Genomic DNA, 57671 nt, shown 5'->3' with positions numbered 1-57671 from the left:
ATGATTCCGGTTAACAGACAATTTACCCAGCCGGATAGCTGATTGCAGGGCACCTTCTTTTTCGAAATAATGTTCGTCTCCACCCCTCGCAGGAAAAGTGAACAAGTTCGTCTGTATCTCTGATCCTTTGTGCCAATGTTTACCGAAATTTTCATTAATCAGGCTAATAGTGTCATCTTCAACCTTTCCCGATGCTATGATGGTACAATTACCAGGTTTGTAGGCAAGGTTAAAATACTCTACCAGCTGATCCCTGTCAAGCCGGTCATAATCGGCAGCCTCTGCAGCATAGCCGTAAATACTGTTCCCGAATAAAGCCCGATTGAACAGCCGACGGCTCAGGAAGTCGTTTTTTTCCAGATTTACACTTAACTTTTGTTTCTGGTTCCGTTTAAAAGTTTCCAGCTCTTCCTCCGGAAAAACAGAACCGGTAACCACATCTTTAATAATTGGCAAGATGGCCTCCAAATGCTTGGTAAGGGTATATACGGTTACCAAAGCATAATCGTAATTATAATCAGTTTGCAAAAATGCACCATAGTAATCCACATGCTCGGCTATCTGGAGTGCTGTCAGTTTACTGGTTCCTTCAACCAGCATGGAGTTAACGGCAAATGCCTGAAGAGGCTTCGCCGGATTCCAGTTAATATTATTAAAGATCAGTTCGATCCTTACGAGATCCTGTGTACCGGCATTGATAACATATAGATCCACTCCATTGTCAAGTGCATATGCCTCCGCCTTTATTAAATCAATATTTTCAATCTGCCGAAAAGCAGGTGCCTGGGTTCTGTCTATCATTAGTTTGCCAGATATAAGAGTGTCGATGAATTTTCTTTTCTAAAAATCTTGTTAGCTCTCCGCTGAATGTCTGTAGGGGTCAGAACAAGGTACTTCTGCACTTCGCTGTTCAGGTCAGCCGCATTACCCATCAACTCAAAGAAAGCCAGGTTCATAGCTTTATCCAATAAGCTCATTTCGGCAAATACCATTGTAGATTCCACCTTGTTTTTTACTTTAGTGAACTCTTTTTCAGAAACAAGCCCGGACTTCAATTCTTCCAATTGCTCCCAGATTGCAGCTTCGGCAGTCGCGGTGTCCACTCCCGCCGTTAGCTTGCCTTCTATCACAAATAAGCCAGGATCAGAACTTCCGGTAAGGTAAGCATTGATATCAGAGAAGATCTTTTGCTCTTTAACCAGTGAAACATACAACCTGGACGCGTTTCCCCTCGAAAGGATATCAGAGATCAGATCAGCCTCATAGTAACCAGTATCTTTTCTCGCGGACATATGAAAAGCCATGTAAAGGGCATTTAAGGGAACATCTGCTTTAATCACTTCTCTCCTTTCCTGAAGTTGCTCCGGTTCTGCCGGAAGTTTACGCTCGGGTTTAGCACCCCCAGGAATTGAACCGAACCATTCTTCTGCAAGCAGCTTTATATCTTCGGTGTTTACGGCACCTCCCACTACCAGAATGGCATTAGAGGGATTGTAATGCTTGGCAAAAAAACTCTTAACATCATCAATCGTGGCCTGCTCAATATGCAGAAGATCCTTACCTATGGTGGCCCATTTATATGGATGTTCTTTATAAGCAAGCGGACGCAACTTCAACCATACATTCCCATAAGGCTGATTCAAATAGCGTTGTTTAAATTCTTCGCTCACCACATTACGCTGCACTTCCAGGCTCTTCTCGGAAAAGGCGAGGCCGAGCATCCGGTCGCTCTCCAGCCAAAAAGCGGTTTCTATATTTGCGGCAGGGAGAGTTATATAATAGTTGGTAATATCGTTACTCGTAAATGCATTGTTTTCTCCTCCAACTCTCTGCAAAGGTTCATCATACGAGGCAACATTTACTGAACCGCCAAACATCAGATGTTCGAAAAGATGAGCAAAACCCGTTTTTTCCGGATCTTCGTCGCGGGCGCCCACATCATATAATACGTTAACAACCGCCATTGGTGTAGTATAATCTTCATGTACTAGTACCTTCAGACCATTGTCTAAAACAAATCTATTGAAATTTACCATTCTTGGATTTTATATATCATTTGTGATACAAACAAATGTAAAATTTTTGAACAAAGGGTATGTTGTTGGATTGTAAATACCCATAGACCAGGGTAAATGTTTGAAACAATCCATTTCATTTCTCAACAAATTTAGCAGGAGCCGAAATTTTTCGTAATTTTGAATCCCGTACAAAAGCATTTGATTTTTTATCATAAAAGAGAAAGAATCAAGTAAAAATCCATCATTTCAAATGACCAAATATATTTTTGTTACGGGAGGAGTTACCTCATCGTTAGGAAAAGGTATTATTTCCGCATCTTTAGCTAAGCTTCTTCAGGCCCGTGGCTACCGGGTTACCATTCAAAAGTTCGACCCTTACATTAACATTGATCCGGGAACGTTAAACCCTTACGAGCATGGAGAGTGCTTTGTGACTGAAGATGGCGCTGAGACCGACCTTGACCTTGGTCATTATGAACGCTTTCTGAACGTACCCACTTCTCAGGCAAACAACGTAACAACTGGTCGTATCTATCAAAACGTGATCCGCAAAGAGCGGGAAGGCGCCTATCTTGGTAAAACAGTGCAGGTGGTTCCCCATATCACCGACGAGATTAAAAGCAACATTCGTATACTCGGCGAAAGCGGGGATTTCGACATCGTGATCACTGAGCTTGGTGGAACTGTTGGCGATATCGAATCTTTGCCATTTATAGAAGCTGTACGTCAGTTTAGGTGGGAGATCGGCTACAACAACTCGCTTGTGATCCACCTCACCCTTGTACCCTATCTTGCAGCAGCGGGCGAACTTAAAACCAAGCCGACCCAGCACTCTGTTAAAATGCTTTTAGAATATGGTATACAACCGGATATATTGGTTTGCCGGACTGAACATCACATCAACCAGGATATTAGACGGAAGATTGCCCAGTTCTGTAATGTTAATATCAATGCGGTAGTCGAGTCAATTGATGCATCAACCATTTATGATGTGCCTTTGTTGATGCTGAAAGAACAACTCGACAAAACTGTACTTACTAAACTTAAGCTACCGCACAAAAATGAGCCGGATCTTGAAAGCTGGAAAGATTTTCTGGGCAGATTAAAGAACCCTACTGCAGAAGTCAACATTGGCCTGATCGGAAAATACGTTGAGTTACAGGATGCTTACAAATCGATCACAGAATCGTTTATTCATGCCGGAGCACGTAATGAGTGTAAGGTAAGGGTTCATTCATTACACTCAGAAGGGATCACGGAAGAAAACGTAAATGAAAAACTTGCAGGTTTAGACGGAGTTTTAGTGGCTCCGGGATTTGGTAGCCGTGGAATCGAAGGCAAGATCGTTGCAATAAAACATGTCCGTGAAAAAAACATTCCGTTCTTTGGAATATGTCTGGGTATGCAGTGCGCTGTGATAGAATTTGGCCGAAACGTATTGAAACTTGATGGAGCCCATAGCACCGAGATGAATGAAGATACGCATCATGCTGTTATTTCTATGATGGAGGAGCAAAAGAAGATCAAAAATAAAGGTGGTACCATGCGCCTCGGCTCTTATACTTGTGAATTGAAAAAAGGTAGTAAGGCTGCTGCTATTTATGGTAAAACACGCATAACTGAACGTCACCGTCACCGGTATGAGTTTAATAACGATTACCTGAAGCAATATGAAGAAGCTGGTATGCTGGCTTCGGGAATTAACCCGGAGAATAACCTGGTTGAAATTGTGGAATTAAAAAATCACCCGTTTTTTGTGGCGGGACAGTTTCACCCGGAATTAAAATCAACTGTTGCTAATCCGCACCCTCTTTTTGTTAACTTTGTCGCCGCCTCTTTGGCTAATAAAAGGAAAAAATAAAAATATTTTTTAGTGGAGGTGTCGCCGCATCTTTGGCTAATAAAAGTAAAAATAAAAATATTTTTTAGTGGAGGTGTCGCCGCATCTTTGGCTAATAAAAGGAAAAACAAAATTTAATAATAGAATTGTCGCCGCATCTTTGGCCAATTAAAAAAACTTAACAAAAAAGAGGATTACCAAATTAATAATGGATAGAAATACATTCACAGGACTATTTTTGATATTAGTCATTCTCGTTGGTTCTACGTGGCTGCTGAAGCCATCTGAAGAAGAACTTAAACGCGAGAAAATAGTTCAGGATTCTTTAAAGAATACTGCAGCTTCAAAACCAGCAGTTGCAGCTTCAAAACAGGCTCAAAAAGCAGCGGCTTCCACAGCTATAGATTCAAATCTCTTAAAAGGGCCTTTTGGTTCAGCAAGAGTAGCCAGCAACCAGGTAATTGTACTTGAAAACCAAAACTTTAAGGTAAACATCAGCAGCAAGGGCGGTAAAATTCAATCAGTAGAGTTGAAGAATTACAAAACTTACGACAAGAAGCCTCTTGTGATGTTTAATGAAAATGATACTAAATTCGGACTAAGCTTTAACGCCGGGGGCTCAGCGATAAATACTGACGAACTTTATTTTACGCCTTCTGCTCCTGCATTAAATGTTTCTAAAGCCGACTCAGGTTCAGTAACGCTGAGAGCAACCTACGGCCCGGGACAATATCTTGACTATGTTTATTCTATAAAAGGCGATAGCTTTAAAGTAGGTTTTAACATTATTGCTACTGGCCTTGAGAGTGCTATCACACCTGGTCCCCTTACCTTGAACTGGGAAACCGTTTTAAGGCAAAAAGAAAAAGATCTTCAAAACGAGCACAAGTATTCGGGGGCTTATTTTAATCATGCTGATAACGAAGTTGATCATATAGGAACCACTGAAGATGAGAAAAAAGATCTTGGTGCTGATGGAAAGATTAAATGGATATCTTTTAAACAACACTTCTTTTCAAACGTGCTTATATCAAAAGACGGTTTTGATAAAGGATCTCTGGCGGTTACCACATCACCGGAAGCTGGCGTTGTTAAACGTTATGCAGCAAGCTTAGTCCTCCCTTTCAAAAAGCAGGCGGTAAACTCTTATCCAATGGAGTTTTACTTTGGGCCAAACCAGTTTAAAACGCTAAAAGACCAGGGTTATCACCTGGAGCGTCAGATAGATTTAGGCTGGGGCCCTCTAAAATGGGTTAACCGGGTAGCGGTGCTTCCTGTATTTGGATTCCTTGAGCAATTCAACTGGAGCTACGGATTGATCATCCTGGTATTAACGATCCTTCTTAAGGTAGTTTTATCTCCTCTTACGTATAAGTCTTATATATCCATGGCTAAAATGCGGGTGTTAAAGCCTGAAATGGATGAGATAAAGGCTAAGGTTGGAGAAGATAACCCGACGCTGCTACAGCAGGAATACCTTAAATTATATAAGAAGGCCGGAGTTAACCCTCTTGGAGGATGTATCCCTATGCTTTTACAGATGCCGATTATCATGGCGTTCTTTTTCTTCTTTCCGAATTTGTTTGAGCTAAGAGGAGAAAGCTTTTTATGGATGGAGGATCTTTCAACATACGATTCTATACTAAACTTCCCTACCATTCCTTTACTAGGCATTAACCACATCAGTTTAATGTGTTTGTTGATGACTATTTCAACCTTGATCTACACCTATTTCAACAACCAGGTTTCAGGTGCTACCGGGCAGATGAAGTATATAGGATACATCACGCCTATTATCTTCTTAGGGGTGTTAAATAGCTACCCTGCCGGGTTAAATTACTACTATTTCTTAGCCAACATGCTCACCTTTGCCCAGCAGTTTTTAATCAAACAAATGGTAAATGATGAAAAGATCCATGCAAGGATTCAGGAAAACAAGAAAAAACCTGAAGGCGAAAAGAAGAAGCAATCGAAATTTCAGCAACGGATGGAAGACTATATGAGACAGCAATCTCAATCAAAGAAGAAATAGAGATCTTTGTCAATAATAAAAAAAGCCGGTGCGTAATGCGTAAGCCGGCTTTTTTTATGCAGTATACTGTGGATCTCCACCAGCAAACAAAAGCGGCGATAATTGCTTTAAGTAGGTAAGAATTTATGCTATTTATCCCATTATATCCGATTTTATCTTATGCAATCGTTCGAAATCAAATTGTTTATAGCTAACCTGGAAGAGACATTCCAGGTGAAAGAAGAAAACCCGGTTGGCACCTATATCGTAAGCCAAAATCAAAAGTTCATCTCGAGATTATATAAAGATAGTGATGGAAGATGGAAAAGCCGGGAGGTGTCGGACATTTCTCCAAACATCCTTGAGGCAATAGGTGCGGAGATTGAACAGCATGTAAACAGCTAAAGCTAAAAGCTGGAGGACAAAAAAAATCCGGTCCTTTACAGAACCGGATTTTTTATTTTTAAACCATCTTAAGGTGTTTCAACCTTTTGACTGACAGTCCACACCTTTTTCTTATACTCCTGTATGCCTTGCTCTATACGCTGAGCTTCCTTCTTTTGCGAATCTGAATCTTTCGCATAATCGGCTATTCTCAAACCGGCAGGATTCGAATCCCTGATAATGACGCTGCTAAACTTTCTTTGCACAAAAAAGTCATCAAGAGTCATATCAGCTATTCCCCTGTCTGGATCTGAAATATCACGACTAACCAGTAAATGACGGCAATGAGGGAAATATAACCAGAATGCCGGCACTGTTTGATTTGAATCCAAACCAGCTACGTCCAGGCGCATTAACGGAGCAATTCCTATAATACGCGTTTCCACGCGAGATCTTTGCTTATCGTAAAACACATCCTCTTTCAATCTGAATTTCACAATCTTTTCAGGGTTGAAATCATTCAACATTTTAGTCCACTCAATAGCGTTACCCTGATCGTCATATTTAGTGGGAACAGTTACGCTATCACCTTTTAGTCTTTTTTCAGCTTCATCAGAAGTCAATCTTTTCTTGAAAGCATCATCAGAAGGATCGTATACACCTATTTTCCTTGCCTTAATCCCTTCTAAGAAAATATTGATCAATTCGCTTCCAGGCGTAGCAAGCACCTGGTTCTGAGGCAGGCTCAAATCCACGTCGCGCCATATCCTTTTGTAAAACTTAATACTTGTAGGGTCAACTTTTGGGTAATCAAAAGGACTAGCTTTTTCCAGTATATTAAAAGTTTGGTAACCATCAACAATCGGGGGTAGCGAATCCACGGGATCCTGGGCCCTTAGGGTGGTCAGGCTGAATGTTGCCAGCAATAGGGACAGTAATTTTCTTTTCATATTAATCCTTCAATTTATACAGCCTCTTATATAGCTTTATTTGATTCCTTATTTGATTTTTTCTTACTAATCTTAGGCTCTGACTTCTTGCCTTTTTTACCTTTACCTTCTGCAAGTTCAGAAGCTTTCCGGGTTCTCACCTGGTCTGTTATCATCTCTACAGCCGGCATCACGCAACGGAAACCAATGTAAGAGTGTGGCTTATCCTGCAACTCGTAGTTACGGGTTTCAATATCTAATGACTGCCCGCTATCTTTCCAGGAACCGCCTCTCACTACTTTTCTCTTCATAGCCGCAGGAGCATTCTCATCTGCATCATATTGCAGAACCGGGTTAAGGTCATGGACAAATTCAATAGCCGATGCACTAAAGGCGTCTAATGTCCACTCAGATACGTTACCGTTCATGTTATATAATCCAAAGCTATTTGGAGCATACGTTTTAACAGGCAAAGTGAAAGTAGATCCATCCTGGGTATAGTCGCCTTCTCCTTGTTTAAAGTTCACCAGCAGCTTTTCCTTTTTAGATTTTTTGTCTTTAAAAGTTAACAGTGAATTTTTGCTAACCGCAGCTGTATCATTCGGATCAGCAGAGCCGGCCGCCGCATACTGCCATTGAGCTTCTGACGGCAGATTGTAAGATAACTGATATGTTTTAAGCGAGTTGTTTCTGGCTATAAGGTGGCCGTGAGCCTTGCCTCTCCAGTGGGCAAAAGCCCTTGCCTGAAGCCAGGTAACTCCAACCACCGGATAGTGGTCGAATGAACGGGTTTGATAATAATTTTCCGACATGATATCCACCTGTGAATTCGGAAAATCGTTTGCCCAGACATCTGTTTCAGGTATCACACTGACAACCTCTTTTAAGTACTTATCGGCATTTGGCCCGGCAGAATGACGAAAAGAATAACCATATTTAACAATATCCTTATTTAGTACATTTTTTCCATCTTGTTCAATGATCAGCTTCGCATCCAGAAGCTTCGTCTGTATAGTGGGATCAGGATTTTGCCATAATGGTAATTTTCCGCGGTTGCGCACTTTCGACCAGTCGATCACTTTACCCGGCGCAGATGCAACATTTGCGGAGCCTCTTTTACTCTTCTTAGCTTTAGGTTTCAAAAAGTATTTTTCATCCTGAAGAATGTCGGTAACCGCAATAGAATCTGCTACCCAGTTTACAAACTCACGGTACTGATAATTGGTAACCTCTGTCGCATCCATAAAAAACGGACTTAAGCTTACTTTTCTTTCACCATCTGCAGCGCTTTTATAGACTACTGTTCCTGAAGGGACATACACCATTCCTGGAGGAGCGAACACTGACTTGCCCCTTTTATTATAAACAGTAGGTGGTTCGTAATAATCCACCGATTTACAAGAAGAGACAGCTGAAGCAATTAAAGCCACTGCGATTGCAGGAAATGCAGGAAAAGAATTCAGTTTAGGAAATCTGTTTTTCTTCAATTTTAGCAATAAATTGAAATCATTCATATTTAGTATACCAGTATATTTTGATCAAATCAAACTTTTTTCACAGGAAGCTTGAGCCGTAAAGTTATTTTTTTTATGACAAAGAAAAAAAATAACCGCAATTATTAACAATATGACAATAGTAAGATTTAATTTTAAAAATCAGAAAAAAAAACCGCCTGTTAAAACCTTTTTTTTTAAACTTCGTTAACTGCGGCGAATTACAGGCTACTCTCAGAATAACTTTTATAACATATATTTTTGTAATGTAAAACAAGATGTAAAAAGCAGAACTTTTCCTGGTAATATAACCTTAAAGCTTTTTTTTCGTAGAAGGGAAAAGCGCAACTTTAATACGACTATGTGTGCAGAATTAACTCTTTCAATGTCTTAGGGTATGAAACATGAGTACCTATGATGATCCCATTCCTGAGTTTCTTAACTCAAACGGAATCGCCTGCACCGTGATTCGCTCAATTAACTGGAAGAAGAATCCGGCTGGTAAAATTTCGTTCTGGCCTCCTGAGCTGCTAAACACCGTGTCAATCATTGTTAATTCAGCGATTCCAATGCTTTTGATATGGGGAGAAAAACACACCGTATTTTTTAATGACGCGGCTGCTCCCCTGCTCCCAGACGAACCTGCAAAAATCATGGGCGCCACTGCTGCAGACGTTTGGAAAGAGAACTGGAGAGTTATCAGCCCACATGTAACCGGGGTTTTTAAAACAGGCGCACCTGTAACGGTTCGAACGGGGCATAGCAATTTGTTCAATCTTTATCAGGCATCTGAAACAAGTGCTGATTTCATCAGTCATTTTAGCGCTGTCAGAAATTTAGAGGGTCGTGTTTCCGGAGTCTTGATCCTGATTAACAAACAACCATCCGTCACTTACGAGCCCAGCGAATCTGATGGAAATCTTAAGCACATCCATGACCGGAAAAAGGTTGAAGAAGAGCGGGATAAAATAATGCGTGATCTCATCGGACGGAACAACAACCTCAAGCAGTTTTCCTACATAGTGTCTCACAACCTCCGTTCGCCCATTAACAGAATTTTAGGGTTGGCCGCTATTTTTAAAAATGAAAAGGATGACGCTGGCCAGAAACAAATGCTCATACAATATATTGAGAACGAAGCGATCAATCTCAATAATGTTGTAAAAGATCTGACCACAATTGTTTCTTACCAGGATCTGGGATTGGCAGCCAGGGAGGATATCATATTTGAAGATGAACTGAAAATTATTTTACAAAGCCTGGAAAATGAGATCACTAGATCACAAGCCTTGATCACCTCAGATTTTCAAAGCGCACAAAAGTTCAAAAGTGTCAGAGGATATTTTTACAGTATCCTTTACAACCTTCTTTCAAATGCCATTAAATTTGGAAATCCTGCAAAACCGCTAAAGATCCACGTTAAAACCACGCATATTGAAAATTATCTATGCCTGTCTGTTAGTGATAACGGTTTGGGAATAGATCTCGACAAACATCGGGACGAGCTCTTTGGTCTTTATAGTCGTTTTCACGCGCTTGTGCCGGGAAAAGGAATGGGACTTAACCTGGTGAAAACACAGGTGGAAACCCTGGGAGGAAAAATCCAGGTAGATAGTTCTCCGAACATTGGATCTACCTTTTTCATATATCTTCCTGATTAAATGTACTGAGTTTCCCCAGACCTGAATTTAAAACTAAGAAAATTCATTATAATTGGTTTTTACTAAAACCATGAATCAATTAACCAATAAGGGCTTAGCCTTCCTTCTTCTTTTCATTTTTCTGTCAGCGTTTAACCCTTACCTAAACGCTCAGGAATCAACTCTTATAAAAGTCGACAAGGCTGGAAGGTTAGAATACACTCCGGATGAAAAAGGAAATACCATCCCTGACTTTAGTCATGTTGGCTATCATCAGGGTAACAAGGAAATACCCAGGGTGCCGGTTGTTAAAACCATATCGTCCCCCAACTCCGGAGATAGCCGGCAAATCATTCAGGATGCGATTGACGAGGTCGCCAATCTGAAAACGGATAAAAATGGATTCAAAGGAGCTATTCTTTTAAAAAAAGGAACTTATAATATAGGCGGAAGCATTTTCATCAGGTCAGGTGGCATCGTGCTACGCGGGGAAGGAACTGAAACCCGGTTGCTTGCAACAGGACAGGAACAAAGAACCCTGCTGCGAGTTCTCGGCGGAGGATCGCTCCAAGAAATGCAGGGCTCCAGGATAAAGCTTAAGAACAAGTTCGTTCCTGTGGGATCTTACACGTTAGATCTTGAAACCACCGAAGGACTGGCCGTTGGAGACAATATTATTTTATTCCGGCCGGGCACTCAAAAGTGGATTACTGATATCAAGATGGATCAGATCATTGCCAGGGAGGGAACCAAACAGTGGCGCCCGGAAGAATATGATCTTGAGTTTGAAAGAAAGATCATTCGAATTGAAGGCAATCAGATTACAATGGATAACCCTGTAATGATGGAATTAGATCCGCAATACGGCGGGGGCTCCGTATTTAAATATACGTTTGCAGGAAGAATCAGTGAAGTGGGCATCGAAGACATGTTGTTTGAATCTGAATATGAAGGCGACACCGACGAGAAACACGGCTGGATAGCTGTAGAACTTGGGAAAATTGAAAATGGCTGGGTTAGAAACATTACTTCAAAATATTTTGGCTTTGCCTGTGTAAGTTTAAACTCAAGTGCGAAACAAATCACGGTTCGCGACTCAAAATGTCTTGATGCTAAATCTGTAATAACAGGCGGCAGACGTTATTCCTTTAACAATGACGGCCAGTTAAACCTATTTTTCAATCTGGAAACCACTGAAGGAAGGCACGACTATGTTACCGGAGCCAAAGTGCTCGGTCCAAATGTGTTTTTCAACTGCAAAGCCACCAATACACATGCCGACATTGGTCCGCACCATCGCTGGTCTGTCGGCACACTGTATGACAACATCACTACGGATGGAGAGATTAACATTCAGGATCGCGGCAATTGGGGCACCGGGCATGGATGGGCCGGTGTTACCCAGATCTTGTGGAACTGTAAGGCTAAGCGGGCTGCTGTACAAAGCCCCTGGGTATCCGGAAAAAACTATAGCATAGGCCTACTCGCCGAAAAGTACGATGGCAGGCTTAGCGGACGTCCGGATGCTTTCTGGGAAGGGGAACAACAACACGTTCTGCCCGCTTCACTGTATTTAATCCAACTATCAGCCCGTAGCATTCAGACTACAAAGAAATGATTTTCTTTCACCGGAGGTGTATTCCGGTGAAAGAACAATTTAAACGGAAGAAATTCTGGACGAATTACTGTTGCCTGACGGCAGTTTCAGCAGACTCGGTTTTTACCACTTCCTTTTGGGTGGCCGGCACTTCTTTGCTCTCTTTCTTTATGGGAGTAACAGACGCGGGCACTGTTTTATTTCTATAGGTATCGATCTCTGCCTGGAGTTGTTCATTTTTACTGGTAGCCTCCTTATGGGTTTCTCTTAACTGATCCATTGATGAAGTTAAGCTTGTGAGTTCCACTTTCAGACTATTAATGATGCTGTCTTTCAAAGTCAGAGTTTTGGTAAGGCTGTCGGTTCTGTCTTCAATCCGCTTAAAGTTTTTGTCATTAGCCTCGGCTGCCCCCTCAAGCTTGGCCAGCTTAATTTCCAGTTTTTGCAGACTTTCATTTTTTGCCATCAGCAAGTTATTTAAACTATCAGTTTTAGCTGCGAACATTTCTACCAGTTCTTTTTTCGATTGAGCACTACTCTGAGCTGTATTGACTATAAGCAGACCAGAAACCAGAATGAACAAATTGAGCGTTTTCATATTCTTTTTTTAGTATTTGCGTATTTATATAAAAAAACAACCTCAGCGGAATCTTCATTTAACCTATAAGTTAGTTGATAACCACCGAATTACCTCAATTGTTTATCTTTAATATCAAATCTTTTCCACTTTTTTGGACTGGCATAATGGAGTTGAGGATCGTTTGAAAGAATCTCCTGATATCCTTCTAAATCCTTATTTTTGTAAAAAGGTAATATGCTTAAGGGTTTCGAAAAAATACTGGAAAAACACGATTTAAAGAAGACAAAGCCCCGCATTAGCGTTCTGGAAATTCTCGCCGAAAGGAAGTCTGCCACCTCTCAACCAGATCTTGAACAAGTGCTTGGTAAAGATGTAGACCGGGTTACATTGTACAGAGTACTCAAAACTTTCGAAGAAAAGGGAATTATTCATAAGATCATCGATTTGAACGGGACCGCTAACTATGCGGTCTGCAGCTCATCCTGTACAGAGCACCAGCATCATGATCAGCATGTTCATTTCAACTGCCGCGTTTGCTTACAGATATATTGCCTCGATTCCGTTCATGTTCCGCAACTGCAATTACCTTCAGGATTCACCCCGGATACGGTTAACCACATTGTTTATGGCACCTGCCCAGGTTGCAACGAAAAGCACTTGCAGGCATAAAACAGGAACAATTAAATATAAAAGCTGTTGATTAAAAAAATCAACGCGAATGATAGAATTTTCGGGAAACACAGATACCAGTCAGCCAAAAGTGGTGATAATTGGCGGCGGCTTTGGCGGCGTCGAACTTGCAAAGCGCCTGGCGGATGCTCCGGTACAAGTAATTCTTCTGGATAAACATAACTACCATACATTCCAGCCCCTGCTATATCAGATAGCGACTTCAGGGCTTGATTCAGCTTCTATTATCTCCCCATTCCGAAAGATCTTTGAAAATCAGAAAAACTTCTGGTTTCGGCTAACAGAGGTTCTTTCTATTGACACAGAACATAAACACGTAAAAACAAAGATCGGCAGCCTCAACTACGATTACCTGGTGATAGCCACAGGCGCTGAAACCAATTATTTTGGTGATCAACAAATGGCACAAAACGCTATCGCCATTAAAAGCATAGATGATGCTCTTACTCTAAGAAATACCATTCTCTGTAACCTTGAAAATGCCTTGCAGGCAAAAGACGAAGAGCAGCTTAATACCCTTATGGACTTTGTTATTGTCGGCGGCGGCCCTACCGGTGTTGAGTTGGCGGGCGCCTTGAGTGAACTACGAAAGCACGTTTTCCCAAAGGACTACAGGGAGCTGAACATAAAACAAATGGATATAAACCTCGTCCAAAGCGGAAATCAATTATTGAAAGGTATGTCTGAGGGCGCTTCGCGCAAAGCGCTGGAATATCTTCAGCGATACGGAGTAAAAGTATGGTTAAACAGCAGGGTAAAGTCGTATGACGGCAGAACTGCAATCCTGGCTTCCGGAGAAGAGATAAAGACGCATACCTTAATCTGGTCGGCAGGTGTAACGGGCGCTCCTATTCCCGGATTAAGGCCCGAAAGCATGCTTCCCGGAAACCGGATTAAGGTAGATGAATATAACCGGGTGGCTGGCTACGAAAATGTTTTTGCTATTGGCGACGTGGCTGCTATGACATCCGAGGCGTACCCTTATGGACATCCGCAGGTAGCTCAACCTGCCATTCAACAAGGAAACCTGCTGGCAAAAAACCTTCGGCGTTTAATTCATAATGAATCTCTAATGCCGTTCAACTACCACGATAAAGGGTCCATGGCCACTATAGGACGAAATCATGCCGTGGCTGATCTGAAAGTTTTCAAGAAAAATTACAGCACCCAGGGATTTTTTGCATGGTTGATCTGGATGTTTATCCACCTCATCTCAATAATCAGTTTTCGAAATCGTTTAATTGTACTTTTGAACTGGATAGTTAGCTATTTCAGCTACGACAAAGGTGTACGTTTAATTTTAGGAAAAAAGAAAGATCATGCAGGCTTCTCAAATGATTAGATATATGGCCGTCATTTTTTTACAAAACTAGCCTTGTAACCTTCAATCCACCTAGCTTTTCCTACATTTGAACTCCATGGGAAAAAACAATACGGTAAGTATTTTAGGTTGCGGCTGGTACGGTTTTGCATTGGCACAGTATCTGCAAAAGGCCGGATTTCAAGTGAAAGGTTCATGTACATCTTCATTAAAGTTTTTTGATCTGGAAACAGCGGGTATCAAACCCTATCGTGTTGTTTTTGACAGCGCGGAGCAATCGTATAGCCCGGATTTCTTTCAATGTGACGTACTGATTGTGGCTATACCGCCGAAACGAAGATCGGGAGAAGCGCATGAGTACTTTGATAAAATACTGGGTATCAAAAATACAATTATTGCACACGGCCCAAAGCAAGTCATATTTATTAGTTCTACCAGCGTTTACAGCGATAATAACACTTCAGTGGATGAAGATACTGTGCCTGTGCCAGATACAGAATCAGGGAAGGTAATTTTGGAGGCAGAACGTTTGCTGCAGGATCAAAGTGATTTCAAAGTCACTATCCTGCGTTTCGGGGGACTTATCGGACCAGGCAGGGATCCTGGTCGCTTTTTTGCAGGCAAGAAGGAAGTTCCAAACGGCCTGGCCCCAGTGAATCTCATACACCTGAATGATTGCCTGAAAATCACCTATGCTATCCTTCAAAAAGAAGCATTTGCTTATACATTCAACGCGGTTTCAAGTGCTCATCCATCTCGGGCAGACTTCTATACTCAGGCAGCAAAGCTCGGGGGATATGAGGTCCCGGAATTCATTAGGGAACTTAATAATTGGAAAATTGTGAAATCCAAGTATCTGAGATCAGTATTGGATTATGAACAGGACACTTGCTTTAATTTAGGAAATGTGCTCTAATGATTTCTATTATTGGTTGTAATTTACTTACTTTGCCTCATCCGGACTTGGTAGCTCAGTTGGTAGAGCAACTGACTCTTAATCAGTGGGTCGAGAGTTCGAGCCTCTCCCAGGTCACCACTTCAAAAGTCGTTTTTTCGTGTCGAAAAGCGACTTTTTTTTGCGTTTCTAAGGTTTAAAGATCAAGGATCCTTCTGTCGCGGACAAGGTGGAACAGCAGTTAAGGGATTACAGGAAAATCATCAGTGAATTGGACGACCGGCTTATCCACTTCACGGCTGAATCACTTCGGGATATAGCATTTGTTTAGTGGTGCGCAAGTTGAGCTTTTGTACGTACAGCCCTCGTAACTCGGCCGTACCCACAAAAAGCCTAACTAGCCCCGGAACAGCCCGTCTCCGTTGTCGCGGGTCTGTACCGGGGGAGGAAAAATGTCGCAACTCCATCTTCCTCCGGGCAGATGGTAAACGTCAAAATAGGAGACCCGTACTGTATCAGGAATACGTCATACATGGTTTGTAAAAGCAAGTCGCTTTGCGTAAATTTGTTGTACAAAAGGTTTTGGCTATGAACACAGCAACAATAAGGCAACATTTGCACAACTATTTAGATATTGCCAATGATAAAAAATTAAAGGCCATCTACGTTATGGTTGAAGATGAGCTTAAGGAGTCGATAACGGAGTATACGGACGAATTAAAGGCAGAACTTGACCAACGGGTAGCTTATTATCTCGATGGAGGTGCAATGGTTTCTTCGGCGGAAATGGGGCAGCGGATACAAGCCATTAGAAAAAAGCGCAAATAAATGGCCTATTCCTATATTTTCGAACCACGCGCGGCTGATGAATATGAACAGGCCTTTCTTTGGTACGAAGAACGAAGTTTTGTAGCTGCCGACAACTTTATTGTGGCCGTACAGGAAGCTATAGAAAATATTTGCAACTACCCATACCGGTATCGAAATACCTATCAAGAATTTCGGGAGCTGACCGTAAAAAAATATCCGTATAACATTATATATCAGGTCGACGACTCCAAATCGCTGATTATTATCTTTTCTGTATTTCATCACAAACGAAATCCCGGAAAAAAGCACTGAATACACTTCTGAAGATTTTAAATTCCCCGGAATTGAAGCACATGCGCACATCTTATAAAAAGGATGAATTTTTAGAAATTTTAGAGAAAACCGTTTCAAATACGTAACGGAAGAAATTTCTCGTTTTCAAAAATATTGGCTAATATCGCCTCTGTAAGTCAGAAACGATGTTTTGACTCCGTAGCTCAGCTGGTAGAGCAACAGACTCTTAATCAGTGGGTCGAGAGTTAGAGCCTTTCCCAGGTCACTGAAAATCAGCAGTTACAAATTAAATTTGGCCGCTTGAAAAATTTGCAGAAAATTTGCAGAAAGTTTGATTGCAAATGGTAAAACTTAAAAAATGCCTGATAAATCCTATCAGGCATTTTCTTTTAGCTCCTCCTTGACTGGGAACAACCAGGCGATATGAAAGAGACCTTCAATACTGCCGACCTTTTAGGGAAAAGCAGTAACCGGGTAATCTTTGATAATGGCGGGAATAATTTCAGGATGATTTGCAAGTATGTCTTCGGAGCAAAGCAAGCACACTTATTTGTTTGCTGGATGGGAGCCCATGCCGAGTACGACAAGATTTGCAAACAAGGTGAACAGTATACAATTAATATCTATTGACCATGGTAACGACAGCGATTAAGTATACCATAATAAAGAACAAAGACCAGTATAACGAATACTGCGATCAACTGGAAAGGTTATTGAGCGTGAACCATACTGAACAAGTGCAGGATGAGATTGACTTGCTAACGCTTTTAATTGAGAAGTATGACGAGGATAATAATAACTTCCAGGAGACTGATCCTATCACCATGCTTCGTTCCTTTATGGAAGACCACCACATGAAACCTCAGGACTTAACCACTATCCTTGGTATAAGCAAAGGCTATGTTTCTGATATCTTGAACTATAAAAAAGGCCTGTCTAAAGAAATAATCAGGAAGCTTGCTGAATACTTCAAAGTGAGACAGGAGGCTTTTAATCGCCCTTATAAACTGGTGTAAAAAGGACTAAAGCAGTCCCTCAACAGCAAATGAGAAATACTCCCCTGCTGTGATTATCAAATGATCCAGCACTGATATTGTACTAGCCCCCTAAAAGACTGGACTAAATTTAGAAAACAATTTAGAACCATTAAATTAGGGAATCATGAAAAAGGAAAGAAGGAGCTTTACACCTGAAGGGAGGGTTACACTACCAGATTACTAGGAAGGTTATGCCTGAATTCCATCATTGTTAGACAGGAGGCTTTTAACCGTCCATATAAACTGGTGTAAGGATGAACAACATGCAATATTGGTTTATCCAGTTCTAAAAATTGCCTCGGAGTAAACATCCACGATCTTCTCTTCCCTGAATTAGGACTTATAGTTTGAAGAAAGTCTCTTAATCATTATAAAGTACAATCCTCCAAAAATTATAATTGATAGTAGGAAACCTATGTATTGTGTTGGTAAAGATTCAAAGATTTTTTGATTAATTCTGGCGCAAAAAAATGCTAACACATTACAGATTGAATGAATGACAATACAGATAAAGACATTTCTTGTATTTACGTAAACCCATGAAATAGCAAGACTTGTTATTAGAACAGCAAGCAAAGTTAGAGGCTTTGGAGTGGGAATTAGATACTGCGCATGTACTAGTGTAAATGGCACAGATACAATGACAATACTATACAAGTTTGGTACTTTCTTATTTAACAATTGCTGTAAAAATATTTTTCTATATAACAGCTCTTCGAAAATAGGCGCAACAATAACCGAGCTAATCAGGTATTTAAAAATCTTATAAATGTTAGTATCATTCGGCTCAATGGGGTTACGGAATATTAGTGGTGAATCAGCAAGCCCAAAGATTGTCAGACTGAGCAACACTATAAATAAAAAATTATAATTGAGCGACAGTGTAGTTCGCTGAACCTTAAAAATTCTGAATATTAACCAAAGTGCAGAAAACTTAATAATGATATCGAAAAAAATATAAATAGACATAACTAATTTTGTCATGTAATAATACTTTCGCCAATACACTTAGGCAAAGTGATAACAGTAAACTGCTATCACTTTCATTGCTTTTTTCAACATACACTAAAAATCAAATCCATGGCTGATCAGCTTCCACATTATTTTATCTAAATCTGCATCGTCCACTGCATCATCATCTCGAACAGATAATTTCTTGAATGGTAATTGAAACGAATAGCGGGTAAAAAGTAATACCGCAAAACATTTCCTGTCAATAAATTTATTTTACTCTTAAATCGCCTCATAACATAAAGAGAAAAAAAGCTTCAAATAATACACTGTTAGTAATGATAATACCATACTCAGCATATATCATGAAAATTTCCAGCTCTTGAAGTTAGAGAGCTTAGAACCTTTAACTTTGCGTTTCTGTCCCCTCTCATCGTGTCTCATCTTGAAAAACTATTTCAGAGTGACTTAAGTGATGGAATATAGAAGAACATGGTTATTTTTACCTCAAATTGAATAGGATTGAGAAAGCAAGAGATGGATTCGCAGCTGGCGAGGATTAGAACACTTGAAGAAGAACACGCATTTGGCCTGGTTGGTACATACTTGCTAGACTATCATAAGAAGATCGTGTATGCAGATCAAACACTGAGTGCAATGTACGGACTACCTTTCGACGAAGCTGGGATTCCGTTAGCGGATTTTTTAAAAAATATAGACGAAGAAGATCGTCAGCGTGCCAATCAACTCAGAGAGGCACAAATAAATAAGAGCGAACCCTATCAGCTAGAGTACCGGGTTAAAATTGTGCCGGGAAAAACGAGGTGGTTACTAGCCAGAGCTAAGGCAAAGATAGTGCAGGGAGAGACTTTTTATGAAGGTATTGTTGTTGATATAACCTCTGGTAAAGAAGCAGATATAGCACTCCAAACTCAAAATAAGTTAATCAAAACAATAACTGACAATGCAACATCTTCATTGTTCTTAATGAATGACAAAGGTTATTGTACTTTCATGAATCCTGCAGCAGAGAGTATGTTTGGTTATTCTTTTGAGGAGATTAAAAGTAAACCTTTGCATTATTTGATCCATCATCACTATCCAGACGGCAGAGAGTTTCCGATGGAGGATTGTCCGCTCGATAGGGCCTTACCTCAAAACTTTGAAATGCGGGCACATGAGGACCTCTTTTTTAGGAAAGACGGAAGTTCTGTTCCTGTGTCATGCGCCGCCAGCCCAATTTTTGAAAATGGTGTTCCGGTGGCTACGGTGATCGAAGTTCGTGATATCACCGAGCAAAAGAAAGCTAATGCCCTGCTTGAAGCACATGCTGAACGATTAGAAATAGTGAACTCCATCGGGTTATTCATCTCAGAAAGTTTAGACTTACAGGAAATACTTCAGAAGGTGACAGATGCAGTCACGAAGCTGACTGGCGCTGATTTCGGGGCATTCTTCTATAATACAGTCAACTCCTCAGGAGAGGCTTTTCTGTTATATACATTAGCCGGGGCCCCTAGAGAAGCTTTTGAAAAGTTTGGGACTCCACGCAACACTGCTGTTTTTCAGCCTACATTTGCAGGTGAAGGCGTTGTGAGAGTGGCCGATATCACTAAAGATCCTCGTTACGGGAAAAATACGCCAAATAACGGAATGCCCCGTGGGCACTTGCCTGTAGTAAGTTATATGGCTGTTCCGGTGGTCTCCAAATCTGGCAAGGTTATCGGTGGTTTGTTCTTAGGGCATAAAAATGCTGATGTTTTTACAGCGGAACATGAGAGTTTAGTTCTTGGTGTAGCCTCACAAGCAGCTATTGCTTTGGATAATGCCAAGTTGTACGAAGAAGTAAAAGAACTTGGTATAAAAAAGGACGAATTCCTTTCTATTGCCAGCCATGAGCTTAAAACCCCGCTTACCAGTATAAAAGCATTTAACCAGTTAATGCAGCGGACAAAAGACTTCGCGAAGTTGCCGGATTTTGTGCAAAAGTCTGCCGAGCATATTAACAGGCTTGAGAAGCTCATAAACGACTTACTTGATGTAAGTAAGATCAACGCTGGTAAGATGCAGTATAACATGGAGTCATTTAGCTTTCGTCAGCTTGTATTAGATTGTATTGAAAGCGTGCAACACCTGGCTCCATCTCACAAAATTTTTGTTGAAGATGCCGCAGATATAGAGTTTACCGGCGACCGCCTGCGGCTGGAACAGGTAATGAATAACTTTTTGACAAATGCAGTTAAATACTCTCCCGGAGGTGAAAGGGTAATAGTTAACAGCTCCTTACGAGACAACAATCTCATCGTTTCAATACAGGATTTCGGTATAGGCATCCCTCATGATCATTTAGATAAATTATTCGACAGGTACTACAGGGTAGATAATACGGCAATGAGGTTTGAAGGACTTGGACTAGGGTTGTTTATATCTTCAGAAATACTAAAGCGGCACGGTGGCGACTTCTGGATTGAAAGTGAGCAAGGAATTGGTTCGACCTTCTTTTTTAGGTTGCCCCTGGAACAGCAAAAAGAAGATAAGGTAACAGAAACTGACACTTATTACAAAGACCCTTATATTACCATCGCATACAATCAGCAAAACCAACAACTTGAAGTGGATTGGAAAGGTTTTCAGAATCTAAGCTCTATTCAAAACGGCTGTATGAAAATGTTGGATATCTTAAAAAAGAAAAATTGCGCTAAGGTAATTAATGATAACAGAAATGTTCAGGGCACCTGGTCGGAAGCGGCAGAATGGGTGGGCATAGAATGGTTCCCTCAAATGGAAAAAGCAGGCTTGCGGTATTTTGCCTGGGTCTTTTCACCCAGTACGTTTAGCCAATTATCTGCCAAAAAGGCAATAAATATGAAAGAAGGGAAGGTAACGACTCAATTTTTCACCGACATATCATCAGCTAACAAATGGTTAACGGAACGGGTTCCCAGCTGAATTGAGGGAAGTAAAATAATCTTACTTCCCTCAATTAAAATGAATTAACAAAACAATGCTTGGGCCCATAAGTTAAAACTTGAACAAGTGAACTTATGGCCAGCATAGAATGTCAAAAACCTTCGATATCATACAAAAAAAACCGATCTATTTAACCTTCGCCTTCAGCTTATTATCCAACCTTTGTGTATAATCCCTGATGTAACTAACCCAGGCAGCGTTATCAGCAAAGTAGCCGGATTTATCCCATCCACCTCCCTGATAGTAAACCACAGGTTTATTCCTTGCAGCTTTAACTCCAATAAATACATGGCCGTATTTATCTGAATAATTCTCCGTTTTATAAGAAGGTACAATTACGGCAGTCCCTATCATTCCGTTATCCATTCCATCGGCCGGATCCCAGTAGCTCACAAACCGGTTTAATGAATCGATGGTAGCTGTTCCGTTGCCTTTGTGTTTAGTAACGCCAATAGCAAGCGGAAGTTCTTTACTTTTAAAGCTATACTGATCAACTATTTTGTTAAGGTTTGAGCCCGCATCAAGGCTTATGGTTTTCACCTGCGATACCTCCTGTCCGTTAACCGTCCATGGCTTGTACATCAACTGGAAAGAAATGCGGACAGGTCCCTGATCGAGAATTTTGTAGCTGGAATAGTTCGCCGGAAAGATCAGAGCAGTATCGATCAGTGGAGCAGAATTGCCGGCACCCAGCGTAAAGCCAACATGATAAACATCCCCTCCTTCACTCTTATCATTATGGTAGTCTTTACCTTTATACCATTTGTTCACTACCAGCTCATTGGTTCGCTTTGACCAATAGTCGATACCCTTGGCGTTGTCTTTCCTTCCATCAAGCGCCGCGCCATACATACGGAAAGCAACCATGTCGTTTTCCCATGCGAAATCATCGAAACGCTCCGGAACCTGCCTGCCATAGGTCTTCAGCTTATACTCAGAAGGTTTGCCTTTTTGAATACCAAAATTGATCTGTGCGCCGGGAGTAATATCCACCTGGAAGATCAGCGCCTGAGGCTCTGTAGTTCCGTTATAAAGAACCTGTGAAGGGATCTCAGTGTCTGTTCTTAAATCTTTAACCAGCACCATGTGCGGATCGGCATTCTTAAGCTTCTTCTTTACCGATTTCCATGGAATTTCTATTGTTTCAGCTTTTCGCGAAAAGGAGCTTTCATTGGAAACACCTATAATTACGACTTCTTTCTGTTGAGCAAAACTCCGGCTTATAAAGCTGCTGAACAACACAAGCAGTGTTACTGCACAGAGACGATTTAAATGTTTTGACATGTGCGATTTTAATTGAGAATGGGCTAAGTTAATTATATTTTAAATCTGTTGATAAAAATTATCAGCAGATGAGCGATCTCTCGCAAGCATTAATATCTTTGGGGCAATAATTAATCATATATGAAACCAAACTACACCATCTTATTAGCTCTATGTCTTTTCATAGGCACCGCACTGATGGCGAAATCTAAAAAGGTCCTTATTTTCAGCAAAACTGCAGGCTATCATCATAGTTCGATCCCTGTTGCAGTAAAGGCTATTCAAGAACTTGGAAAAAGAAACAAGTTTTCTACGGATACTACCACTAATTCGGCTTTATTTACTAAAAATAACCTTAAAAATTATGACGCTGTAATTTTTTTGAGTACCACGGGCGATGTTCTTAATACCAGCCAGCAAGAGGCTTTCGAAGATTATGTCAGATCCGGCGGCGGCTTTGTTGGAATCCACGCCGCAAGCGATACCGAGTACGACTGGCCCTGGTATGGAAAACTGGTAGGAGCCTATTTCGCAGCGCATCCAAAGCAACAGGACGCTGTACTGAACATTGTCGACCGTAATCACATCGCCACCAAACACCTGCCTTCTCCCTGGAAACGAAAAGATGAGTGGTATAATTTCAAATCTCTTCAAAAGGGATTAAATGTATTAATTACCATTGATGAGAAAAGCTATGATGCAGGTGCTAAGAATATGGGAGACTACCATCCTATGAGCTGGTACCATGAATACGACGGTGGAAGGGCATTTTATACCGCATTGGGACATACGGAAGAATCCTATGCTGATCCGTTATTTTTACAGCATATCCTTGGGGGCATTAAATACGCCACCGGCAAGTAACACTTGTCAAACAGACTAATTTAAGCTTAAACTTAACCCATTTACATTTTGGTCTCTGATCAATATGAAGAAAATCATACACCATCTTAATTTCCAGGTAGTTGTTGCAATCATCCTGGGTATTCTAACAGGCATCTTTTTTCCGTCCTTTTCTCCAACAGCAAAATTGATCAGCCAAACCTTCATTAACATGATCACCATGCTGATTGCACCGATCATCTTTCTGACCATCGTGCTTGGCATCGCCAATATGGATAGCATGAAAAAAGTGGGCCGCGTTGGAGGAAAAGCACTGCTCTACTTCGAAATAGTCACAACTTTTGCTATCGTCATCGGCCTCATGGTTGCAAACTTGTCAAAACCCGGCGAAGGTGTGGAAATGCAAAACGGGGCCGGCCTGAACAAAGTTGAACAATATAAAGAGACAGCGTCTGAAATCAACTGGATAGAGTTTGTCACCCACATCGTACCTCGTAATGCGTTCGAAGCCTTCACCAAAGGGGATATCCTCCAGGTATTGTTCTTCGCTGTATTATTTGGTTACGGGTTGAGCAAAATGAAAGAATCCGGAAATTCATTGATACTTACCTTCAGTAAAATATCTTCCGTTCTCTTTAATATCATGAAGCTGGTGATGCGTCTTGCTCCTTTTGGTGCCTTTGGAGGGATGGCCTATACTATCGGCACATACGGCACAAGTTCCTTATTGCCTATGATCAAATTAATGGGATCGGTGTATGCTACCATGGCCTTATTCATCTTCGTTGTCCTGAACCTGATCTGCCGTATTTATAAGTTCAGTTTGTGGAAGTACCTCAAATTTATCCGGCAGGAGATCTTCATTGTTCTGGGCACCTCGTCCTCTGAGTCGGTATTACCCAGTATGATGAAACGCATGGAAGAGATTGGCTGTTCAAAGTCTGTGGTGGGACTGGTGCTGCCTACGGGATATTCTTTTAATCTCGACGGAACGTCTATTTACCTTTCTATGGCCGTCATTTTTTTAGCCCAGGCATTTAATATTGATCTCTCTTTATCACAGCAGCTAACTATCATCGGTGTTTTAATGGTGACCTCAAAAGGCGCAGCAGCTGTCACCGGAGGTGGCTTTATTGTACTGGCATCTACTCTGACCGCACTCAAGGTGATCCCGATAGAAGGCATGGCGCTGCTTTTAGGAGTCGACAGATTTATGTCGGAAGCCAGGGCAATAACCAACCTGATTGGGAACGGTGTCGCTGCAATAGTGGTTGCCAAAAGCGAAAAAGAGTTCAATCAGGATATATACAACCGTGCTGTAAATAACTAGAAAACTGGCGAGATAGTCATTAAATCATTATTTAAATGCAGCGCTTGCCTGATTATTCCATTATCCTTTTTACATTTAGTCGTTCTTAAACATTAAACAGGTATGAGCCTACACACAGATACTAGAAAAATTGCTCTCGTAACAGGAGGTGCTTCAGGAATTGGACTTGCAATTGCAGACGAGTTCGTAAAAAACAACATATTCACGATTATAATAGGCAGAGATCAGGCCAAGCTGGATAAAGCAAAAAGTGCATTTGGCGATTCGTGCGAAACGATCTCGTTCGATATGGGCAAGCTTGAATTGATCCCTGGCTTAGTAGAAGATATCAAGTCGCGTTTTGGCCGCATAGATATCCTGGTCAACAATGCAGGCATCAATATGAAAAAGGAGTTCTGTGATGTTACAGATGCTGATTTTATGCAGATCATCCAAACCAACCTTCTTTCTGTTTTTTCACTTTCGAGAGAGGTAGTTAAAGTGATGCTGCCTTTTAAATCAGGCTGCATCATTAATATCAGCTCCATGGCTGCTCAATACGGCATTCCTAAAGTAATTGCTTACACAGCATCTAAAACAGCTCTCGACGGTATGACTAAAGCTATGGCGACAGAACTATCCCCTAAAGGAATTCGCGTTAATTCCATAGCTCCGGGATTTATCGCAACAGATATGTCGGCAAAGGCACTTGATTCAGACCCCGAAAGAAAACAAAAAGTATTTTCGCGTACCCCAATGGGTTATCTTGGAGAGACAAAAGACATCGGCACTACTGCAGCCTTCCTGGCTTCCGATGGCGCGAAATACATCACGGGGGTTATTTTACCAGTTGACGGAGGTAATTCTGTAGGGTTTTAACTGAAACGGTTTTCTCTGCTATAAATCACTTTTGACATAGCACACGCTGGCACGCGTGTGCTAGCATTCTTCATCTTTCTAGCGTATTCTTGACGTGGCTGTTGTTTTTGCTAGGGCACGCGTGTCGCGTGTTAAGAAACCCCAGCACCAGGTTTTGGCCTCGGCCCCCGTTTATAAATAATCAGGCCATTCAAAAAGTTCCGCAGGATCTGGTCTCCACAGGGTTTAAAATTAGGATGATCTTCTTTACGAAAAATAGCGCCAATCTCTGCTTTTGTGATTCGAAAGTCGGCCAATTTCAAGACCTCTATAATATCATCATCGGTAAACTGCATCGCCACCCGAAGCTTCTTCATGATATCATTATTACTCATAGTATTAATATTATATTCTTATCTGGAAATTTCAATCTTAACCTTTTTGTTCTTTATTTTTTCGTCTTTTACAAGCTCAATAGTACGTTCAGTCAAATTACGTTTTACAGCTACGTATGATGCATAATCAAGCACCTCGATCAAACCTACCTCTTCCTTGCTCAGTGCGCCTTTTTTACAAAGCAGACCTACAATATCCACTTTATTGACCTTGTCTTTTTTACCAGCTGCAATATACAGCGTAATCCAGGGTGAAGGTTCAGGCATCACCGGCTTTGCAGGTAATTGTTCTACCTCAGGAAGCTCCTTTAAATAAGCCGGCTTTTCATCAGGCGCCAGGATAAGATAGGATGTACCTTTTGCATGCATCCTGGCAGTTCTTCCGTTGCGGTGCAAAAATGCTTCTTCATTATGCGGAAGCTGATAATGAACAACATGCTCTATCTCAGGTATATCCAGGCCTCTTGAGGCCAGATCAGTTGTAATCAACAAACGGTGGCTTCCGTTCCTGAATTTCAGTAATGCCCGCTCACGATCATCCTGCTCCATTCCCCCGTGAAAAGTATCATGCGGAAGATCCATATTCCAAAGCAAGTCGCTGATACGTTCAACGGCTTCCCGGTGATTACAAAATATCAGCGTTGCCTTATCGCCGATTTTACAGATCAGAGAGAATAAGGTTTCCAGCTTATCCGCAGCCTCTGAGATCACCACTTTCTGTTTCAGGTCAGGCACCGATGGTGTGTCACCTAAAAAATCCAGCGTAACTGCATTATTCAAGCCCGTAAATTCAGGAATCTCATCCATCTTAGTAGCAGAAGTCAGAATTCGCTTTTTTAAACCGGGTAAAGACCGGATGATAAAATCCATATCGTCCTGAAAGCCAAACTCGAGAGCTTTATCAAACTCATCAAGAACCAGCGTATGAATAGCGGCCGTATTGAATGTTTTCCGCCGTAAATGATGTGTTATTCGTCCCGGAGTACCTACCAATACGGCAGGGGGCTGGGAGAAGTTATTAATTTCTGTTTTCACTGGGTGCCCGCCATAACAGCAATTTACCTTAAATCCGCTGCCCACCATCTTGAATACCTGCTCAATCTGAAGTGCCAGCTCGCGTGAAGGGACCAGTATCAATACCTGGACACCTGTTACGTTATTTTCTAGCGAATCAAGCAGCGGAAGCAAAAAACCTAAGGTCTTTCCAGAACCCGTTGGCGAAAGCAATATCACATCGCTTTTTTTAGCGGCTTCGAGCGCTGCCTCCTGCATCTCATTCAGTGCATCTATCTTCAAATTGGCCAGGGCTCTTTTGATCATATCCTTTTATAACAGGCAATAAAGGTAAAATAAATATATCCGTATTCGGTGGAAAGGTGATCTGGATCATAGATTTATTATTACCAAACAAACATCTTAGTGATATAAATGGCTGAGCTTCCGGCTTTGACATCCTGATGAAATTATTTAATGAATTAATTCAACAGCAGTATGATTTATTTTTCAGTTTACCTTGCGATAGGCATAGCTCTCATCATGACCCTTTTGAATCTTATCTTAGAAATTATAGAGGAAGAAATTGGGGATGTCAAGCCTCTCAGTATATTTATACATCTTGTTATACTCGCCCTGATATGGCCAATTACACTTATTGCTATTATAAAAGACTGGCTTGATCCCGGATCCTAAGATCAAACACAATCATCATTAATCAGTTTATTAAGCTAAACCTAATTGATGGACTAGTTTAATAAAGCCTATGAGTTATCAGCCAATAGAGAATTACGGAATAATCGGGGATTTGAATACCGTCGCTTTGGTGGGGCTTAACGGCTCTATCGACTATATGTGCTTTCCCAATTTTGACTCGCCGAGTATTTTTGCTGCACTGCTAGACCAAAAGAAAGGCGGATCATTCCAGCTAAATCCTCTGTTTGATGAAATGAAGACTAAGCAATTGTATCTGCCAGATACGAATGTTTTGCTTACCCGTTTTTTATCCGATGAAGGGGTAGCCGAAATAACCGACTTTATGCCGGTTGAAGAGCTATATAGTGGCAAGGAGCTAATACGAAGAGTTACGGCTATCCGGGGCGAGGTCCGCTTTAAAATGAAGTGTATGCCGCGCTTCAATTACGGCCGCAGTCCTCATACCGTGGAAGTTATATCTCCAACAGAGATAATATTCATCAGCAAAGGTGAAGATGGTGCGGTGCTTCGGCTCATCAGCAGTGTTCCTTTAAGTGTTAAAGGAAATGATGTCATAGCTGAGTTTACGTTGCAGCCTGCTCATATTGCTGATTTCTTACTTGAACACGTTAATAAGGAGCATTCGGATGAAAAAAACTTTAAAACTTTTGTCACCGAAAGTTTATTTGAAACCGTCAACTACTGGAAGAACTGGATAGCTCAATCAACCTATAACGGCAGGTGGCTGGACATGGTCAACCGCTCGGCATTATTGCTGAAACTATTAACCTCTTATAATTACGGATCGATCATCGCAGCGGCAACTTTCAGCCTGCCTGAAAATATTGGTTCGGGACGTAACTTTGACTACCGGTTTACCTGGATCAGAGACGCCTCTTTTTCTATGTATGCATTGATACGCCTTGGATATACCAAAGAAGCCGGAGCATTTATGAACTGGATTGAAAAGCAATGCCAGGACATCAAGGAGCATAACCGTCTGGGTATAATGTATTCTATCGACGGGCACCATCAATTGGAGGAGAAAATACTCGATCATTTTGAAGGCTATAAAAAATCAGCTCCTGTGAGGATCGGCAATGATGCCTACGGCCAGTTACAATTAGACATTTACGGAGAGTTGATGGACTCCGTTTTCCTATATAATAAATATGGGGAACCTATTTCCTATGATTTCTGGAAAGATCTTGAAAAACAGATTGATTGGTTATGTGTGAACTGGAATCAACCGGACGAAGGTATATGGGAAGTAAGAGGAGGCCGGAAAAACTTCCTTTACTCGCGCCTCCTATGCTGGGTAGCTTTTGACCGGGCTATTAAGATCGCTGAAGCCAGATCATTTCCTTTAAACGAGAAATGGCGCATGCAACGCGATATTATCTTCAACAGTGTTTTTTCCGACTTCTGGGATAAGGAAAAACAGGCATTTATGCAATATCCCGGCTCTCAGACAGTAGATGCGTCAGCCCTGCTGATGCCCCTGGTCCGTTTTATCAGTCCAAAGGATCCTCGCTGGCTCTCCACCCTGAAAAGAATTGAAAATGAACTGGTTTCCGACTCCCTGGTATACCGCTATCGGCCAGAGTTGGCGGCACCCGATGGGTTTGTTAGTCACGAAGGTACCTTTTCCATGTGTACGTTCTGGTATGTAGAATGCTTGTCGCGGGCTGGGAAACTGGAAAAAGCGAGATTCTACTTTGAAAAAATGTTAGGTTATGCTAATCATCTCGGGCTTTACGCAGAGCAACTCGGCTTCAAAGGAGAGCACTTAGGAAATTTCCCCCAGGCATTTACTCATCTGGGGCTGATCAGCGCAGCCTATAATCTGGACCAGCAATTAAATGACAGCCGCAACAAAAACGTAATTAATCATAAAACGCTTAAATAAAAATGAGAAATCAGACAGTTTTGATCACTGGTGCAAGCTCGGGTATTGGTCAGGGTATCGCAATTGGATTCGGGAAACAGGGCGCCAATGTGGTGATCAACTACCACAGTGACAAAGAAGGCGCGCAGGCTACCTTAGACCAGGTTGTAGCCGCAGGCGGTAAGGGGTTTATACACGAAGCCAATGTTGGAGACGAACAAGAGGTGGCAGGTATGTTTAAAAAAGCGATTGAAGAATTTGGCAGCATCGATGTTGTGATTAACAACGCCGGAATCCAGAAGGACAGCGCATTTTCTGAGATGACCTTCGACCAATGGAATAAGGTGATCTCCACCAACCTTTCGGGGTACTTTTTATGCGCAAGAGAAGCCATTAAACACTTCCTCAGCAAAGAACAAGCGGGGGCAGCAGAAAACGCCATCGGTAATATCATCTTTATCAGCTCGGTACATGACATCATACCATGGGCCGGACATGTCAATTATGCTTCTTCCAAGGGAGGCATTCTGATGCTGATGAAATCGCTCGCCCTGGAAGTAGCTCCGAAAAAGATCCGTGTAAACGGTATTTCGCCAGGAGCTATCGCTACCGACATCAATGACGATGTGTGGAAAGATGAAGAAAAGAAAAAGGAACTGCTTAAGCTTATACCTTATCAGCGTATCGGTTTACCCGAAGATATTGCTAAGGTGGCCATTTTCCTGGCATCCAATGAAAGCGACTACATTACAGGCACCACCATTTATGTAGATGGAGGTATGACTTTATACCCTGGGTTCGTAGATAACGGGTAACAAAAAGATAGCAGCACCTCAAGTGCTGCTATCAACCTTTTTCTTATATAAGAAATCACTTTCCACATTTTCGATCTTGCCGAACTTACGTTCGTACTGAATGCCGGCATCAGGACCAAAAGGATGACTTCCAAAGCCATTACGCATCATTGCGATGGCTTTATCAGCGATTCGATCGTTGTTACGGGAAGCAAACAACTGCATCACCGACTGCGCGATCACAGGAACAGGAACCTCCATTCTCATGGCATCCGCAACCAGCCAGTTCACTTCGCCCGTATCTTCTATATAAGAAGGGACCGACTCAAAGCCTTGCTTTTCATTATAGATCTTTGCCATCAGTTCAATCAGCCAGGACCGGATGACAGAACCATTGTTCCAGGTCTTCAATATTTCCGGAAAATTAAGCTCTTCGCGATAATTTGCCAGCAGATCCATACCCTCTCCGATAGCTTGCAGCATACCAAATTCAATGCCGTTATGTACCAGTTTTACAAAATGACCTGAACCGGGAGCTCCCGTATGCACAAACCCATCAGGAACGGAAAGATTTTTAAGTACGGGCGCTATATGATTCATTGCTTCAGCCTCTCCTCCGGCCATAAAACAAGCGCCATTGCGTGCACCATCAACACCGCCACTTGTTCCGCAATCCACAAAGTAAATACCATGTTCTTTCAGCTTTCGGGCGCGCCTTATCGAGTCACCCCAGTAGGAATTTCCGCCATCAACAATGATGTCTCCTTCTGATAACAAGCTTGCAAGCTGCTCGATGATCCTGTCAATTACCGCACCTGCAGGCACGTAAATAAAGACTATTTTGGGCGAGGAAAGAGATTCAAGCATCTCTTCCACACTAGCAGCCTGAGTGAGTCCGGCTTCCTGAAGTTCCGGATTTTGATGAAGGTCGTAGCCGACCATCTGATAACCTTTATCCATGGCTTGTAAAGCCAGATTCCCTCCCATTTTTCCAAGACCTATAATTCCGAGTGACTGCTTTTTCATACTCTATAAGCGTTGAAAGGAGGGTTTTAGTTTTGGGAAGTACTGAAGTTTTTATTCTCGCGGAAGCACAGGCAGAGAAAAATGAAATGTGGAACCTTGTCCTAAGACACTTTCTACCCATAATTTACCGCCATGATTACTGACAATTTTAGAAGCAATATACAATCCCATTCCCAGACCAGAGTATTCGTGTACCACCTGTTTGTTACGATAAAACTTTTCAAAAATGCGTGTGGCAGTTTCTTCAGACATACCAATACCCTCGTCGGCGACAGATACCAGCAGATCACCTTCATTGCTCATCGAGGTTTTTAAGGTAATGCGGGTACCCGACTTGGAATATTTTGCGGCATTACTTATCAGGTTAGTAAGTACCTGCTCCATTCGATCTTTAGCCAGGCTTACTTTCACCTCAGGGCCAGACTCCAGAAGCAACGTATGATCAGAAACCAGGTGAGTCACCAGGAATGTATTTTCCTCTATAAACACATTAAAGTCAACCACCTCATAATTATACTCCAGGCGGCCATTTTCAATTTTAGAAGTATCCAGCAACTGCTTTACCAGGTTCTTCAATTTGGAAGACTGTTCGTCAATCTTCCGCAGAAAACCCTTCATGCTATCAGTACAATCTTCTCTGCCAGAAAGAGCAAGCTGAGTGTAGGCTTTAATGATGGTTATAGGAGTTTTCAATTCATGACTAGCAATCGAAATGAACTCATTTTTCTGCTCATCCATGAGTTTAGAAAGTTTCAGCTCCGCCTCCCTGTCTTCTGCTATCTGAAACAGCACAAGATTTTTCTTTTTGATCTCTTCATATGCAGACACAGGAGGTTCATTCTCAAAATAATCTTCAAGAACGCTGATCCTGCCTGTATTTAGATTAAGCGATCTGGGCAAATGAATGCTGATGAGAATGTTAACCGTATCATCCTTTACAGATACATCGAACGCAGGAACAAGCTTCCGGGCATAGAAAAAACTATCCTCCATGATGGTAGCGCCGTCTAGAAAACGATACCTGATATCAGCGATCAGAGCGTATCTGCCATATTCATTTAGAAGCCCGAGCGAAAGAATGCCGCTATCTGTAAAGTCTATTACTACACGGGCAATTTCGGCAACAGCAGTAGCAAAGGTTGCCTGTGTAGAGATACTCAGCTTCAGCAGTTCGCAAAGTTTTACTGATTTCTTTTGAGCCAGAACTAAATCCATCTCATTTTCCAAAGATATGCTTACCAGTTCCGTCATTTAAAATACTTTACTAATAACTACAGACATATCATCTGTCCTCCGTCCAAAATCTTTATATAAGGCAGCAGCAAGCACAGAAGGATCGTATTTATTTATATTGGGATACTTTCCCGTGTCCCACCTGCTTTTTAAGCCATCCGAACAGAGAATGATCTGTTGAAAATCATTGGCCGAAACTTCATGGCTTTTTATGGTGTTTGGAATATTGTGCCCAATGATACCGTTGTACGACATAAAATTACGCCCGTCCAGGTAACTTATCATACGCGAGGAAATGTTACCCACCCCCGCAATAGACCACTTTCTTTCTTTAAAATCAAATACCACCACTGTTCCAACAGCCCCTCGGGTCTTCCGTATAGAGTCATGAATAAATCTGATGATCTGCGCCGGGTCGTGGTAAGGACAGAGCTTAAATGCAGCCCCCGCTTCCACAACCGCCTTATTCGCTTCAATACCGTGTCCCAGCCCATCGGCAACAAGCACTTTAAAATAATCAGCAGTGATCTTGTAGCAATTTCCATCACCGCTTACGGTTTCACCAGGTTTGGGCACTGTTAGTGACCTTATTATAACCTGTTCTTTAACTGGCAGATCAACACTGTTTTTGTAGATCCTGCAAAGCAGAATAGTACCCCAGCCTCTGATACTATACAGTTCAAAAAAATCCGAAAGCCTTCTTATACTTCCCAGACCTTCACCTAAGGTCCCTGATGAAGATACACCATCTCCAACCATTCTGTTAGCATCCGTCATTCCCGGACCACTGTCTATGCTAAGCAGCTCAATATATTCCTTACCTTTTCCACCAGCTACACAAACAAGGATCTCTCCCCTTACGGCATATTTAAATAAGTTTGAGGTGATCTCCGCAACCACAATATCCAGTTCGGCAAGCTTTCTATCACAAAATCCCGCGTCGCTGGCTTTTTTATGAATGTCTTTTTTTAGAATTGAAAAATAGCTCCGATCATCGGCAAAATAGCTGGTATGTGTTGCGCTATCCATTTGACCATTTAACAATTACCACCTTTGTTCCTTTACCCACCTCGCTTATTATATTAAACTCGTTGACCAAACGGCGTGTTCCTGGCAAACCTAACCCTAAACTTTTCCCGGTAGAGTAACCATCTTTCATGGCTAAATCAATATCAGAAATACCAGGACCTTTATCACTAAAGGTCAGCCGGATGCCATTGTCCCGGCCACGGGAAACTACTTCGATAAGCGCCTCACCTCCCGAAGCATACTTCAGCATATTTCTAACCAACTCGCTGGCAGCGGTTATCAGCTTGGTTTGATTTACCAGACCCATTTTGATTTTTACCGCATACTCCTTAACCCGGCTTCTGTAGGGCACCACATCCTGATCGCGCGAGATCAGGATCAAATCCTTAGTCAGTGTTACTATCATTGTTTTCCAGGTAATCACGCTCATCCCTCTCATCATAGTCTTCATTATCAACTATTATCCTGGATTTCAGTAGCTTCATACCTTTTTCCACGTCCAGAGCAGTAAATACTCCGGTTAAAGGCAAGCCAAGTTCAATTAATGTAATGGCTACCGCCGGCTGCATACCCACAACCACAGTTTCAGCATCGAGTATCTTAGACATACTGGCAATGTTTCCTATTATCCTACCCATAAACGAGTCGACGATAGAAACTGCTGATATATCAATGAGCACTCCCTTGGCATTGGTTTTACTGACCATTTGTACCAGATCAGCCTCCAATGTTAATGCCAAACGGTCGTAAAGATCAACCTGAATTGTTACCAAAAGGAATGAACCCATTCTTAAAATAGGAATTCTTTCCATTACTATTGTGTTTTAGAGTCTTGAGTGCGTCGTACTTCCAGCTTTAGGGACTGGAAAGAGAACTTTAAGGCATTTGCTAAAGTAGCTTTAGTAACAATGGTAGAAAGGTCAATCCCTAAATGTACAATCGTTTGAGCGATTTCCGGACGGATACCACTTATGATACATTCTGCACCCATCAGCCGTGTAGCACTTACCGTTTTTATTAAATGCTGTGCCACAAGAGAATCCACCGCGGGCACACCCGAAATATCTAGTATTGCAATACTACTTCCAGTGGCAACAATCTCTTCCAGAAGGTTTTCCATAACTACCTGGGTTCGGGCACTATCGAGGGTCCCAATGATCGGCAATGCCAGAATACCATCCCAAACTCTTATCACCGGAGTTGAAATCTCTGCCATCTCGTCTGTTTGTCTTAAGATCACTTCTTCGCGTCCTTTAATGAAGGTTTCGAAGGTTATGATACTGAAGCTATCTAAGAGCCGAATGATCTGAAGGGTACCTTTTAAGAGTGTAGCCGGATCATTATTAATTTCCTGTTCCATTAGCTCAATCAGAGCCTGTTTTAACCCCTGGATGAAAACACCTGTTTCACGGGGACTAAAACCTTGCCTTGCCCTTGTAATAGAAATGCCAGACAAGATTTCAACCACAGTATCAAAGTCCGGAGACTGAGCATCGCTGATGTTTTCCTGAGTTAAATTATCTACAAAAGAATCTACCAACTCTTCAGACTGCTGCCTGAGATCCTCGTTCGACATCAGATCCTCTCTTAAGCCTGCCTCAGATAACTGATTTTTGACCCACAATTCGATAATATTTTTTCTGTTCTTCTGAAGAAGTTTGGGGATGTTGTATTCCATTTGATGTAATGATAGGCTTTTAAATCCGGATAAAGGGTATAAAATCGATTTAGTTTTTGAGAACAAGGTTTTTATGCAGGAAAGACTGTTAGTCTGGAAAATACCCGGAAACTACAGGTAGCTAATCTTGTTTTTGTCTGTTAATAAAATTGTCTGAAGGTTAACGGATGGGTCAGGTACAATGCACTCTTTTCCAGTCGAGTTTAGGGACAGGAACTAGTCTATAGATATTGATGATCCGGAACAATACAAGATAGTACGTATTGTTCACAAGCTACCTCAGAACAGTTAGTTTAAATAATGGTAAGGCTCATGTTGGTGCAAATGCTCTCGCTTTTTTAAAAAAAAACTTGAATTACGATTTGCAAAAAGCGTTTTAAATCCTCATTATTGCAATCTCTAATTCGGGGGATTAGCTCAGCTGGCTAGAGCGCTTGCATGGCATGCAAGAGGTCATCGGTTCGACTCCGATATTCTCCACCGAAAAAAGCCTTTCAGCTAGCTGAAGGGCTTTTTAACTAAGGGAGTTTAGCTCAGTTGGTTTAGAGCACTACCTCGACAAGGTAGGGGTCACTGGTTCGAGCCCAGTAACTCCCACAGAATGTAAAGCCCATTTGGAGACCCGTTGGGGGATTTGATGGGCTTTTTTGTTTGGGGGAATGGTAGGAGTTGTTTACTACTTTGTTTCCTCTTTGTTGACCTTTTTGTTGACCTCGAAAATCAGTGCTGCTGCTGCTAAACTCCATTTATGGCTTCAGTTGCTATCGTTTTAAAAACCAAACAAAAACTATCAAACAATGAATTTGCAGTAGCATTAAGAGTGACACATGAAAGAGTAAGTAAATACTATACTCTCAGCAGCTTAGTCTCTGACCTTACATTAAAATTTAAAGCGAGTGTTGAACAGTGGCGTCCTGCACAAGCTGAAGACAACGGACTCGGTCGCTTTCTAAAGGCTGTACCTCAGTTTAAAGAACTTAATGAAATCTTATCACAAAAATTGACTTTAGCCAAAGACCTTCTAAAGGATTACGATAATGAAGGAGAAGATTTTTGCTTCGAGCGATTTGAAGCAGACATAAGAACTGGTCCAAGAAAATCTAAGAAGAAGAATAAAAACAACATCTACTTAACCGAACACTTTCAGTCCGTAATTGAAGAACTAGAGCAAAACCAAAAGCTGGGACTTGCAGAAGTATTTTCATCAACGTTGAGTAGCCTTAAACAGTATAAGCCTGAAGCGTTACTGACCGACGTAAACGTGAAATTCCTGGAAGCTTACGAAGTTTGGTTAAGAACTCAAAAGAAAAACAAAGACACTTCTATAAGCGTAAGACTAAGAACAATCCAGAGGGCGATAAACCTTGCCATAGCAGATAAACTTTTCAAAGCTGAAAACTATCCATTTGGAGAGAAAAAGTACTCCGTGAATCGACGATTAAACCATAAAACCCGTAAGCGAGCTGTTTCTATTGATTTAATTTCAAAGGTTAAGAGGTTAGCGGTGGAAGATGGTTCTGCGTTACATTTAGCTAAGAACATATTCTTATTTAGCTTTTATACCAGAGGGATGAACTTCGTTGATATTGCCAGTCTCAAATGGTCTGATATTGAAGACAATGAGATTCATTACATACGAAGGAAAACCGGACAGCCCTTTGACATTCCAGTTAACCAACATGCTCAGGTTATTATAGATTTTTATAAAACACATTATCAAAACAAAAGCAGCTACATCTTTCCTATTTACAATGATCTCATCCATAGGACTCTTAAACAAAAGTACACTCGAAAAAAGACCGCTATTAAGAAGGTAAATGACAGCTTGAAAGAAATTGCAAAGCTGATTGGCGAAGAAGGACTAAAACTCACAACTTACGTAAGTCGTCACAGTTATGCCACCAGTCTGAAACGATCCGGTGTTGCTACATCATATATCAGTGAGGCTTTAGGCCATTCCACTGAAGAAATGACTCAAACATATCTCGACGAATTTGAGAAAGGTGTGATTACTGAATTGGAAAGCAAGATATTTGACTTTTAATATTTTTTAAGCAGCGGGAGTATTTATTATTTCCGCTGTATTTATCTTCGTGCCTATGGATTATTTTATACTTAAGCCTAACTATAACATTTTAAGTAAATATTTTGTATTCGATTATTCCCCGGATGAAATGAGAACCAACTTTTCAAAGGGACATTTAATTGAAGCTGATTTTTTTTATGAGGAAACGATAGAAGCTATTAATAGAGAGTTGAGGATTTCCATTGAATACTTTGTGGGAAAGGAACATGTAGACAATTTGATGTTTATTCTGTTAAATGCCCATAAATCGATTGAAGCTTCCCTATTGGCAGCCGAAGAACAAAATAATTTTAATCAATCATTGAAGGATCTGGCAGAGCTTATTCTTTTCTTCAACGAAAAAAAAAAATGGCGATGATATTGCTTTTGAAGTAAAATCAACCAAAAAAAAGGAAGGTGTTACAATAGCCAATAAAAAAGTAATAAACTTTATAAAAGAATCATTTTTAGATGCAGTTATCAAAGGACGATACAAGGTGACTGATTTTGGAGTATTGAAGACCATCTTTTATACACAGATGGAAGTAGATGGAACATACAATCTCGACCCTGTTAAACTTAAATCCTTTGTAGAGATGGAATTGTGGGACATAAAACAACTAAAACGAAGATTGGTTGCGGAGCTTTGCGTTTTTCAGCTCAGGCCCTATTTAAACGATGAAACAATCCTAAAGACGAAAGAAAATAAGAACTTTTCAGATAAGCAACTCGAATTTTTTTATGAGACTTTGACTATTCTTGAATTATTTCCAAAGGTTAATGAAGACGAATTGCAGGCAGATAATGATGCTATAGGTAAAATGAGAACAGCCCTTAAGAACTATATAAAATGGAACCTTAAAAAAAGGAGTACCAAAGACAAAAATTCTAAAAGTAGTACTCCTAATTAAGATTCAACGTCTGAGTTTCTTTGCATCATAATTTTTAACCATGCGTAAGCAAAGAAAAACTAGTGGTTCGGAACAAGGTTTCGGTGCTAAATTATCAGCAAAAGGATTTTTCCTTGAAAACAATTCAGATGGTATTTCAAATGCCACTCCCTTCTTGGACTTTTACGATCCAATGAAAGCTACCCCAATCAAGTTTAGTGAACATGAAGAGATGTGGCAAAACCTGAAAGAAGGCTGGCCTATAGACGGTGTGCTTAAAACTACCAATGACAAAAGATCTGGTGCACCATACATCTGGGTGTCAGTAAAGTTGCCCAGAGGTGTTCAGGGATACCGTGTAGACGTCTTTTCTGACAAATTATTAGAATTTTTCAAGAGGTATCAAAAGCTTAAAGTGTCAACAGATTTCACTTTAAAGGATCTAATGGACGAAGCTGAACGAATCGAGAGCCTAGAAGTAGCTTCTAATTAACTTTTCTGATGAAGGAGTAGGGTTCTCCTACTCCTTCCCTACACCTTTTAATTTTTTAAAGAATGAAAACAGAAACACATTGGCTTTCTAAAGGACAGTTTTTGGCTAAACTAGAGCCTTTTGAATCAACAGGACTTCAAACAGATGCCATTTATCATAAGTACATTCCTGGGTGTGGAGCCACCACACTTGAGATCATATTCCCACGACACAGTATAATTATTGAACCTAATGTTCCTGTAATTTCAGGAAAGTGTGCTAAGTACAACGGAAAGAAGCATAAGCATAAGAAAATAATGGGTGTTTACGAAGGCGTTGAGATCGACGATATAAAGTGGTATCTTGAAAATTGCGAAGGATATAAAAAAATTCTTGTTACACCAGAAGGGTATCATAAAGTGGCTGAAGCAATAGGAGAATCAAGGATAAAAGATTACTTCCTTCTATTCGATGAATGTGAAAAAGCAATTCAGGATGTCAATTTCAGGCCAGGTGTCATTAATCCTATTGATGACTTTTTTTTGTTCGATAACAAAGCATTCGTATCTGCAACTCCGATAATTCCAAGTGATCCCAGATTTAAAGACTTCACACATTCTTTAATAAAACCAGACTACGACTTTAAAAGTGATATTCAGGTTTTCACAACCAATAACGTTACGTTTCTCCTGAAACAGATTTTAGATCAGTATAATGCACACCCTGAGAATAAGGACAGAAAATTTTTTATTTTCTTCAAGTCAACCAGCCGGATTAAAAACATAATTAAAGGTCTCAATCTTTCAGATCATTCTGTTTTCTGCTCTGAAAAGAGCACTAAGGAATTGAAAAGAAACAATGTTGAGAATGCCTACTATAAGATAGGTGACTCTCTGACAAAATACAATTTCTTAACCAGCCGTTTCTTCTCTGCTGTAGATATTGACTACGAGCTTTATAAGTGCGATCCTATTATCATAATGATATCGGATGTAGTTGCAGTTCAGCACTCCACTATTGATCCAAACACAGAGGCAATTCAAATCTGTGGAAGGTTTAGAGCACCGGAAGACCCAAAGATAACTGTCAAGAAAGACGTTATCCACATTTCAAATTACAATTCAGCATTTACCAGCTATAGCAGGAACGAAATCCTGGAAATTCTTCGGGACAAGGAAAGGTTGCACAGATTTATTGTTCGTTTTCGTCCAAAGTCACATTTGGAGTACTTTAATGAGTTCATCAAGGAGATTTTAAATCTAAACGGCTTTAGCTACTTCCTAAAAGAGGGTACGCTTGACAGAAACCACTTCATGGTCGATAACTTTGTTAATGAAGAGAAGGTTAAAGGCTATTATAAATGGAACAGATCGTTAAAAAGCCAATACGATGCGCTTGAGCACTTTTCTGTTGCTCCAGATTCTCGTTATGTCAGCTACACACTATCAGACTTAGAAACTCTGGAAATCGGCGAAAATACCAAAACAGAAACTTTGAATGACTTCGTGGGAAGGAAAGTCAAAGAGGTCGTAAATACCGTCTCTGACCCTATAGAACTACATTTCAACCTAATGATGCTCCGCCTAACTTACCCCGAACAAATGGGAATAATAGATAGCTTTGGCTTTAAAAACGCCAAAGAAGTTGACTTTAACATAAAAGCGATTGTTGCTCAGCAGCATGAAGCAGAAGGTCTAAAGCGGTTGCTACCTATAATAAAATATATCCAAAGAGAGTTTACCATAAATCAAGGGTATACAAGTGAGGAAATTAAAGATATTCTTTCACGAGGCATAAGTGAAACTAAGGTAGCAGGTTTGAAACCCAATCTATCACTTTTGCGAAATGGAGCAATATTGTCAGAACGAGACAATGTAAGGAAAGATGAAAATGGAAACTGGTTAAAAGGATATATAATTTTGGATTTTAGACAAAATTTTGATTTGGACAAAAGTTAAGAGGTGGGTTATAGACCCGTTAATAAGTGTCTGACTATTTTTTTTAAATTTTAATATTTACTTAAGACCTGCCTTGTGCAGGTTTTTTCGCTTAAATGAATTATTTTGCCAAGATTTAAGCTAAAACTGCATTTTCTCCGGTTTTGAATCTAAACTGGTAAAATTGATGATTTGATATAATGGAGTGAAATACCACATGAGCCATCCTGATGCTTATTATAAACGCTTCAGAAATTTTATGACCTGATATATTAAAAGGTAAAATCTTCTATCATTGATCTCCAAAACAGGTCAAATTTCAACGATGGCTAATTTTGAAGCATATACCTTTTAATAGGAACCAGCAGGATTAAACCCAAATTACATATATGCCATTTTATCTAAAACTTACGTCACACCTGAATTTACAAAGTACACGTATAATCAATAAAGGAATCCAATTAAGTGCGGACAAAAAATTTTATAGGCAAATCAATCACCAACACCTACATTTATATTTCTATTTTAGCAATACATACATCCGGTTGCGGATACAAGTTATTTAGATAATCGTAAAACCTATAAATTAAGTGATAGACTTTGGAAGACGATATGAAATTCTGAACTCATTACCAGCTTATGGACCAATGTACATTCCTGTAAGCGAAAGTGGCGAACCTTATTATTCCGAAGGCTATCCCGTTCGTCTGTACAAATCAGACGGAACAGATTGGGTTGCCAACTTTAAACCAGGTTGGTCTGAACTAGCGGAAGTATTTGAACTTAATGACACATCAAATCTTTTGGTAGTTGCATATGGACAGTGTTATATTATGGACCCAGAAGAAAACAAACCAATTTCCGCTTTCGGAGGCGCTTATGCTGCAGCATTTATAACTCAAGATAGACGGGTTGTACTACAAGACGAAACTGGCTTAACGGTAGTCGACTCAAGCGGCCAATACTGGCATTCTGAAAGGATATCTTGGGATGGGCTGAAGGTCTTAAAAGTTGAAGGAAATCTTGTAACAGGAATTGCGTTCGACCCGATGTTTGATTCTGATGAATGGGTTGACTTTACATATGACATTGACTCCAACATACTGATTGGCGGAAGCTATGGTAAAACCGTAAAGAAACAGAATTGGTGGAGATTTTGGTAGAAGAGATTAAGACATTGTACGACTGGACACCTTAAAAGAACTGATATTATAGAGATAAACAAAAGTTTCCAATTAAGATGCACTGCCTGACACGTTAATCTATTAAAAGGTAAACATTCATCCTCTTTCTGCCCTGTCTCATTAACTATTATGGAAATCGCAATCATATACATAATCCTACTTATTCCATACATCCTAACCTACTGCATTTTAGGCAGATACTTAAAACAATATATTCAAACAGCTTTAAATTATTCTGTAGTAGCTCTTGCAACTTCTTTTTCTCTTTACATCTATAATGGCGTCATATTCATTTCTAAAGATATGATTAACGGGCAGCCAGAAACTGCAGTGAGGATCTTAGCTTACTGGGCGATTTGCCTATGTACTATAGCGATTCCCATTATATTTGTATTGACCCTCATCCTGTCAATAAGATTTTGGATAAGGAGAAAGAATAAAGATCTAAATAATCGCCATCATACATAACGGTACTTAGATCGGACAATAAATAACGTTACGCTCCCATGAAACTAAGGAACCACATTTTATTTTGTATCATCATCACAATTATAGGTTGCAACAGCATGTCAAAAAAAGCTGATAAGGCAGTTATAAAACCATCTACTAAATCTTCGGCTCCTTCAACAAAGATGCCTTCAGTTGCCATCCCATCTAATGTCGATGCCGACTTTGAGACATTTTTAACCTATTTTAATTCGGATTCCACTTTTCAAGTTTCCAGGATAAGCTTTCCTTTAAAAGTAAAAGAAACCGATGCTGACTTCGAATTAAAAGAGCATGTCATTGAACAGGCGACTTTTAGGAGAATGGATTTCACCTATGATAAACACGATCTGAATAGAGAGTATGATCAAAGTTTTACTATTAAAAAAGACAAGGCGACAGTTGAGATAAGAGGGATTGAGAATGGAATTTTCGCCGATTACAACTTTGAAAAGAAAAACGGCAAATGGATGCTGATAACATGCACAGACTCATCAACTTAAAATGAAACCGGACATTTTCTTTAAAAACATCATCTTATAGAGGTAGGATACAAAGTGTTCTGTTATTCTGTTTGAATAACACCTTTTTATTAAAAGATAAAAATCCTCACTTTCGCAATCTAAACAGTCAAAAGCGAGGCAGTTAAACGACAATATCAACCTTTTAATAAGATAGATGAACCCACCATCGAAATCTGTATATTATTTCTATTTTAGCAGTGTTTCCGCACATATGCGTAGCCGCTCATTAGTGGCAAATTTTACTGGACGACGACATCATAAAAAATAATGAAGACATTACTTTCGATTCTACTTTTAACATTTTCAATTACAAATTTGCTTGGACAGAGTAATTTTCCGACGACTAAAGCAAACGACAAATCTTTTCCGACAAATATTCAAGAAGGGAGCATTACGGAACTTAAAAAGTTTGACGGAAAAGTAGTCGCATTCAATGGAACTATTGATAACATTGAAAATAGCAGGAACAATACGCCATTTTACAGACTTAAAATTAGTGAGGGTAATTATTTGTGGACGGTCTTAATGTTTAAGAACGAAACAAATAAAATTGGTGACAAAGTAAGAGTTGTTGGGTATTTAGGACCCGCCGAACCAAATAAAAAAGAGAAAAAATATTTAGACGGAGAATTTATGGTCATTGCCTTTGGACTTATTGACTTTGAAAATTCAAACTTTCTATTTTTGAGCGGTGCAGAACAGCAAAAGCAAGAGTGGATAGACGGAAAGATACCAAGCGCCAAATAAAAGCTGCCACTAACACACAGTTTGCACTATTTTGCCTGCCTCTTATTCCTTATTTTCTTCACAATCAAGTCTATATGATTGCTGTTTCATCTTATCCACAATCGCGGCAAAACAGCACATGCCTTCTAGCAGTTCGCCATACCAGACCCTTAATAAAGATCTCCAATTGATAATAAATGAAACAGAAGCTATCGTATTATTTTCCTGCCATCACCACAGTTTCTGGGACTGTACTGGCAGTTCTAGCATGGACTTTATATAAGGATACAATTCTTAGTTCTAAAATTCCTTTATTAATATGGTTTCTATTCGGCGCAGTAGTGACATCTATCCATTACTTGTTCAGTAGGGAATATTTCAATCTCAGGCGTTTGTTAGGACGTTATTTTATATATACAATTTCATATGGAGGTTGTGGATTATATTTATTTATAGGTACAAATTACTATATGCCTGCTGATGGGATCTCTAAGGTTATTAAGGCAAAAATTGTCTGCACTGGCTATAAATACAAAACCGGGCGAAACTTTCCGTATGCTGTTATTCAAATACATGATGTAGATAAACAACTTTCGTTCAACCCAAACATAGATATTAAGGACTATAATTTTGTTTTATTGACTGTGAAAGAGGGATTTCTGGGATTTGATGTGATTAATAATAAGACATTGGCAACAAATTACAATAGATGACGTGAATTCTCAATTATCATTTTACAGGAAGTGGTTGATGAGAATGAAGGGTATTACAAACTCGATAATATTCCATTCTTCGTTACAGGCTTTGCGATGGAGGACATTGTTAAAGCAATTAAGGTTGATGATGGATTCCCCAAAGTAACTGAGCTTGTGAAGGAATCAGGCAATAGTACCATTAATATCATCTTCTTAAGTAATGAAGAGCCATACAAAAGTGAAATCTTAATAAGCCTCACTGACATGGGTACTGAATATGAAGGAATGGAAACTGTAGTATCCGGCTATTACTCACTCAATATCCCTAAGATGTAGATTACAGCACTATACATAGGTTCTTATCTGGAGAAAATGAAAAACTGGACTTTCGAGAAGCCTGTATAGGAAATCTGTTGTAATAACTGGTTAATTTATATAAATTCCTCCTTCAAATTATATTATATGCAATGACAGAATATCCAAAAGTAAAAGACCCAGGCCTGGTAGGAACTTATCCAGCATTAGTTAAATCTGGAGGAGGATATGTGTGGGACGAAGTTTTAGAATATAGAGTGTGGTGCCATTCATCCGATGAAGATGACTACTATTATGTGTTTGACACATGTGAGGAGGCTTTGAAGTTTTCAAATGCCACTCAAGGTGCAGAAGAACCGTTAGCTCTGGTATTACAAGAAGAGTATATTAATGAACCACAGCCTGGTAAATACGAACACATAAAAGCTGCAAGAATGACTGAATGGCCTGTAGAACTTCTAAGCCGACCTAAACGAACGACCAACACTATTCCGGATTTCCTTTCACCTGACGCTCCAACTAATCGTTTAGATATAATTCGTGGATAGCAAGGTAAACGTCGAAAGTATGTGTATTTTAACAACGTTTCATATGCAAAACGCTTTGAGAAGAATGAGGTTTGATATTCTTAAAGACAGAGACAAGCCTATTTGGAGGATATATACAGCGAGATTTGAACCAAAGACACAACGGCAGCCTTGAAAAGTGGATCCACTAACAATATAACGCTTATTGGTACATATTTTATGCTTTCGCACAACCCATCTTACGCTGAAATTAAAATGTTGACTACGCTATGAAAGAACTTCTTTTAATATTTTCAATAATGATCCACCTTCCCAGCTTTGCACAGTCCGGAGCAAACACGCATAATTTCAGCCACAAAATAATGGAAGTTCGAGGTGATTTGAACAAAGACAATCTAGCAGACAAGGTTATTATAACCCAGGACACCATACACGAAAACGCACCTTACAGATTGCAGATATTCTTTATGGAGCATAAAGAGCAATTCAAGCTCGTTGTTTCTGCAATCAATATTATTGAGCCTCAATATCCTGACGGCAGAGATGGTTACAGCACAGGAAACAGTTTTTCTGAAGTTGTCATCAAAAACGGAGTTTTGAGCATAAGAGCTGAATTGCTACGTGGGAATTATGAGCATAAATTCAGATTTCAAAATGGCAATTTCGAACTAATTGGTTATTCAATGGCTAATTCTGACGGTAAAGGTGTGTTTACAACAATAGACTTTAACCTGTCGACAGGAATTAGGATGGAGAAGACAGAGCGATATGACACAGACAAAGTACTAAGCAACACAAAAAGGAAAATACTGATAAGACCATTACCGAAATTGCAAGACGTTGTGCCGATGGAAAATGAACTATATTAAATAGTGCTGCTATTATCAGGATAATAACAAAATCATATACGGTAATGGGTATCTCATGTTATTACCTTCAAATTGATTTCAAATATTTAGACCGGACTTTTAAGAATGCACAGAAATTGGCAATTAAGAGCGTACAACATTTGGCAACAAAAGTACACAGTTGTACAAAGTATATTTCCTTTGTTAAGATCAAAAAATAATTTTTCTATTCTCATCCGGTAGCTTTTCCCAGTTAGGCCCCCAACACTCACCTTACCATCTGATAGCTAAACATCTACTATCTAGAGCATAAAAAACCGCTTAGCGTCAGCTACTTGAAAAAATCAACGATATCAGAATTATTAAAACCGGAAACAGCAGCAAGAAGAGTAAAGGATACCAAGCTTTTCGATGTGCAAAATTGAAAGTTTGACCTATGCCGAATCGTTTATCAACAAATAGAGATGGGTCATCTGGGTTGTAATACAATAATCCCCATTTCCAGTGCTTGCTGTCGTAGTTGCCATGGTTTTTCATTCTTAGTAAAGTTAAGATTTAATCAATTCAATCTCAAACACTACTTTACCCTCTGTTGCGGCTTAGAAGGGAGTAAAATGAAACACCTAATAACTATATTTATAGTAGTTTTTTATCAGCACTCTTTGGTACACACTGAAATTTATCTATGAAGTATCCCATAACAGCAAAGGATGTTAAAAATGAAATTTTAATTTCATCTGATAGCTCTGGCGATTTAAGGATCAAGCAGCTAATAACGATCTTAGCCAATGCTGCTAGTGAAATAATAGTAGAGGGAGTAATCCGGGTTATTGAAACGGAAGGTCGACCAAATTCCTTTAGAGATCAGGAATTAGCAGCACAAATACTTGCAGAAGTTAAACCTAAAACACCGAAAAGCCTTGATGAGGTTCTGAAACGAGCGCTTAAAAACTGGAACAAAAGCGTAAAGCAATTTTTACTCTGGCTTCAAGAGGACTACGGTGTTGAGGCTTTAAACACGGAACTCCAGCAGTCGCAGGAAACGGATAAAGTAAACACAATGAAATGGTGGCTTGGTATAAGCCAAAGCAGTGGATAAATGGAGTTCCGAAATTTTTCTTTAATTAATATCTTTAACCATGAAACTCTCTTCACATGCTGAAAACATTTTGGCTCAAATCAATACTAAAGCTAAGTTAGGGGACTTGCGGAAAATTGCTAAGGATATAAAAAAAGATCACGAGCTAGCTATGGAACTGTGGTCTACCGGGAGATTTCTGCCCAGGCAATTGGCCATCTTGATTATGGACAACAAGCTTCTTTCTGAAGATTTGATTAATAAGCTGGATAAGGATATGCAGTCTCACCCATTTGGTGAGCGAAATCAGCTTATGGATTGGCTGATGGCCAATCAACTTACTAAGGACAAAAAGACAATTACACTGGTTCAATCTTGGAAAAACAGTCTTTCTTCACTTCAAAGACGCATTTATTGGTACTACCAAGCAAGACTAAGATGGACAGGACAAACACCCCCAGAAAATACCACCGACTTACTTTCAGCAATTGAGACCAGTATTGCTACGGAAGAGCCTGAGGTTCAATGGGCCATGAATTTCACTGCTGGTTGGATCGGGGTTTATGAAAAACAGTATCGCAATCGTTGTGTCGCTCTTGGCGAGAAAACAGGTCTTTACAAAGGTGAAATGGTATCAAAAGGGTGTACTCCTAATTATCTGCCCGAGTTCATTGCGATAGAAAGCAACAAACGAAATATATAAATCACAACACATACTCCAAAAAACACATTGCTATAAAAGTCACTTATCAGCAAAGAATATTGAATTCCAAAAAGTTTACTAACTTTAACCATCCTACTTTTGGCTTCCTGCTTCAGCTATGGGCAATATTCGTAAAATTTCAAACAAAAATGAGATTTAAGACACTTCTCTTATCAGCAGCCCTACTCACCGTTTTAAACTCTGCTTATGGTCAAACCAAATCGACAAAAGAATTGAAAGAAAACGCTTTTTTCAGTCAGCTCATTGAACTCAAGGAATTTAAAATTGAAGATAAAAGGGCTGACTCACTGAAAAAGGCCGGATCAGACCTCGCAATAGCTATAGATATAATTGAAGAATCTCCATTTTCCGAGGATAGTTTGAAAAATTATGCCGTAGGATTCATAAAATATGATTTAGGTCCTCTTGACCTTATACTGTACGAAGTTAAATTCGATAAGGGAACAAAGAAGATTGCTACTATAGAGAAAATTTATAATGAAGCTGACTTAAAAGGGTATGGGCTTTCCGGGGCGCACGACTTATTCTTGCAAGATTCTAAGAAAGATTAACCATGACAGTAAAAATCTCATACATAAAACATTAGCTTCCAGGCCATTTTAAAGCCGGAATAATATTTACATTGTCACAATCTTCACACTTTCGCACCTTGATCAAATATGACTACCGCAATAGTAATCGTCATCATCCTCACCCTCGTAATTAATATAATTACGACAGTATCTTACTCTGTGAGGGTAGTTGGAATTCGGACTGGTAAAATTGCTATCTCGTTTGCTCTATTTAACATCTTGGTATTGATTTCCCGGACAGCTAATGGGTTTCAGGCCCCTTTGTTAGCGAAGATGGCGGAAGATGATATCAAAATTGGAATACTGGCTAATGTAGGGCCATTTAGATATATAATACTTTCCTGCACTCTTGGAACGGTGGTTGGGGCGTTCCTTATCCCTTCCTTTCAAAGGCTGCTGTCTAAAGCTGTAATGAACTTTAGTATTTATAAGTCAATTCCCAGGCTATTAATACATGGGTTTTCCAAAAATGGGATTCATTATTTCAGAGAAAGCCTGACAATTCCTGTCAAAGAGAATATAACCCAGATAAAAATTAACAGAGAATTTCCATGGAGGATCTTCATACTTAATATAATTGCGGTTGCGATTTTAACAATCGGAGTATTGTCTGCCGTCTACGCAGCTTATATTAATCCAGATTATAGAACAACGGCCAGTAACCTCTCTGCAGTTATCAATGGTCTTGCCACAATCCTAATGTTTATGTTTATTGATCCGCATCTATCGGTTATGACTGACGATGTGGTAGATGGAAAGTGTTCCGAAACTACATTTAGGAGATACATTATTTATATGGTGGCTGCAAGGCTTGTAGGCACATTGATAGCACAATTAGCATTTATTCCCTGTGCGGAATTGTTAGGCTTCATTGCCGGAAGAATGTAATTTAATTCAGTTCCAAGCAACCGTGTGCGATCCAAGCTACGATAAATTCTATAAAATGATCATACAGACCTTAGAACAGAGCGACATACCTCTGATCACCGAACTGCAGCCGGCAGACTGGCCGGACATCATACCAGTCATTGACTTTTATACAAAATCAAGTTTTTGTTTTCCCATTAAAGCGATAATTAACAAAGCAATAGTTGGCATCGGGGCAGCAATAATTCATAACAACGTTGCCTGGTTGGCGCACATTATTGTTCATCCCGATACCAGAAACCAGGGCATCGGTAGATTAATCACACAAACCCTAATTAGCGGATCGCAGGGAAGAAATTGCAAAACCATCTATCTTATTGCGACAGAACAGGGAGGGCGAGTTTACGACAAACTTGGCTTTGAATGCGAAACAGAATATTTGCTTTTTAAGGACGTCAAAGTGGATGGAAGTTTTACACCTTCCGAAAATATTGTTGCTTATACGGACAGCTTGAAAACGCAGATCTCCAATTTAGACAAACAAGTTTCCGGTGAAGACAGAATGTTTCAACACAAGGAACATCTACCGAATAGCTTCGTGTATTTACAAAACAACATTGTCCAGGGCTGCTATATGCCAACATTTAGAGAAGGTTTGATAACGGCAAACACCACTTCTGCTGGAATAGAACTAATGAAATTAAGATTGACGACAAAGCGAAACGCTGCTTTTCCAATTAACAATCTCGCTGCCAAAGAATTTATGTACGAACATTATTTCAAAGAATTCAACACAGCTAAACGGATGAGATTGGGAATAAAAAGACCTTGGCAACCGGCGAATATCTACAACAGAATTGGAGGGAATCTGGGATAAGTTACCGGCTTAAATTTAATTGAAACAATAGTATTCAGCAAAACTTACAAGCTTGCTTCAAACCTTATTTCTCCGGCTAACAGGCACCCTGTGTATGTCTATTTTTACATTGTTCACTTCGATTGCTCAAAGTGAAACAACTGTATTAACGAACTCGATCAAACGTTGGCAGGCAATTTAATGACTAACTAACCGATTGCTCAATTCCCTGATCATACACCAGCTCGCTTTCATCAAATAACCTATCCCTCCCATTGTCTAAAGAAACGACAACCTTCTCACCTTCCTGATATGGAAATGCTACATAACCTGTCTGACCTGTCGCAATAACTTTAACTTTTGATAATACCTTGAATAACATACCCACTTATCTTAAGTAAACTAGTAAACTTGAAGAACAAAGTTAGTAAATGATTTTAAAATACTAAAAATATTAGTAATATTGCTTTGGTAAATCTTTATAATATGGACATTGAAATAGTAGTAGAAGACCTTATTCAACACCTTAAAAATTGGTTTAACAGTAGCGATAAGACCAAGATAAATGACCGATATAAGGCGGATTCAATAACTATTCAGCAGGATTGGATAATCATCAACGTTGACTATATTAATTCAACTTATAGCACCTATTTCAAACGGGAGTCATTCTACAAGAATGCAGAGTTGTTATCCAAGAAGATTGTAGAAATCGCAAAAGAATGGATGAAGGCTAATGAAGTCCAGGTATATCACCTAAAGTTTAAGATAATTAAGCAGGGTGCAGAATTTCCAAGGCAAGGACTAATCAGGGTTTGAAAGGAAAAGTTAAATCAATAAAAATGCCAGCAGTACCTCTACCGCTAGCTAACCTAAACCTTATCACAATTTACTTGTGTTGGTTCAAAGATAGTAATTGACAGGTAATTAAGTACATATTAGTTGCTTCACGGAATAAGAAGTTTTTATGCTTTTTATTACTTTGGTGCAGAATTAACCTGATATGCCTTTACAGCCCCACATCAATTCTAAAATATCTAGTCAATATAAAATGACCTTCCTAATCCAATCTGATACGACAAAAAGACTTTATATGACTGTAAACATTTGCATCATGTTATTTACTTTTATGTGGGTTATTTTATTTATTCTTCAGTTATTTAATGGCTCAACAACTGACCTTATGAGCGTTTACTTAATGCTTTTTAGTGCTCCTGTTTTAATAATTGGTTTGATATGCGCTGTATTAACTTCCATCTTTAATAAGATTGTTGAAGTCTCTGAAGATCAAGTGGGACAGCTTATTTTAAACATCGATGAAAATGACTATCAAAAAGGAGACCTTGACAATATAAAAGCTGACAACAACTTTATCCTGGTGAATAATTTTAGGCATGAAATCAATGATATTGAAGCATTAACGTTGCTTGAAATCGCAAAAGACAAAGAGATTGAAATTAAATTAATTCAGCAGGCAGGCCTTATAGGCCTAGACCAAAATCCAAAAGGGTTGTTTAATGCCTGCATGGATTCTTTATGGAGTGTGTCTCGCTAAAAGTAACTGGCATCCGATTTTAAGTAAAATTGTTTTATCTCGCATAGTCAAAGAAAATGCATCGAGCAGTTTTAAGAATCATAGCTTCAGTATTGATATGAAATTAGTTCCCACCATTTTAAGTATGATAGACATTAATCCATCGTTGAAATATCAGTGGAAGAAATCAGATTATCTGGTGGTCAACTCAACGACTACTGGTAAAAGTCTTGAGGTCTTATTCTGGGATAAAGAGAATACTCTTTATTTTGAAAGTTGGCACTGGCATTATCAAAATGAAATCGAGGATGAAGATTTAACCAATACAATACTTGATCTAATAACGAATAAAGCAACGCTGAAGATTGTAAAAAGAGGAGAAAGGATCATCCGTAATGAACTTGAATTCCAATATGACGTTGAAAATATTAGGCCGGCTTTAACCACCGGTTTTTTAAATCTGAATTTAAGAGGCAGCAATGAGTTTGAATATCAAAAGATAATCTTTACATGATACTAAAATATTGGATGCATTATGATTTTCGACAGATATTAAGAAGAGGGTTATAGACCCTTTAATAACTGTCGAAGTAATTAACTTATTTCAGAGAAGTTTATATATTAGCTTTTGTAGATTATATCCCAAACTTGACTTAATCGATGCTAGTTCAAAAACTTATACTTAACCCCATTTCAAAAGCCTACCTTAAGCAAACTAAAAAGTTCTTCTTTTTAAACCGAAGACTAAAATCAATTGTAGCTGATTTTCTATTTACGCTGGCTGTCTTTGTTCCGTTTTTGATTGTTTCAATGATACCAATGTGGTTCTCCGGAATAAAGGAAGATCCAGGAACCAAAGCATTTGATCTAAATTACGTTATCTTCTTCATTCCTTATACACTTTTAATCGTTGCTCTACTAAATAAGGATTTTTATAGAGGGAAGAGTGTGGCAAAAAGATTTTATGGCTATCAAATTATAGACATTAAATCCAATAATATTGCAAGTCCGCTAAAGTGTATGACAAGAAACATAACTATGGTTATTTGGCCTATCGAGGTAATAGCTGCGTGGGTTAATCCTAAAAGGAGATTGGGAGATTTTATTGCTGGAACCAAATTGATAGATGTAGATTCAGAGCCTCTAGAAACCCTTCTGCATGATATGGATGCTCCAGCGAAATATGAGGGCAAAACAAAGCTTATTTTTCTATCTTTAATTACTGCAATTCTTTTTAACCTTTTTGTCGTTTTTCCAATGTTATAAATACAGCTGGCTCTCTCCTGACATAAACCAAAATACTCAAAAAATTTTTCAAGCCTCTATCTTCATACCTACCCCACTACCTCTTCAAAGAGAAGTGATTTACTTTAGGAGGCTAACTACAGGTCCTTCAAAGTCAAATTCAATTTCTAGAACCGATTCTTGAGAGTATCGACCGTTTGCACACTGCTCTGCTTAATCCCCGTACGTTGATCTTGAGGAAAATGAATTAATATATCTGTCTTTACCATACAGAGCCTGGCTACCATCCCTTAAAAAAATCTCCAAACTCAAATCTTCCAAATTTTAGTCTTAACCTAAAGACATAGCGCCTAATCTGGCAGCAATTCTAACCACTTTTCAATCCCTTTGATTCAATTCATTCTCTGAATTTTTAAAAAATCCATCAGGAGTCCAGGATCAACACACTTTCTCACTATCATCTCAGCCAGTCACTTACAAACATCCACACTTTACTTATTAAAAGGTATACGTCTACCTTTTAATTAATCAGCTTAACCACATGAAGAAATCATCCAGAATCAAAATATTTGAAGAATACAGGTACATCCCTAAAGAACCACCTCAAGACACGCCACCAGTTCAAGTCTACAGATCTAAACCAAACTTCAAGAAAGCAGAAGCTATCGCCAGTGAAGAGTTTCGACATCGCAACTTCCTTATCAGACAGTACTACTACCGGACTTTAAAAGAAATCAAACAGTTGATCCAGTATTTACCTGAAGAATCAGACCGCTTAGTCTACGAACGATGCAGAAGAGCTGAGAAGGGTAATGAAGAGAATGTTCATGATTTCTTTAGTCCTCAGATCCGGTTTCACCTGATATGTCACTATGATCTGCAATATTATATTCACTATACTATAGGTGACAGCAGCCTAAAAGAACCACTTACAAAGATGCTCCGGTACCGAACATCTTCATTTTATAACATGGTGCACGTCACACTGCAACCGGATTTCAACACCTATTACCACAATGTGATCGACTATCAGAAAGATCACATCCACATACTACCGTTTGGTAAAGCACATTATTAAGCCAGTTCGTCTGGCTTTTTTGATTTCAGCTCACATACAATCAATCCATCACTTTAAATCTTTTATTATGACCGTAAAAACTCAGGATCAATCTGTTCAGCTTACACAAAACCTGGAAGCCAGAAACAAAGAAGTTGACAAGGCTTACAACCTTATCCTTCAGTCTACTAAAACGCTACTCTCTCCGTTTGACAGCAAGAAGTACAGAACCATTATTCATGTGGATCACAGCAAATCCGGGAAAGAAACCACCTTATTAAAGGAGTGTCTCTGTTTCTTCTGGAACATCACACTTGCTACTAACAGAGCTGGCTACCGGATGATCTACTTCAACTATGACGAAGAAGCTTTTGCAAGGTTTGGAGCCAGGCTTTATAACCGAGCTGTGAGGCTAATCTTCAAGCATACCATGTTTGAGGCTACTAAAATCAACATTGAGGACAGCATCCGGGTAAGTCTGGAAGGATTACAAGTCCAGAAGTTCTTCATCAACCGACTGGCAAACGGAGAAAATGACTTCATCGCATTCGATATCGAAGAGAAAGCAAACATTCAGGAATAACATTACAAGGAGGGCTCAGCAGCCCTCTTTTCATTTACACACTTCTTAACCCTGCAAATGGTACACATTGAATTCTATGTTTTCATCATTCCAAAGATGCTTCTTGCAATGAAATATCCTGGAGGCATTGAGCAGTTCAAGCAAGACATCCCTAATCACACCTACCAGGAGGATGATCAGATTGCTACTGCAAGATTTCTCAGGAGCCAGGACTTATTTCACTTTATAAATACAGTGGAGGAGAAAGGTCTACACTTCGATGACCAGGATATCTACTCAGAAGACTTCGCTGTCTATTCCTTCATTGGATTCTTATGGGAGTGCAACTGGCTACAAACCAACCTTTATCAAATCTGGCTGAAAGGCTCTTAATTAAATCTCTAATCAATACATTATGTCAACATCAGATTACTCAGAAGAGGCTTTAGAAGCTGTCTGGAACATTGTCGATTCATTCTTCGACTTCGATTAAACACAAGGCTCACTTTGGTGGGCCTTACTCTGGCTTTCTACCTTTTAATTTAAAAGGTAAATATTTTCACTGATCATTCTACAATTCTGTTGAATAGTTCTTAATTTTACACAATTGAAGCGGAGGTAACAGGCAAAACAGTATTATCACGATTACATATTACTTAAAATCAAAATATAAGCGTTAAGCTTTATTTGCTCTTGCATTTGAAACCTAGGAAATTTCAACGGAAACAAGGCGAATAAGTTCAATGCCCATGCGATAAGCGTGGGTACTGGCTTGTTTGTTGTTTCCAGGGCTTCCTAGGGCCTCAAATGCACAAATTAAGTTCAGTCCTGCGCTTATTGTGTATATAAACCTACCGAAGAAAGGGACTATTCGGTTCTTATCATAACTTAATGTCTAAGCGTCTCATATCAATTACCTTTCTAGTTATAGGACTAGTTTCAACCTCAAGTGCTCAAAAGCTTACGAACGACAATCTTCTAAAACTATATTCTTATCTGGTAGATGCTGTGGCTGGCCCTAAATCTCAGATCAAGACCTTCACCGTTAACTCCTTTAACCACTATCTCTCTGGCAAAAGTAAAAATTGGCAGACCGCTAAGGCAGATGAATTCATTTCCGATAGTGGTGAATCGTGGAACCATGTTAACTATGTTGTAAATGATGAACTTCGAGCCTTTCTTTCGGTCCGTTTTGAAGCATCTGATAATGGCATTAAACCATCATTAGCCTATTTCACACCTTTTTATGCTGAGTACCATACTAGCTTATCTCAAATTTCTAGAGTTGGAAAGTTCATCAAGCAAACAAAGAATGACTTAAACGGTATTGATAAGCTTTATTCTGTATATGGGATGAAGTTTCGTTACTCAACCTTTCCTGTCAGAAAAGATAGTTTCAAACTGGGTGGAAAACCTGTGCAACTCTATAAGATAACTATATTCAACGACTGATGGAGATGAGGAAGGTATCAGAATATCTTGGAACTGCACTGGTAATTGGACTCGGCTTGTACTTTGGGTTTGGTGGTACAGGGAGCAAGCTAATGAATCTCTTTCAAAGCAAACCTTACCTGGAACTTACGGGCTCCAGTCCTTATGATCTTCATATCTCTGAATTTGATTGGGGATACGGTCGAGTAGAATTTAATAAGTTCAGCGGTGATTTCAAAAAGCTTGATGAAAAGGTATTTGATTTGTTAGAAGGTAAAAATGGCACCGTAAGCGTCTACCTTTTAAATAGTCAGAAGGATCAATATGGTAAGATCCAGGATACCAGTGTCTATATTGGAGATATCGACCTGCTGGAACTGAACAAATACGAGGATTGGGAGTACTGGCACAATAGTGCTGGTATTAAATCTCTCCTTTATAAAAAGTTCGTTGAAAAGAAAGAAAGTGGGACAGACTCCACGGCTGTCGAATACGTACCGTTAACAACCTCAAGTAATCCAGAACCAGCAGCACAGCAGCCACAAATACCAGAGAAAGAGGTAAAAACATTTAGTCTTGAACAAACAGACCTCTACCCTGATCCTGCTGATAGAGCCAATCAAGATTATCAGACTTATACTCAACCTATCTCCGGAACCATTAAATATGCTGATTTCTATCATGGGGTTTTGGAAGTAAACGGTGATGACGGTGAGCTTTATGCTTTGCGGTTATTGCCAGATAACCTGCCAACTTCTCTCAAAAGTGACGTGAGGTATTTTATGAAAGCTGGAAATAGAATCTGGTGTGTATGCACGGTTGCAGGAGCAAGAGAACTAGTAATCGTACAGGTAAAATTCACTGAAGGATAAACTATGTTTCAAGGACTTATAGCATTTATTGTTATCGGAGCCATTATTGGACTGATAACTAAAGGATCCAAAGGAGCTGGTGAGGGAGCTATCGGTGGATTTGCAACCTTTGTTGCTATCGCTTCCAGTTTAGCCATTCCAATTATTGTCGTATTACTTTTTATTAAAGCCTGCTCTTAAGAATGAAGTATTATCTTTTAGAAAGCAATCTGCTTGAAGAACAGAAACGAAAGAACAGGCAGATGGAAGAATCTTATGCATACATCATTGAATTTGTAAAAAGGGTTTCTGATTCTCTAGATGATAAACGGCTAAGAACCAGGATAGAAATAAACCATAAACATCATCCTGATACGGTTGCATCCATTCACGAATGCATCACACCCTACTGCGTTGTTTCTTTAGGAGCAGATGAGACCGGCTATTATAACATTGTTTATTCCATCAATTATCAAGCTACAGAACTGATAGGAGAATATACCTTAAGTGCTTTGGTACGAGGGATTAACAGGTACATGATGGATGGATATACCAATGAAGGAATAGAACACCGGGTTAGGATCAACAGCTTAGCTATGGATATAGTACCGATATTTAATCAGTTGTTGGAGATTGGTGAGAATGATTGGACCAGGATCATGAATTAGACTAAGAGGCTGTCTCAAAAGGATAGCCTCTTTTTTATTTTGCTAGATTTTCGTATTTTAAAGGCATGGGAACGACGCCTGTTTTTAAGCCA

Annotated in this window: 63 protein-coding genes, 3 tRNA genes and 1 pseudogene (1 of these 67 running past the window's edge); 49 read left to right on the top strand and 18 right to left on the bottom strand. The window is 39.8% G+C overall.

Annotated features, from left to right (window positions below):
• Together J3P37_RS22525 and J3P37_RS22520 are read right to left on the bottom strand one after the other, a co-directional pair.
• Positions 1–801, bottom strand: partial view of a M16 family metallopeptidase gene (locus tag J3P37_RS22525; RefSeq protein WP_256014310.1) — the 5' portion only. Its footprint begins 474 nt before the window's first position; 801 of the gene's 1275 nt are visible here — the first part of the coding sequence; it begins with the start codon at positions 799–801; the stop codon falls past the left edge of the window.
• Positions 801–2036 (bottom strand): M16 family metallopeptidase, encoded by a 1236-nt coding sequence (locus tag J3P37_RS22520; RefSeq protein WP_256014308.1) that lies wholly within the window; start codon positions 2034–2036, stop codon positions 801–803. The genes J3P37_RS22525 and J3P37_RS22520 overlap by 1 nt, the downstream gene beginning before the upstream one ends.
• A gap of 232 nt (positions 2037–2268) precedes the next feature.
• On the opposite strand from J3P37_RS22520, the gene pyrG reads away from it, so the two are divergent.
• From pyrG to J3P37_RS22505, 3 genes are all read left to right on the top strand, one after another.
• Positions 2269–3879 (top strand): CTP synthase, encoded by a 1611-nt coding sequence (pyrG, locus tag J3P37_RS22515; RefSeq protein WP_256014305.1) that lies wholly within the window; start codon positions 2269–2271, stop codon positions 3877–3879.
• Positions 3880–4066: 187 nt separating this feature from the next.
• Complete coding sequence (gene yidC, locus J3P37_RS22510) at positions 4067–5890, top strand: membrane protein insertase YidC (RefSeq protein WP_256014303.1); 1824 nt, start codon at positions 4067–4069, stop codon at positions 5888–5890.
• A 159-nt stretch (positions 5891–6049) separates the two neighbouring features.
• Positions 6050–6274, top strand: a complete 225-nt coding sequence (locus tag J3P37_RS22505; protein WP_256014300.1) for a hypothetical protein — start codon at positions 6050–6052, stop codon at positions 6272–6274.
• A 68-nt stretch (positions 6275–6342) separates the two neighbouring features.
• Here J3P37_RS22505 and porN read toward each other — a convergent pair whose 3' ends face one another.
• Entirely contained in the window at positions 6343–7203 is an 861-nt protein-coding gene (porN, locus tag J3P37_RS22500) for a type IX secretion system ring subunit PorN/GldN (protein ID WP_256014297.1), read from the bottom strand.
• Between the two features lie 26 nt (positions 7204–7229).
• Complete coding sequence (gene porK / locus J3P37_RS22495) at positions 7230–8669, bottom strand: T9SS ring complex lipoprotein PorK/GldK (protein ID WP_256014294.1); 1440 nt, start codon at positions 8667–8669, stop codon at positions 7230–7232.
• Between the two features lie 410 nt (positions 8670–9079).
• Here porK and J3P37_RS22490 point away from each other — a divergent pair, with 410 nt between their 5' ends.
• Positions 9080–10336 carry a sensor histidine kinase gene (locus J3P37_RS22490; RefSeq protein WP_256014291.1) on the top strand — a complete coding sequence of 419 codons (1257 nt, stop codon included), beginning with the start codon at positions 9080–9082 and terminating at the stop codon, positions 10334–10336.
• Positions 10337–10406: 70 nt separating this feature from the next.
• On the top strand, positions 10407–11933 hold the full coding sequence (locus J3P37_RS22485) for a hypothetical protein (protein WP_256014288.1): 1527 nt from the start codon (positions 10407–10409) through the stop codon (positions 11931–11933).
• Positions 11934–11997: 64 nt separating this feature from the next.
• Here the strand turns inward: J3P37_RS22485 and J3P37_RS22480 are convergent, their stop codons facing one another.
• Complete coding sequence (locus J3P37_RS22480) at positions 11998–12510, bottom strand: hypothetical protein (RefSeq protein ID WP_256014285.1); 513 nt, start codon at positions 12508–12510, stop codon at positions 11998–12000.
• A gap of 216 nt (positions 12511–12726) precedes the next feature.
• Between J3P37_RS22480 and J3P37_RS22475 the strand changes: the two genes are divergently transcribed.
• The 8 genes and pseudogenes from J3P37_RS22475 to J3P37_RS22440 all read left to right on the top strand — a co-directional run bounded on the left by J3P37_RS22475 (position 12727) and on the right by J3P37_RS22440 (position 17518).
• The gene (locus J3P37_RS22475) at positions 12727–13161 is read left to right on the top strand and encodes a Fur family transcriptional regulator (protein ID WP_256014282.1); all 435 of its coding nucleotides are present in this window, start codon (positions 12727–12729) and stop codon (positions 13159–13161) included.
• Positions 13162–13210: 49 nt separating this feature from the next.
• Positions 13211–14524, top strand: coding sequence for an NAD(P)/FAD-dependent oxidoreductase (locus J3P37_RS22470; protein WP_256014279.1), 1314 nt, complete (start codon positions 13211–13213; stop codon positions 14522–14524).
• 76 nt (positions 14525–14600) lie between these two features.
• Positions 14601–15419: an NAD-dependent epimerase/dehydratase family protein gene (locus J3P37_RS22465; protein ID WP_256014276.1), complete on the top strand. Its 819-nt coding sequence runs from the start codon at positions 14601–14603 to the stop codon at positions 15417–15419.
• Between the two features lie 44 nt (positions 15420–15463).
• Positions 15464–15539 (top strand) — tRNA-Lys (locus tag J3P37_RS22460).
• Positions 15540–15986: 447 nt separating this feature from the next.
• Complete coding sequence (locus J3P37_RS22455; RefSeq protein WP_256014274.1) at positions 15987–16226, top strand: hypothetical protein; 240 nt, start codon at positions 15987–15989, stop codon at positions 16224–16226.
• Positions 16227–16520 carry a type II toxin-antitoxin system RelE/ParE family toxin gene (locus tag J3P37_RS22450; protein ID WP_256014271.1) on the top strand — a complete coding sequence of 98 codons (294 nt, stop codon included), beginning with the start codon at positions 16227–16229 and terminating at the stop codon, positions 16518–16520.
• A 396-nt stretch (positions 16521–16916) separates the two neighbouring features.
• Positions 16917–17132: pseudogene (locus tag J3P37_RS22445) on the top strand (type II toxin-antitoxin system HigB family toxin); the annotation flags it as partial.
• A 2-nt stretch (positions 17133–17134) separates the two neighbouring features.
• The gene (locus J3P37_RS22440; RefSeq protein ID WP_256014268.1) at positions 17135–17518 is read left to right on the top strand and encodes a helix-turn-helix domain-containing protein; all 384 of its coding nucleotides are present in this window, start codon (positions 17135–17137) and stop codon (positions 17516–17518) included.
• 6 nt (positions 17519–17524) lie between these two features.
• Here J3P37_RS22440 and J3P37_RS23200 read toward each other — a convergent pair whose 3' ends face one another.
• Positions 17525–17596: a hypothetical protein gene (locus J3P37_RS23200; protein WP_369414113.1), complete on the bottom strand. Its 72-nt coding sequence runs from the start codon at positions 17594–17596 to the stop codon at positions 17525–17527.
• A 276-nt stretch (positions 17597–17872) separates the two neighbouring features.
• Complete coding sequence (locus tag J3P37_RS23195; RefSeq protein WP_369414112.1) at positions 17873–18508, bottom strand: CPBP family intramembrane glutamic endopeptidase; 636 nt, start codon at positions 18506–18508, stop codon at positions 17873–17875.
• Between the two features lie 504 nt (positions 18509–19012).
• Here J3P37_RS23195 and J3P37_RS22435 point away from each other — a divergent pair.
• Positions 19013–21439, top strand: a complete 2427-nt coding sequence (locus J3P37_RS22435; protein WP_256014266.1) for an ATP-binding protein — start codon at positions 19013–19015, stop codon at positions 21437–21439.
• Positions 21440–21586: 147 nt separating this feature from the next.
• Here J3P37_RS22435 and J3P37_RS22430 read toward each other — a convergent pair whose 3' ends face one another.
• Positions 21587–22744, bottom strand: a complete 1158-nt coding sequence (locus tag J3P37_RS22430) for a BT3233 family polysaccharide utilization protein (protein ID WP_256014263.1) — start codon at positions 22742–22744, stop codon at positions 21587–21589.
• Between the two features lie 120 nt (positions 22745–22864).
• Between J3P37_RS22430 and J3P37_RS22425 the strand changes: the two genes are divergently transcribed.
• The 3 genes from J3P37_RS22425 (at position 22865) to J3P37_RS22415 (ending at position 25754) form a co-directional block, all read left to right on the top strand.
• Positions 22865–23587 carry a ThuA domain-containing protein gene (locus J3P37_RS22425; RefSeq protein ID WP_256014261.1) on the top strand — a complete coding sequence of 241 codons (723 nt, stop codon included), beginning with the start codon at positions 22865–22867 and terminating at the stop codon, positions 23585–23587.
• 64 nt (positions 23588–23651) lie between these two features.
• Positions 23652–24896 (top strand): C4-dicarboxylate transporter DctA, encoded by a 1245-nt coding sequence (gene dctA / locus J3P37_RS22420; RefSeq protein ID WP_256014258.1) that lies wholly within the window; start codon positions 23652–23654, stop codon positions 24894–24896.
• A gap of 102 nt (positions 24897–24998) precedes the next feature.
• A complete protein-coding gene (locus J3P37_RS22415) occupies positions 24999–25754 on the top strand; it encodes an SDR family NAD(P)-dependent oxidoreductase (RefSeq protein WP_256014255.1) in 756 nt (251 codons plus the stop codon).
• Positions 25755–25885: 131 nt separating this feature from the next.
• Here J3P37_RS22415 and J3P37_RS22410 read toward each other — a convergent pair whose 3' ends face one another.
• A complete protein-coding gene (locus J3P37_RS22410) occupies positions 25886–26128 on the bottom strand; it encodes a DUF1456 family protein (RefSeq protein WP_256014253.1) in 243 nt (80 codons plus the stop codon).
• Between the two features lie 18 nt (positions 26129–26146).
• A complete protein-coding gene (locus J3P37_RS22405; RefSeq protein WP_256014252.1) occupies positions 26147–27448 on the bottom strand; it encodes a DEAD/DEAH box helicase in 1302 nt (433 codons plus the stop codon).
• 439 nt (positions 27449–27887) lie between these two features.
• On the opposite strand from J3P37_RS22405, the gene J3P37_RS22400 reads away from it, so the two are divergent.
• Both J3P37_RS22400 and J3P37_RS22395 read left to right on the top strand, forming a co-directional pair.
• Positions 27888–29726, top strand: coding sequence for a glycoside hydrolase family 15 protein (locus J3P37_RS22400; protein ID WP_256014251.1), 1839 nt, complete (start codon positions 27888–27890; stop codon positions 29724–29726).
• A gap of 2 nt (positions 29727–29728) precedes the next feature.
• Positions 29729–30520, top strand: coding sequence for a glucose 1-dehydrogenase (locus tag J3P37_RS22395; RefSeq protein ID WP_256014250.1), 792 nt, complete (start codon positions 29729–29731; stop codon positions 30518–30520).
• 18 nt (positions 30521–30538) lie between these two features.
• Here J3P37_RS22395 and gnd read toward each other — a convergent pair whose 3' ends face one another.
• Genes gnd through J3P37_RS22365 form a run of 6 tightly spaced genes read right to left on the bottom strand, consistent with a single transcriptional unit; the run spans position 30539 to position 35465 of the window.
• On the bottom strand, positions 30539–31525 hold the full coding sequence (gnd, locus tag J3P37_RS22390; RefSeq protein WP_256014249.1) for a phosphogluconate dehydrogenase (NAD(+)-dependent, decarboxylating): 987 nt from the start codon (positions 31523–31525) through the stop codon (positions 30539–30541).
• Positions 31526–31576: 51 nt separating this feature from the next.
• A complete protein-coding gene (locus J3P37_RS22385; protein ID WP_256014248.1) occupies positions 31577–32776 on the bottom strand; it encodes a sensor histidine kinase in 1200 nt (399 codons plus the stop codon).
• Positions 32777–33787 carry a SpoIIE family protein phosphatase gene (locus J3P37_RS22380; protein ID WP_256014247.1) on the bottom strand — a complete coding sequence of 337 codons (1011 nt, stop codon included), beginning with the start codon at positions 33785–33787 and terminating at the stop codon, positions 32777–32779.
• Positions 33780–34193, bottom strand: a complete 414-nt coding sequence (locus J3P37_RS22375) for an anti-sigma regulatory factor (RefSeq protein WP_256014244.1) — start codon at positions 34191–34193, stop codon at positions 33780–33782. The genes J3P37_RS22380 and J3P37_RS22375 overlap by 8 nt, the downstream gene beginning before the upstream one ends.
• The gene (locus J3P37_RS22370) at positions 34174–34599 is read right to left on the bottom strand and encodes an STAS domain-containing protein (RefSeq protein ID WP_256014241.1); all 426 of its coding nucleotides are present in this window, start codon (positions 34597–34599) and stop codon (positions 34174–34176) included. Before J3P37_RS22370 ends, J3P37_RS22375 begins: the two co-directional genes overlap by 20 nt.
• 2 nt (positions 34600–34601) lie before the next feature.
• Complete coding sequence (locus tag J3P37_RS22365; protein ID WP_256014239.1) at positions 34602–35465, bottom strand: STAS domain-containing protein; 864 nt, start codon at positions 35463–35465, stop codon at positions 34602–34604.
• Positions 35466–35871: 406 nt separating this feature from the next.
• On the opposite strand from J3P37_RS22365, the gene J3P37_RS22360 reads away from it, so the two are divergent.
• The 14 genes from J3P37_RS22360 to J3P37_RS22295 all read left to right on the top strand — a co-directional run bounded on the left by J3P37_RS22360 (position 35872) and on the right by J3P37_RS22295 (position 46155).
• Positions 35872–35945, top strand: a tRNA-Ala gene (locus J3P37_RS22360).
• Between the two features lie 42 nt (positions 35946–35987).
• Positions 35988–36062, top strand: a tRNA-Val gene (locus tag J3P37_RS22355).
• Between the two features lie 151 nt (positions 36063–36213).
• Positions 36214–37509: a site-specific integrase gene (locus J3P37_RS22350; RefSeq protein WP_256014236.1), complete on the top strand. Its 1296-nt coding sequence runs from the start codon at positions 36214–36216 to the stop codon at positions 37507–37509.
• A 55-nt stretch (positions 37510–37564) separates the two neighbouring features.
• Positions 37565–37909: a hypothetical protein gene (locus J3P37_RS22345; RefSeq protein WP_256014233.1), complete on the top strand. Its 345-nt coding sequence runs from the start codon at positions 37565–37567 to the stop codon at positions 37907–37909.
• Between the two features lie 118 nt (positions 37910–38027).
• Positions 38028–38441: a hypothetical protein gene (locus J3P37_RS22340; RefSeq protein WP_256014231.1), complete on the top strand. Its 414-nt coding sequence runs from the start codon at positions 38028–38030 to the stop codon at positions 38439–38441.
• Between the two features lie 40 nt (positions 38442–38481).
• Positions 38482–38913: a hypothetical protein gene (locus J3P37_RS22335; protein WP_256014228.1), complete on the top strand. Its 432-nt coding sequence runs from the start codon at positions 38482–38484 to the stop codon at positions 38911–38913.
• A 62-nt stretch (positions 38914–38975) separates the two neighbouring features.
• On the top strand, positions 38976–40850 hold the full coding sequence (locus J3P37_RS22330; RefSeq protein WP_256014225.1) for a hypothetical protein: 1875 nt from the start codon (positions 38976–38978) through the stop codon (positions 40848–40850).
• Positions 40851–41419: 569 nt separating this feature from the next.
• Complete coding sequence (locus tag J3P37_RS22325) at positions 41420–41992, top strand: hypothetical protein (protein WP_256014222.1); 573 nt, start codon at positions 41420–41422, stop codon at positions 41990–41992.
• Positions 41993–42579: 587 nt separating this feature from the next.
• Positions 42580–43002: a DUF4348 domain-containing protein gene (locus J3P37_RS22320; RefSeq protein ID WP_256014219.1), complete on the top strand. Its 423-nt coding sequence runs from the start codon at positions 42580–42582 to the stop codon at positions 43000–43002.
• A gap of 288 nt (positions 43003–43290) precedes the next feature.
• Positions 43291–43770 carry a hypothetical protein gene (locus J3P37_RS22315; RefSeq protein WP_256014216.1) on the top strand — a complete coding sequence of 160 codons (480 nt, stop codon included), beginning with the start codon at positions 43291–43293 and terminating at the stop codon, positions 43768–43770.
• 176 nt (positions 43771–43946) lie between these two features.
• Positions 43947–44462, top strand: coding sequence for a hypothetical protein (locus J3P37_RS22310; protein WP_256014213.1), 516 nt, complete (start codon positions 43947–43949; stop codon positions 44460–44462).
• Between the two features lie 30 nt (positions 44463–44492).
• Positions 44493–44780 (top strand): DUF4265 domain-containing protein, encoded by a 288-nt coding sequence (locus J3P37_RS22305; RefSeq protein ID WP_256014211.1) that lies wholly within the window; start codon positions 44493–44495, stop codon positions 44778–44780.
• A 131-nt stretch (positions 44781–44911) separates the two neighbouring features.
• Entirely contained in the window at positions 44912–45307 is a 396-nt protein-coding gene (locus J3P37_RS22300; RefSeq protein ID WP_256014208.1) for a hypothetical protein, read from the top strand.
• 248 nt (positions 45308–45555) lie between these two features.
• The gene (locus J3P37_RS22295) at positions 45556–46155 is read left to right on the top strand and encodes a hypothetical protein (RefSeq protein ID WP_256014206.1); all 600 of its coding nucleotides are present in this window, start codon (positions 45556–45558) and stop codon (positions 46153–46155) included.
• Between the two features lie 306 nt (positions 46156–46461).
• Here J3P37_RS22295 and J3P37_RS23190 read toward each other — a convergent pair whose 3' ends face one another.
• Complete coding sequence (locus J3P37_RS23190; RefSeq protein ID WP_369414111.1) at positions 46462–46671, bottom strand: DUF5808 domain-containing protein; 210 nt, start codon at positions 46669–46671, stop codon at positions 46462–46464.
• 148 nt (positions 46672–46819) lie between these two features.
• On the opposite strand from J3P37_RS23190, the gene J3P37_RS22290 reads away from it, so the two are divergent.
• The 5 genes from J3P37_RS22290 (at position 46820) to J3P37_RS22270 (ending at position 50252) form a co-directional block, all read left to right on the top strand.
• The gene (locus J3P37_RS22290; RefSeq protein WP_256014203.1) at positions 46820–47233 is read left to right on the top strand and encodes a hypothetical protein; all 414 of its coding nucleotides are present in this window, start codon (positions 46820–46822) and stop codon (positions 47231–47233) included.
• Positions 47234–47273: 40 nt separating this feature from the next.
• Entirely contained in the window at positions 47274–47915 is a 642-nt protein-coding gene (locus J3P37_RS22285) for a DNA alkylation repair protein (RefSeq protein WP_256014200.1), read from the top strand.
• Between the two features lie 149 nt (positions 47916–48064).
• Complete coding sequence (locus J3P37_RS22280; RefSeq protein WP_256014197.1) at positions 48065–48487, top strand: hypothetical protein; 423 nt, start codon at positions 48065–48067, stop codon at positions 48485–48487.
• Between the two features lie 108 nt (positions 48488–48595).
• A complete protein-coding gene (locus tag J3P37_RS22275) occupies positions 48596–49396 on the top strand; it encodes a lipid II flippase Amj family protein (RefSeq protein WP_256014194.1) in 801 nt (266 codons plus the stop codon).
• Between the two features lie 55 nt (positions 49397–49451).
• Entirely contained in the window at positions 49452–50252 is an 801-nt protein-coding gene (locus tag J3P37_RS22270) for a GNAT family N-acetyltransferase (protein WP_256014191.1), read from the top strand.
• Positions 50253–50436: 184 nt separating this feature from the next.
• On the opposite strand, the gene J3P37_RS22265 is transcribed toward J3P37_RS22270, so the two are convergent.
• Complete coding sequence (locus J3P37_RS22265) at positions 50437–50613, bottom strand: hypothetical protein (RefSeq protein ID WP_256014188.1); 177 nt, start codon at positions 50611–50613, stop codon at positions 50437–50439.
• Between the two features lie 104 nt (positions 50614–50717).
• Between J3P37_RS22265 and J3P37_RS22260 the strand changes: the two genes are divergently transcribed.
• From J3P37_RS22260 to J3P37_RS22210, 11 genes are all read left to right on the top strand, one after another.
• Positions 50718–51050 carry a hypothetical protein gene (locus J3P37_RS22260; RefSeq protein WP_256014185.1) on the top strand — a complete coding sequence of 111 codons (333 nt, stop codon included), beginning with the start codon at positions 50718–50720 and terminating at the stop codon, positions 51048–51050.
• A gap of 274 nt (positions 51051–51324) precedes the next feature.
• On the top strand, positions 51325–51786 hold the full coding sequence (locus tag J3P37_RS22255; protein ID WP_256014182.1) for a hypothetical protein: 462 nt from the start codon (positions 51325–51327) through the stop codon (positions 51784–51786).
• A 97-nt stretch (positions 51787–51883) separates the two neighbouring features.
• Positions 51884–52279, top strand: a complete 396-nt coding sequence (locus tag J3P37_RS22250; protein ID WP_256014180.1) for a hypothetical protein — start codon at positions 51884–51886, stop codon at positions 52277–52279.
• Positions 52280–52425: 146 nt separating this feature from the next.
• Positions 52426–53031, top strand: a complete 606-nt coding sequence (locus J3P37_RS22245) for an RDD family protein (RefSeq protein WP_256014179.1) — start codon at positions 52426–52428, stop codon at positions 53029–53031.
• 520 nt (positions 53032–53551) lie between these two features.
• Positions 53552–54088, top strand: a complete 537-nt coding sequence (locus tag J3P37_RS22240) for a hypothetical protein (protein ID WP_256014178.1) — start codon at positions 53552–53554, stop codon at positions 54086–54088.
• A 67-nt stretch (positions 54089–54155) separates the two neighbouring features.
• Entirely contained in the window at positions 54156–54650 is a 495-nt protein-coding gene (locus J3P37_RS22235) for a hypothetical protein (protein WP_256014177.1), read from the top strand.
• 57 nt (positions 54651–54707) lie between these two features.
• A complete protein-coding gene (locus tag J3P37_RS22230; protein WP_256014176.1) occupies positions 54708–55022 on the top strand; it encodes a hypothetical protein in 315 nt (104 codons plus the stop codon).
• Positions 55023–55520: 498 nt separating this feature from the next.
• Complete coding sequence (locus J3P37_RS22225; protein ID WP_256014174.1) at positions 55521–56081, top strand: hypothetical protein; 561 nt, start codon at positions 55521–55523, stop codon at positions 56079–56081.
• 5 nt (positions 56082–56086) lie between these two features.
• Positions 56087–56932 carry a hypothetical protein gene (locus J3P37_RS22220; RefSeq protein ID WP_256014171.1) on the top strand — a complete coding sequence of 282 codons (846 nt, stop codon included), beginning with the start codon at positions 56087–56089 and terminating at the stop codon, positions 56930–56932.
• A 3-nt stretch (positions 56933–56935) separates the two neighbouring features.
• A complete protein-coding gene (locus tag J3P37_RS22215; RefSeq protein WP_256014169.1) occupies positions 56936–57112 on the top strand; it encodes a hypothetical protein in 177 nt (58 codons plus the stop codon).
• A 2-nt stretch (positions 57113–57114) separates the two neighbouring features.
• On the top strand, positions 57115–57579 hold the full coding sequence (locus tag J3P37_RS22210; RefSeq protein ID WP_256014166.1) for a hypothetical protein: 465 nt from the start codon (positions 57115–57117) through the stop codon (positions 57577–57579).
• Positions 57580–57671 lie beyond the last annotated feature (92 nt).

It is taken from the genome of Desertivirga xinjiangensis (assembly GCF_024436435.1).
Taxonomy (GTDB): domain Bacteria; phylum Bacteroidota; class Bacteroidia; order Sphingobacteriales; family Sphingobacteriaceae; genus Desertivirga; species Desertivirga xinjiangensis.
Note: the sequence above shows the minus strand (reverse complement) of the source record. Positions and strands in the feature narration are given on the sequence as shown.

What these genes read in the sequence shown, in the direction of transcription:
- J3P37_RS22520 (WP_256014308.1), bottom strand. Translation starts at nt 2,036, where the DNA reads ATGGTAAATTTCAATAGATTTGTTTTAGACAATGGTCTGAAGGTACTA.
- pyrG (WP_256014305.1), top strand. Translation starts at nt 2,269, where the DNA reads ATGACCAAATATATTTTTGTTACGGGAGGAGTTACCTCATCGTTAGGA.
- yidC (WP_256014303.1), top strand. Translation starts at nt 4,067, where the DNA reads ATGGATAGAAATACATTCACAGGACTATTTTTGATATTAGTCATTCTC.
- J3P37_RS22505 (WP_256014300.1), top strand. Translation starts at nt 6,050, where the DNA reads ATGCAATCGTTCGAAATCAAATTGTTTATAGCTAACCTGGAAGAGACA.
- porN (WP_256014297.1), bottom strand. Translation starts at nt 7,203, where the DNA reads ATGAAAAGAAAATTACTGTCCCTATTGCTGGCAACATTCAGCCTGACC.
- J3P37_RS22490 (WP_256014291.1), top strand. Translation starts at nt 9,080, where the DNA reads ATGAGTACCTATGATGATCCCATTCCTGAGTTTCTTAACTCAAACGGA.
- J3P37_RS22485 (WP_256014288.1), top strand. Translation starts at nt 10,407, where the DNA reads ATGAATCAATTAACCAATAAGGGCTTAGCCTTCCTTCTTCTTTTCATT.
- J3P37_RS22480 (WP_256014285.1), bottom strand. Translation starts at nt 12,510, where the DNA reads ATGAAAACGCTCAATTTGTTCATTCTGGTTTCTGGTCTGCTTATAGTC.
- J3P37_RS22475 (WP_256014282.1), top strand. Translation starts at nt 12,727, where the DNA reads ATGCTTAAGGGTTTCGAAAAAATACTGGAAAAACACGATTTAAAGAAG.
- J3P37_RS22470 (WP_256014279.1), top strand. Translation starts at nt 13,211, where the DNA reads ATGATAGAATTTTCGGGAAACACAGATACCAGTCAGCCAAAAGTGGTG.
- J3P37_RS22465 (WP_256014276.1), top strand. Translation starts at nt 14,601, where the DNA reads ATGGGAAAAAACAATACGGTAAGTATTTTAGGTTGCGGCTGGTACGGT.
- J3P37_RS22455 (WP_256014274.1), top strand. Translation starts at nt 15,987, where the DNA reads ATGAACACAGCAACAATAAGGCAACATTTGCACAACTATTTAGATATT.
- J3P37_RS22450 (WP_256014271.1), top strand. Translation starts at nt 16,227, where the DNA reads ATGGCCTATTCCTATATTTTCGAACCACGCGCGGCTGATGAATATGAA.
- J3P37_RS22440 (WP_256014268.1), top strand. Translation starts at nt 17,135, where the DNA reads ATGGTAACGACAGCGATTAAGTATACCATAATAAAGAACAAAGACCAG.
- J3P37_RS23195 (WP_369414112.1), bottom strand. Translation starts at nt 18,508, where the DNA reads ATGTCTATTTATATTTTTTTCGATATCATTATTAAGTTTTCTGCACTT.
- J3P37_RS22430 (WP_256014263.1), bottom strand. Translation starts at nt 22,744, where the DNA reads ATGTCAAAACATTTAAATCGTCTCTGTGCAGTAACACTGCTTGTGTTG.
- J3P37_RS22425 (WP_256014261.1), top strand. Translation starts at nt 22,865, where the DNA reads ATGAAACCAAACTACACCATCTTATTAGCTCTATGTCTTTTCATAGGC.
- dctA (WP_256014258.1), top strand. Translation starts at nt 23,652, where the DNA reads ATGAAGAAAATCATACACCATCTTAATTTCCAGGTAGTTGTTGCAATC.
- J3P37_RS22415 (WP_256014255.1), top strand. Translation starts at nt 24,999, where the DNA reads ATGAGCCTACACACAGATACTAGAAAAATTGCTCTCGTAACAGGAGGT.
- J3P37_RS22410 (WP_256014253.1), bottom strand. Translation starts at nt 26,128, where the DNA reads ATGAGTAATAATGATATCATGAAGAAGCTTCGGGTGGCGATGCAGTTT.
- J3P37_RS22405 (WP_256014252.1), bottom strand. Translation starts at nt 27,448, where the DNA reads ATGATCAAAAGAGCCCTGGCCAATTTGAAGATAGATGCACTGAATGAG.
- J3P37_RS22400 (WP_256014251.1), top strand. Translation starts at nt 27,888, where the DNA reads ATGAGTTATCAGCCAATAGAGAATTACGGAATAATCGGGGATTTGAAT.
- J3P37_RS22395 (WP_256014250.1), top strand. Translation starts at nt 29,729, where the DNA reads ATGAGAAATCAGACAGTTTTGATCACTGGTGCAAGCTCGGGTATTGGT.
- gnd (WP_256014249.1), bottom strand. Translation starts at nt 31,525, where the DNA reads ATGAAAAAGCAGTCACTCGGAATTATAGGTCTTGGAAAAATGGGAGGG.
- J3P37_RS22385 (WP_256014248.1), bottom strand. Translation starts at nt 32,776, where the DNA reads ATGACGGAACTGGTAAGCATATCTTTGGAAAATGAGATGGATTTAGTT.
- J3P37_RS22380 (WP_256014247.1), bottom strand. Translation starts at nt 33,787, where the DNA reads ATGGATAGCGCAACACATACCAGCTATTTTGCCGATGATCGGAGCTAT.
- J3P37_RS22375 (WP_256014244.1), bottom strand. Translation starts at nt 34,193, where the DNA reads ATGATAGTAACACTGACTAAGGATTTGATCCTGATCTCGCGCGATCAG.
- J3P37_RS22370 (WP_256014241.1), bottom strand. Translation starts at nt 34,599, where the DNA reads ATGGAAAGAATTCCTATTTTAAGAATGGGTTCATTCCTTTTGGTAACA.
- J3P37_RS22365 (WP_256014239.1), bottom strand. Translation starts at nt 35,465, where the DNA reads ATGGAATACAACATCCCCAAACTTCTTCAGAAGAACAGAAAAAATATT.
- J3P37_RS22350 (WP_256014236.1), top strand. Translation starts at nt 36,214, where the DNA reads ATGGCTTCAGTTGCTATCGTTTTAAAAACCAAACAAAAACTATCAAAC.
- J3P37_RS22345 (WP_256014233.1), top strand. Translation starts at nt 37,565, where the DNA reads ATGGATTATTTTATACTTAAGCCTAACTATAACATTTTAAGTAAATAT.
- J3P37_RS22335 (WP_256014228.1), top strand. Translation starts at nt 38,482, where the DNA reads ATGCGTAAGCAAAGAAAAACTAGTGGTTCGGAACAAGGTTTCGGTGCT.
- J3P37_RS22330 (WP_256014225.1), top strand. Translation starts at nt 38,976, where the DNA reads ATGAAAACAGAAACACATTGGCTTTCTAAAGGACAGTTTTTGGCTAAA.
- J3P37_RS22320 (WP_256014219.1), top strand. Translation starts at nt 42,580, where the DNA reads ATGTCAAAAAAAGCTGATAAGGCAGTTATAAAACCATCTACTAAATCT.
- J3P37_RS22315 (WP_256014216.1), top strand. Translation starts at nt 43,291, where the DNA reads ATGAAGACATTACTTTCGATTCTACTTTTAACATTTTCAATTACAAAT.
- J3P37_RS22310 (WP_256014213.1), top strand. Translation starts at nt 43,947, where the DNA reads ATGAAACAGAAGCTATCGTATTATTTTCCTGCCATCACCACAGTTTCT.
- J3P37_RS22300 (WP_256014208.1), top strand. Translation starts at nt 44,912, where the DNA reads ATGACAGAATATCCAAAAGTAAAAGACCCAGGCCTGGTAGGAACTTAT.
- J3P37_RS22295 (WP_256014206.1), top strand. Translation starts at nt 45,556, where the DNA reads ATGAAAGAACTTCTTTTAATATTTTCAATAATGATCCACCTTCCCAGC.
- J3P37_RS23190 (WP_369414111.1), bottom strand. Translation starts at nt 46,671, where the DNA reads ATGAAAAACCATGGCAACTACGACAGCAAGCACTGGAAATGGGGATTA.
- J3P37_RS22290 (WP_256014203.1), top strand. Translation starts at nt 46,820, where the DNA reads ATGAAGTATCCCATAACAGCAAAGGATGTTAAAAATGAAATTTTAATT.
- J3P37_RS22285 (WP_256014200.1), top strand. Translation starts at nt 47,274, where the DNA reads ATGAAACTCTCTTCACATGCTGAAAACATTTTGGCTCAAATCAATACT.
- J3P37_RS22280 (WP_256014197.1), top strand. Translation starts at nt 48,065, where the DNA reads ATGAGATTTAAGACACTTCTCTTATCAGCAGCCCTACTCACCGTTTTA.
- J3P37_RS22275 (WP_256014194.1), top strand. Translation starts at nt 48,596, where the DNA reads ATGACTACCGCAATAGTAATCGTCATCATCCTCACCCTCGTAATTAAT.
- J3P37_RS22270 (WP_256014191.1), top strand. Translation starts at nt 49,452, where the DNA reads ATGATCATACAGACCTTAGAACAGAGCGACATACCTCTGATCACCGAA.
- J3P37_RS22265 (WP_256014188.1), bottom strand. Translation starts at nt 50,613, where the DNA reads ATGTTATTCAAGGTATTATCAAAAGTTAAAGTTATTGCGACAGGTCAG.
- J3P37_RS22260 (WP_256014185.1), top strand. Translation starts at nt 50,718, where the DNA reads ATGGACATTGAAATAGTAGTAGAAGACCTTATTCAACACCTTAAAAAT.
- J3P37_RS22255 (WP_256014182.1), top strand. Translation starts at nt 51,325, where the DNA reads ATGACTGTAAACATTTGCATCATGTTATTTACTTTTATGTGGGTTATT.
- J3P37_RS22250 (WP_256014180.1), top strand. Translation starts at nt 51,884, where the DNA reads ATGAAATTAGTTCCCACCATTTTAAGTATGATAGACATTAATCCATCG.
- J3P37_RS22245 (WP_256014179.1), top strand. Translation starts at nt 52,426, where the DNA reads ATGCTAGTTCAAAAACTTATACTTAACCCCATTTCAAAAGCCTACCTT.
- J3P37_RS22240 (WP_256014178.1), top strand. Translation starts at nt 53,552, where the DNA reads ATGAAGAAATCATCCAGAATCAAAATATTTGAAGAATACAGGTACATC.
- J3P37_RS22235 (WP_256014177.1), top strand. Translation starts at nt 54,156, where the DNA reads ATGACCGTAAAAACTCAGGATCAATCTGTTCAGCTTACACAAAACCTG.
- J3P37_RS22230 (WP_256014176.1), top strand. Translation starts at nt 54,708, where the DNA reads ATGGTACACATTGAATTCTATGTTTTCATCATTCCAAAGATGCTTCTT.
- J3P37_RS22225 (WP_256014174.1), top strand. Translation starts at nt 55,521, where the DNA reads ATGTCTAAGCGTCTCATATCAATTACCTTTCTAGTTATAGGACTAGTT.
- J3P37_RS22220 (WP_256014171.1), top strand. Translation starts at nt 56,087, where the DNA reads ATGAGGAAGGTATCAGAATATCTTGGAACTGCACTGGTAATTGGACTC.
- J3P37_RS22215 (WP_256014169.1), top strand. Translation starts at nt 56,936, where the DNA reads ATGTTTCAAGGACTTATAGCATTTATTGTTATCGGAGCCATTATTGGA.
- J3P37_RS22210 (WP_256014166.1), top strand. Translation starts at nt 57,115, where the DNA reads ATGAAGTATTATCTTTTAGAAAGCAATCTGCTTGAAGAACAGAAACGA.